Origin of the sequence: Methylobacterium sp. E-066 (assembly GCF_022829635.1) — a bacterium.
Taxonomy (GTDB): domain Bacteria; phylum Pseudomonadota; class Alphaproteobacteria; order Rhizobiales; family Beijerinckiaceae; genus Methylobacterium.
Map to the genome: position 1 here is coordinate 1 of NZ_JAKSYO010000182.1, position 55422 is coordinate 55422.

Below are 55422 nucleotides of genomic sequence, written 5' to 3' on the forward strand. Positions count from 1 at the left end.
GGCGGGTACGTCAGTCTACTGTGTTCCGCAGATGGCTGTGGTGCAAGCTTACGGAGGCGTCTGACTGGCCTCTCCAACCCACGCCATCATCCTGCGGGGCGGTATGGCAGCGCACCCCTCGAAGGAGCCATCCAGCCAGCCGGGCGCTCCCTGCAGGGCTCCTTCGAGGTCCAGCGATCGTCGATCGCCGGGCACCTTGTATTAGAGAATCATGTCAGATTGCCCCTGTCCCGCGAGGGATGCCGGCTCTGGGGTGGCCACCCCAGAGCCGGCGGCGACTGTCGGATCGTTGGCACCTGAGCCTGTGGCCTGCGCCGCGGGCTGGTCCTGAGCAGGATCGCAGTCGCCCTCTTCATCGGACCCGGATGGTTGATTGAACGCCCGGTTCGCATCGCAAGGATGGGACGACGAAGATGGCTCACTCTAGCAAACCCCGACGCCAAGCCAAGACCGCACCTACGAGCACACCCAAGCCCACATCCAAGGGAGCACCCGAGAGCAGGCCCGAGAGCACCCCCGAAGCCGGCGCGCGACCGGTGGCCGGGATCGATGTCGGCAAGGCGTTCCTGGACATCGCCCTGCATCCGGCGCCGCCCCACGGCTCGCCCGCCAAGCCCGGCAGCAAGCCCGGCAGCAAGCCGTGGCAGGTGGCCAACACCGTCGAGGGCTGGGACGCCCTGGCCGCCCAACTCACCGCCGCCGGTGTCACCTGCGTCGGCCTGGAAGCGTCAGGCGGCTACGAGCGTGGCGTCGCCGATGCCCTGCGCGCCCGCGGCTTGGAGGTCCGCCTGCACCAGCCCCTGCAGGTCAAGGCGTTCGCCGAGATGCATCTGCGCCGGGCCAAGAACGACCGCCTCGACGCTCGGCTGATCGCCGCCTTCACGGCGCTGCGGGCCGAGTACCAGGACGCCCGGGCCGCCCCCGACCCGCGCCTGCGCGCCTTCGCCGACCGCCTGGTGTTCATCGACCAGGCGATCGAGGATGCCAGCCGGGCCAAGCTGCGCCTGGAGCACCAGCTCGAGCCGCGCCTGCGCCGCCAGCTGGAGGCCGATGCCCGCCGGGCCGGCGACCGCGCCGCGCGCGAACTCGCCCGCCTGGCGGCCGAGCTGCGCGCCCAGCCCGACCTGGCCGAGCGGCTCGACCTGCTGCTGTCGATCCCGGGGCTCGGCGAGAAGACCGCCCTGCGCCTGGTCGTGCAGATGCCCGAACTCGGGCGCCTGTCGCGCGAGCAGGCCGCCAGCCTGGCCGGCCTCGCCCCGTTCGACCACGACAGCGGCAAGCACGCCGGCGAGCGCCACATCGCCGGCGGTCGCGCCCGGGTGCGTACCGCCCTCTACACCGCCGCCCTGCCGGCCTCCTACCGCTGGAACCCCGCCCTCGTCGCCTTGCGCACCCGCCTCCAGGCCCGCGGCAAGACCCACAAGCAGGCCCTCATCGCCTGCGCCCGAAAGCTGCTCATCTACGCCAACACCGTCCTCGCTCGAGGCACACCATGGCGTCCCGCGACCGAGCCCGCATAACGGTTGCTCAGGATGAGGGTGAGGATGGGAATGACCGGTCAAACAGGCACTCAGCGGCCATCGAGATCGCTGGAACAATCACGGTTTCAAAAGATCGAGACCCAGTCCTTTCAAGGTGTTCGGATTGGGCCGTGGTCCTGGATTTCCCCTACGGGATCAATCGGCTCGGATCGCAGCGCAGGTCCGATGGCCCGCCCGCGATCCCCGCCAAGGGAAGCGTAGCAGGGACGGCACGGAGGTGAGAGCGGGATCGCTCAAGGGGAGATGCTCCTGTTCCACGAAACCCGGATTTCCACGGAAGCATCAGCCTCCACCCTGTCACCCCGGGGCGCCGCAGGCGAGCCCGGGATCCCGAGCCGGCGACGGCGCAAGTCCTTGACCCCACGGTGTTTCTGGATCCCGGGTGCCGCGAAGCGGAGCCCGGGATGACGGGGTTGTTTCCAGACCGGGCTCTACAAGAACCAAGCGTCGTAGGGCAAGCGGGACAGGCCGCTGCCGCAAACACCTTGAAAGGGCTGGGTCCAAGACCTCCTGAAACCGGGACTTTTGCGGCGGAGCCTCAGCCGCCCAGTTCCGGGTCGATGTCCCGCGGGCGCACGAACCGCTCCAGCCGGCCCTGCCCCGGGCCGATCGCCGACCAGGTGTCCGTTTCGAAATCGATCACCGCGTAGGCGGCGGTCGGGAATTCCGTGGCGAGGCGCGTGCGCTCCTTGCGCGGCCCCTCACCGGCCAGTGCTGCGGCGAGGTCGCCCAGCCCCGGATTGTGGCCGACGACGATCACGGTTTCGGCCGCGTCCGGCGCGCCCCGGATCACCCCGAGGATCCGCTCCGACGGCGCCTCGTAGATTTCGCGGTGAAACCGCACCTCGGGCGCGCCGAGGGCGGTGGAGACCGCCTCCCAGGTCTCGCGGGTGCGGGTGGCGGTCGAGACCAAGGCGAGGTCGGGCCGGAAGCCTGCCTCGGCGAGGTGGGCGCCCACGGCCGGCGCGGCCCGGCGGCCGCGGTCGTTGAGCGGCCGTTCGTGGTCGGCGACGCCGGCCGGACGGTCCGACTTGGCGTGCCGCAACAGGATCAGCCTGCGCATGGAGCGAGCCCTTCTCGGCGTGGGAGGATCGACAGGCGCCGGATTCGCGCCGGGGCCCGGTTAGCCGAAAGCGCGGCGCGCGGGAACCTCGGCCGCCCTGACTGGTTCGGAAAGCTGGGCCGCCGAAGCCGGGCATGCCGTGGAGGGCGGCCTCTGTCGAAGGAGGTCGCGCGATGGATCGATCGCCCCGGGTTTCCGAGATCCTGTCCTGGTACGGGGCCGACAGCCCCGGCACCCTCACCAACCTCGCCCGGATGCTGGAGCACGGGCGGCTCGGCGGCACCGGCAAGATGCTGATCCTGCCGGTGGACCAGGGCTTCGAGCACGGCCCGGCCCGCAGCTTCGGCCCGAACCCGCCGGCCTACGACCCGCATTACCATTTCGAGTTGGCCCTGGCGGCGGGCTGCAACGCCTATGCGGCGCCACTTGGCTTCCTGGAGGCCGGCGCGCGGGACTATGCCGGGCGGATCCCGCTGATCCTCAAGCTCAACGACCACGACCTTCTGGCCGACGAGGACGATCCCGAGCAGGCGATCACCGGCTCGGTGGCGGATGCCTTGCGGCTCGGCGCCTGCGCGGTCGGCTTCACGATCTATCCGGGCTCGGCCCACCGCAACGCCATGTACGGCCAGATCCGGGAGATCGCCGAGGAGGCCAAGAGCGTCGGGCTCGCCGTGGTGATCTGGTCCTATGCACGGGGCTCGGCCCTGTCGAAGGAGGGCGAGACCGCCATCGACGTGATCGGCTACGCGGCGCAGATCGCGGCGCAACTCGGGGCCCACATCATCAAGGTCAAGCTGCCCACCGCCCATATCGAGCAGCCGGCGGCGAAGAAGGTCTACGAGTCGACCGGCATCCCGATCGGCACCGCGGCCGAACGGGTGCGCCACGTGGTGCAATGCGCCTTCAACGGACGCCGGATCGTGATCTTTTCGGGCGGTGCCCAGGCCGAGGAGGACAAATTCCTCGACGAGATCCGCGCCATCCAGGCGGGCGGCGGCTTCGGCTCGATCGTCGGCCGCAACGCGTTCCAGCGTTCCAGGGCCGACGCCCTGAAACTGCTGGGGCAGATCACCGATATCTATGCGGGCACGGAGGGCTGAGGCTCAGCTGCCCCGCTGCTCCCGGCGCATCATGAAGGCGAGCTTCTCGAACAGGCTGACATCCTGCTCGTTCTTCAGCAGCGCGCCGTGCAGGGGCGGGATCAGCTTGCGGCCGTCGCGCTCGCGCAGGGTCTCGGGGGAAATATCCTCGGAGACGAGGAGCTTGAGCCAGTCCAGCAGCTCCGAGGTCGAGGGTTTTTTCTTCAGGCCCGGCACCTCGCGGGTCTCCAGGAACACCCGCAGGGCCTCCTCGACGAGGCGGTGCTTGATGCCCGGATAGTGGACGTCGATGATGCGCATCAGCGTCTCGGCGTCCGGGAACTTGATGTAGTGGAAGAAGCAGCGGCGCAGGAACGCGTCCGGCAACTCCTTCTCGTTGTTCGACGTGATGATCATGATCGGCCGGCGCACGGCCTTCACGGTCTCGCCGGTCTCGTAGACGTGAAACTCCATCCGGTCGAGTTCGGTCAGGAGGTCGTTGGGGAACTCGATATCGGCCTTGTCGATCTCGTCGATCAGCAGCACCGGCCGCTCGGAGGCGGTGAACGCCTCCCAGAGCTTGCCGCGCCGGATGTAGTTGCCGATGTCCGAGACCCGCGGGTCGCCGAGCTGCGAGTCGCGCAGCCGCGAGACCGCGTCGTACTCGTAGAGGCCTTGCTGGGCCTTGGTGGTCGACTTGATGTTCCAGACGATGAGCGGCGCGCCCAACCCCTTGGCGATCTCCTCGGCCAGCACCGTCTTGCCGGTGCCGGGCTCGCCCTTGACCAGGAGCGGGCGCTCCAGGACCACGGCGGCGTTGACCGCGGCGGTCAGGTCGGGGGTCGCGACGTAGGACTCGGTTCCGGAAAATCGCATCGGTCGCTTGCCTTAGCCGGGAGAACAGGAGGCGTGAATCAACTGTGGGCGGTCTTGCGCGGGCGTCCGCCCCGAGATCCGTTGGCGCGCGCCGCGGCGGCTTTGGCCGCGGAGGTCGCGCGCCCGGCCCGAGCAGCCATGTAGGCGCGGGTGCCGAAAATTCCGGCCAACAGGCCCGGCACCGAGATGTCCACGTCCAGGGTTTCCCAATGCAGGCCGTAGCCGGAACCCAGGAGCTCGATCTCGGCGAGTTGATCCTCGCTCGCGCTCTCCAGGCCTTGGACCAAGCGGGGCGGGAAAGCGAAGGTGCATCCGTTGTCGAGGTCGAGCACCACGCGGCCCCGGGCGCGATCGTAGCACGCCGTCTCGGCCCGGGGACCAGGGGGCGCTTCGCGCGTGGCCGAGATGTCGGTCGGATCAGCCATGGATCTCCTCCCAGCGTGCGAGCAGCAGGTCCCGATGCTCCGAGACGAGATTCAAGGCCCGTCGGCGCTCGACCCGGCTCATGCCGGCCGACCAGACGAGTTCAGGCTCGCCGGTCGATGAGGCGAGATTGATCTTGGCGTGTCCGTCCCCGAAGACGTGCACATGGGCGGGCTCGTGGTCGTCGACGAAGATGATGACACGCAGCCCACCGGCCCGAAGAATCGTTGCCATCGGTAACCCATCACGTTGGGTTATCTAGCAGGGGCGCTGGATCACGTAAACGCGCGCGCCTGCGGGCAACGTGGCCTATCCCTTCTCGTGCCAGACGCAGTTCCGGGCCAGGATCTCCAGGTTCACGTCGGATTTCTGCGGCTGCGGCAGGGTCTTGGTGTCCATGGCGAGGTCGATCTTGATCTCGACCTGCCCCTTCGACTCGTTGGAGCGGCGGGAGAAGTAGCAATACTGCTGGTAGGGCTGGTCGGCGTTGTCCTTGAAGTTCCAGCCGGTGACGATCTGGCCGTCGAGATAGGGCACCTGCTTGAACACCGTGAAGGTGGTGTTCACGGCCGCCTTCGAGGCCGGAGCGGCGTCGCTGCCGAGCTGGGCCTTGGTCGGCGTCGGCGTGCCGCCGCCGATCTTGGGCAGGCCTTCGAGCTTGAGGGTGTTGTCGGTCAGCGTGACCTCGCCCTTGGTCTTCAGGGTCACGTCCGAGAGCGCGGCCTGCATGGCGGCGGCGATCTTTTCCGCCGCCGTGTCGAACTGGTTGAGGGTCGCCCAGCCATAGGCCGCCGCCCCGACGCCGATGCCGGACAGGCACGCGAAGGCGCCGAAGCCCAGCGCCCGGAACAGGAAGGCCCGGGCCGCGACGTAGCTCGAATCCGCCCGCAGGCGCGAATTCACCTGCTGGGCGAGGGCGACGTTCTCAGGGGTGCCGCCGGCGACGTAGTTCATGCGCCGGCTCCCGCGGCTGGGAGGGTCTGCTGGCCCGGAAGGGCCTGCCCCGGATGGTTCTGGCCGGGCAGGCTCTGCTGGCCCTGGGCCGGCCGGTTCATCGGGATCACCGCGCCGGTGGCGTTGGCCGCCCGGGGCATGATCGGCTCCGGGTTCGAGCGCAGCGCGTCGGCGATCGCGTCCAGCATGAACGGCGCGGCCTCCGGGTTCACGGCGGCACCGAGGTCGTCCTCATCCATGAAGGTCCGGCGGGTCGACACCGCGCAGAGCGCCAGGATGGTCGACGCGAAGGCCGCGCAGATAGCCGGCAGGAACACGAAGATCCGCAGGAAGGCGTGGACCTGGCTCTCGGTCACGTCGATCGGGTCGACGCCGTAGACCATGGCGGTGAAGGAGTGCAGCTGCGAGCGGTTGACCGCGTTCCGGTAGCCCTGCTCGGCATCGGCCACCCGCCGGTCGGCGGCGCCGGGATCGAGCGTTGCGCGCGCCTTGCGGGCCTCCTCCAGGTTCTTGATCAGCGCGGCACGGTCGGCCGAGGCCTTGGTGACGCCTGCCGACAGGGCGGCGACGCGCGGATCGGCCAAGCATTTCAGGTTCTGGTATTTCCGGCCCTTGCTGTTGGTGCCGAACACCCGCTCGCAGCGCTGGGCCGGCAGGCCGGCGAGCTGCTGGGCGTTGTCGGAGGACCGCTTCTCGATCTGGTCGAGCTCGGCCGTGTACTGCGCCACCCGCTCGTCCGCCGCCTTGATGCGGTCGCCGATCGTGGCGCGGTCGGCCTGGGCGTCCTTGAGGGCGGTCTTGGTCTTGGCCGCCTCCATCAGGCGGGGATGGAACATCATCTCGCCGAGCTGCGACACCGACTTGGTGGTGACGCCGGCCGCGAAGATGATGCCGAGCACCGCGAGCCCGCGGACGAAATGCGAGCGCTGGGTCCGGGCCAGGATGCCGAGCGGCACCCGGCACAGCTCCACGGCGGCGTAGACCAGGGGCGCCAGCAGCATGAAGTAGAAGGCGTGCCAGTCGCCGTCGCTGTAGACGCCCGCGAACAGCCACGCGCCCCAGAGCGAGGCGCCGATCACCATGAACTCGACGAGATACGCAATCGCCACGTAGCCCCACTTGATGCGGTAGCCGCGGTCGACGTGACGCTGGTGCTGCCACCGGTCCGATTCGAGCTTCCACTGGCGGCGCTCGCGGGCGAGGTCGCGACTCGGTGGCGCCGCGGGACCGGAGAATATCGACTTGATGGAGATCATCGGCCTCGTCACATCCATCGGGTCCTGTCGCGGGCGCGTTCGCCCCTGCAAGTTCCGCATCATCTTTTTCCGAAAGCTGGAAACCACCTTTCGGGAGGATACTCAAATGCAGGCGCGGCCCTGGCCGAACGTAACCCCCGGTTAACTCCGGCGTGTATGCGGGCATTGTGCCGATTTTGGGCCGCCCTGCACCCATTCCCCGGTGGATCGCCGGCAAGCGCCGCCCGGGTGGCTGAAATGCCTCACCTGACGTGTGTATCCGGCTTGTGTCAGAGCGCACCTCGCCGGCCTTGTCTTGGCCGAAAGCGGTTGCCCAGCGCCCGGTGCCGACCCATGATCGCGCATCCGTGATCGGCTTCCTCACCGGTCGGAAAAACGAGGTTCGATCCGCCGCCGATGCCAGAGGTTCATGCCGGCTCCTACAAGGAAGCGATCCTGTTCCTCGTTACCGCGGGCATCGTGGTGCCGCTGTTCCACCGGCTGCGGATCTCGCCGGTGCTGGGTTTCATCGGCGCCGGCGCCCTGCTCGGGCCGTTCGGCCTCGGGCGGCTCGCCGACACCCACCCCTACGTCCACCTCTTCACCATCGGCAATCGCACCGAGATCTCGCATCTGGCCGAGTTCGGCGTGATCTTCCTGATGTTCATGATCGGGGTCGAACTGTCCTGGGAGCGGCTGCGGACCCTGCGCCGGCTCGTCTTCGGCCTCGGCTCGCTGCAGGTCGGTTGCTCGGCGCTGATCCTCGGAGCGATCCTCTACGGGTTGCAGGTGCCGCTCGCCGGTGCGGCGATCGTCGGGATCGGGCTCGCCTTGTCGTCGACCGCGGTGGTGCTTCCGGTCCTGGCCGAGCAGAAGCGGCTCAACGCGCCCTCCGGCCGGGCGAGCTTCGCGGTCTTGCTGTTCCAGGACCTGGCGGTGGCGCCGGTGCTGTTCGCCATCGCGGTGCTGGGCCGCGGCGACGAGGGCGACAAGGGCTGGGCGCTCGCCATGGCGCTGGGCCAGGCCGCCATCGCGCTGGTGCTGATCGTGGTCGCCGGCCGCCTCGCCCTGCGCCCGCTGTTCCAGCTGGTGGCGCGGACGCGCTCAACCGAGCTGTTCATGGCGGCCTGCCTGTTGGTCATCGTCGGCACCGCGCTGACGGCTGCGGCGAGCGGGCTGTCGATGACGCTCGGCGCCTTCGTGGCCGGGCTGCTGCTGGCTGAGACCGAGTATCGCCGGGCGATCGAGGCCACCATCGACCCGTTCAAGGGCCTACTGCTGGGCGTGTTCTTCGTCTCGGTGGGCATGAACCTCGACCCGGCCCAGCTCATGGCGGCGCCAGGCGCAATCATCGGCCTGTCGCTCGCCCTCGTCCTCATCAAGGCCGCGGTGGTGATGATGGCGGCTCCTGCCCTGAAGATCTCCCGGCCGGTGGCGCTGGAGGCGGCCCTGCTGCTCGGGCCGGGGGGCGAATTCGCCTTCGTGCTGATCGGGGGTGCGGTCGCCACCGGTCTGGTGCCGGAGGATGTCGGCGCGGCCGCCCTGATCGTGACCACCGTCACGATGATCATGATCCCGGCGCTCGCGGCCTTGGGCCGCCGGCTGAGCCGGCGCGCGACGAGCGCCGGCCTCGCCGCCATGAAGTCGGAGCCGCTGCCGGACAAGATCGAGAACCGGGTGGTGATCGCGGGCTACGGCCGCGTCGGCCGTCAGGTCGGCGAGATGCTGGACCGGCACGGGATCCCCTACCTCGCCCTCGATTCCGATGCGGCCCGGGTGGCCGAGCAGCGCCGCGCCGGCGCGCCGGTCTATTTCGGGGATTCCGGCAACACCGAGATCCTGCGCCGCTGCGACATCGCCACGGCGCGCGCCCTGGTGGTCACCCTCGACAACCCGCGGGCCGTCGAGCAGGCGGTGGCCGCCGCCCGGGCCGAGCGGCCGGACCTGACCATCGTCGCCCGCGCGCGCGATGCCCGCCACGCCTCGGCCCTGTACGAACTCGGCGTCGATGACGCGGTGCCGGAGACGATCGAGGCCTCCCTGCAATTGTCGGAGGCGGTGCTGGTCGATGTCGGCGTGCCGATGGGACTCGTGATCGCGTCGATCCACGAGCGGCGGGACGAGTATCGCGCGCTGCTGAAGAAGCGCGAGAACGAGGCCAAGCCGATTTTTCGCGCCCGGCGCACGGTTGGAAAGGCCCTCGGCAAGCCGCCGGTCAAGAAGGAAGCCGCCGCGCGCCAAGAAGCTTGAGCGCGGCGTGAGCCGGATGTCGAGCGGCGCGGGCCGTCTCACGCCGGGGCGAGATGCGCCTCGGCGTGCTTGGCCTGACGGGTCACCCGGTTGCGCGGCGCCGGCTCGAAGCCGTCGGCGAAGCTGCACCGGTAGACGAGTTCGTCCGCCGGTCCGAGGCCGGTGACCAGGGGAACGATCACGGTGTCCCCCGAGAAGCGCCAGCCCCGCGCACCCTTGTCCCAGTACAGCCACACGGTCCCGGGGAACCCCCGCAGGGTGAACACCGCGGCCTTCCGTGACAGGGCCTGCACGGCACGCGGCGCGTACATGCCCTTGTCGCGGTAGGCCTCCCGGGTCGCCTCGGGCTGGCGATCCATGAAGGTGTTGCGCACCAGCTGAATCGTTGCACCCGGCTTCCCGAGAAACCGCTTGAAATCCGTCAGATTCCGCAGGATGACCGCCATCGCAGGTCTCCTCGCTTCGGTTGGTGCGGCACGCGTTGTCGCGGCTGAACACACCTGATGCCCTCAGTTGAGCGATTCCCGTGACGGTTTCAGTGACCGCGCGAGGCTTGTTCGCGTACATATCAACAGATTCGACGACTTATGCCCAACTTATGAGTCTCCGCGGTCGCTGAAGACTCTCCGGGCGCCCCTGGATTAGGCCTTTGTCCCAGTATGAATCTTGTCGACCATCTGCGACGACTCGGAGAACAGGCCCAGAAATCCTGCCCGCCCGATCGTAAGCTTGTCTGATTCGCTTGGGGTTGACCCGGGCGTTTTGCTGGCGCGTTCTTCGGGGATGCTGCTGCAGTTCTTCACGGCCCTCCGGGAGGCCAAGGTTCCCGTCTCCCTCGGGGAATACCTGACCCTGCTCGGCGCCCTCGACCGGGGGCTGGCCGAGCACGACGTCGAGGCCTTCTACTTCCTGTCGCGCACGGCGCTGGTGAAGGATGAGGCGCATCTTGATCGGTTCGACCGGGTGTTCGGCACGGTGTTCAAGGGACTGGAGACCCTGGGCGCGGCGGTGGAGCCGGCGGCGATCCCCGAGGAATGGCTGCGCAAGCTCGCGGAAAAATACCTGACCGAGGCCGAGAAGGCCGAATTGCAGGCTCTCGGCTGGGACAAGCTGTTCGAGACGCTCAAGCAGCGGCTGGCCGAGCAGAAGGAACGCCACCAGGGCGGCTCGAAATGGATCGGCACCGGCGGAACCTCGCCGTTCGGCGCCTACGGCTACAATCCCGAGGGCATCCGCATCGGCCAGGACGGGAACCGCAACTTCCGCGCGGTGAAGGTCTGGGACAAGCGCGAGTTCAAGGATCTCGACGACGACCGCGAGATCGGCGCGCGCACCATGCGCCTCGCGCTCCGGCGGCTGCGCCGCTTCGCCCGGACGGGGGCGGCCGAGGAGCTCGATCTCGACGGCACGATCCGCGAGAGCGCGCGCCAGGGCTATATCGACGTGCGGCTGCGGCCGGAGCGGCGCAACGCCGTCAAGGTGCTGCTGTTCCTCGACGTCGGCGGCTCGATGGACTTTCACATCGAGCAGGCGGAGGCGCTGTTCTCGGCGGCGCGCTCGGAGTTCAAGCACCTCGCGCACTACTATTTCCACAACTGCCCCTACGAGGCGGTCTGGACCGAGAACCGGCGCCGGCACGAGGCCCGGACACCCCTGCTCGACGTGATCCGCACCTATGGCAGCGACTACCGGGTGGTGTTCGTGGGCGACGCCTCGATGAGCCCCTACGAGATCGCCACGCCGGGCGGCTCGGTGGAGCATTGGAACGCGGAGCCCGGCGCCGTCTGGATGCAGCGGCTCCTCGACCATTTCCCGAAGGCGGCCTGGCTGAACCCGATACCGGAGACGCACTGGGGCTACACCCAGTCGATCGGGATGGTGCAGCGGCTCGTGGGCGGCCGCATGTTTCCCCTCACCCTCGACGGGCTCGACGCGGCGGCCCGGGCGCTGGTGCGGTGAGGGCGGTGCACAATATTTAAGGGGTGTCGTCGCTCCGCCACGTATTAGGCGCGTCAGCCCGCGGCAGGAACGTCGACATCAGCGCCTGGATGGATTGGCCGGCGCTTCGGGAAGCTCGACTGGCTCTCCACTCTTCCAAGCTTCGAGCCAGGCATCCAGATCGCCATCCGCGATGAAGCGGCCGCCCTCGATATCCTGTCTCGCGACGGCCAGCATGGACGCCTCGGCCTCAAGACGCGCCTCAGGCAGCCCGGAAGGCTCTGATCCCCGTCCTTGCTGAAAACCGATCGCCGTCATGGGCAGGCTCCTGGCGCATCGCTCCGAGATGGGATTGTGCCCCCCAGCTAAGCGCCCGATGGCCTACCCCTGCTGCGCGGGGGTCGTGACCACCAGCCCGTCCAGGTTCGGCGCGATCTTGATCTGGCAGGACAGGCGGGAATTCTCGCGCACGTCGGAGGCGAAATCGAGCATGTCCTGCTCCATGTCCTGGGCCTTGCCGACGACGTCGATCCAGGCATCGGCCACGTAGACGTGGCAGGTGGCGCAGGCGCAGGCGCCGCCGCATTCCGCGTCGATGCCCGGGACGTTGTTGCGCAACGCCGTCTCCATCACGGTCGCGCCGACGCTGCCTTCGACGGTCCTCTCCGTCCCGGCGTGGTCGACGTAAGTGATCTTGGGCATCTTAGGCTCCGGGCTCGCGTCGAGCGGCCTCGCTTCGACGGGCGGGGTGATTGCTTGGCGGCTGAGGCCGTGGAATGCAAGCGCGGTGGCGGCGGTCCGTTCCGGATCGATCGCCGCATCGGAGCGCCCCCGGCGGGAGCGCGTTCTTAAAACTGAGAGCGCTCGCCGCCGCAGGGGATGCCGGTTCGGCGGCGAGCCGGCGCTTCAACTTAAAGCCCTTGCTCGATCTCGGCCAGTGCCGCCGCCACGGCCTGCACGAGGGCGTCGAGCGCCGTCAGCTCGGCGCCCGCCCGCAGCTGCGCCTCGGTGGCGTCCGCGCCGGCGCGCACCCGCGTGGCGCCGACGCCCGCGGCCGATCCCTTCAGGGTGTGGGCGAGGTCGGCGCGCTGCGCGCTCGGCAGGGACGGATCGGTCAGCCGGGGCAGGATCGACCGGCATTGCCCGGCAAACAGCACCAGCACCTCATTGGCCAGCTCGGCGTCGCCGCCGGTCTGCGCATCGAGCTCCGCCCGGTCGATGGCCGGCATGTTCGAACTCCCGGAATCCGCATTCTTCTGGGGGTTGCCGAACCGATCCCCATGATTCACCCCCTGATTCGCTGGACGGGGATCGCGCAGGGACCCTCATCTGCGCCAAGATGGTGGAGCCGGAAGGCAGCGGCCGCAGTAACCATAGCGTTAACGGTTTCTGGGGTCGGACGGCGGCTCGGGTATCGGCAATCGGTGTCCGCGTCTAATCCTGTAATGGTAAACGGGAAGTTGCGTCTCTGGCATCAGCCTCCCCAGGTGCCGGTGAAACCCGTGTGACGAGGCGTTGAATGGCGACCGAGAAGAAGCTGAAGGACCCGGCCGAGGCCGCGCTCTCTGCGATCGAGCAGGCGCTGAACCTCGACGCCCTGACGCCGACCGGCACCGAGAGCCGCGCAGAGCCGCGCCTGCCCGATGTCGGGGATGCCGATCCCCTGCTCGACGGCGCCCTCGATCCGGCCGGCCGCCAGATGCCGCCGCGCCTCGACCTCGATCCGCCGCTCGCCTCCGACCTGCCCCCGCCCGGCCGCGAGCGCCCGCGCCGCGAGGGCGGCCTGCTGCCGCCCGACCGCTCGCTGGTGGCGAACGACGACCGGCGCAACATCGGCATCCTGCAGCAGACCCTGCGGGTGCGCTCCTCGCCCAAGCCTTATCTGTTCGCGTTGCTGGCCGGCCTCACCTGGATCGCCGGCCTGGTGCTGGTCGCCTGGCTGCAATCCGGCGGCGACCTGCGCGGTGTCGTCTCCGGCCTCACCGCCCTCCAGGCGACCGTGGGCGCCGCCGCCCTGCTCGGCCCGGTCGTGCTGTTCGTGATCGCCGCCATGCTGGCGGCACGGGCCCATGAGATGCGCCTCGTCGCCCGCGCGGTCGGCGAGGTCGCGGTGCGCCTGGCCGAGCCCGAGAGCTTTTCCACCGACGCCGTGCTGACCATGTCGCAGACCGTGCGCCGCGAAGTCGCCGCGGTCGGCGACGGCGTCGAGCGCGCGCTGGCCCGGGCCGGCGAGCTGGAGACCCTGGTCCGCGGCGAGATCGCCACCCTGGAGCGGGCCTATTCCGACAACGAGATCCGCATCCGTTCCCTGGTCGAGGAGCTGGTCGCCCAGCGGGAATCCATCGTCACCAATGCCGAGCGCGTGCGCGGCGCGATCACCGGCTCGCACCAGAGCCTGAGCCAGGAGCTTGAGGGCGCGTCCGAGCGGATCGTCATGGCGCTCACCGGCGCGGGCGAGCGCGTGACCGGGGCGCTCGACGCCCGCGGCGCCGCCATCACCGCCTCCCTGGGCGAGGCGGGCGACCGGGTCGTCAACCTGATGACCGGGCGCGGCGACGAGCTGATCGAGAGCCTCGCGAACACGAGCGAGGGCGTGCGCGGCAGCCTCCTGGAAGTCGGCGAGACCCTGACGCGGGCCTTCGAGACCCGTGCCCGCGACGTGAGCGGCGCCTTCGAGGCGACCGGGACCGCCCTCACCGGGCGGATCGCGGAGAGCACCGCCTCCGTGGCCCAGAGCCTCGCCGAGACCGGCCTGCGCGTGAGCGAGTCCCTGGAGCGCCAGGGGGGCGTCGTGCGCGAGAGCTTCGAGCGCTCGGTGATCGGCCTGGAGAACGCCTTCCTGTCGCGGGGCTCCGAGCTGACCGAGCGCTTCGGCGCGATGGGCACCCAGATTACCGCGCGCTTCGCCGAGACCGGCGCGGCCCTCACCCAGGACATCGCCGGCCGCGGCCTGGCCCTGCGCACCGAGATCGAGACCGCCGGCCTCTCCGTCGCCGAGGCGATCGAGAGCCGCGGGCGCGACGCCCAGGCCGCCCTGGCGCTGGCCATGGGCGGCGTCGGCGAGACGCTGACCAACCAGGCCGGCGCGGTGCGCGACGACCTGATCGGCACCGCCGAGCGGATCGCCGAGACGGTCGCGGACCGCGGCAACGCCCTGGCCGAGCGCATGGACGGCATCGCCGCGCGCCTGCACGACACCGTGACGGTGCAGGCCTCGGATCTCGAGACCCGCGTCGCGGCCGCGGCCGAGCGGGCCGGCGGGCACATCACCGAGCGGACCCAGACGGCCACCGAGAGCCTGGAGAGCGCCTTCTCGGCGCTCGGCCACGGCTTCGAGGCCGGCGCCGCTTCCGCGGTCCAGTCCCTGCGCGGCTCGGCGAGCGCCGTCACCGGCGAGGTCGAGGCCCAGACCCGCGAGGCCTCCGCGCGCCTGGTCGATACCCTCCAGACCCTGCGCCATGGCTCGGCCGAGGTGACCAGCGCCGTCGAGGCCGAGACTGCGGGCCTGCTGGCCCGCTTCCGCGACGCCGCCGACCGGGCCGGCACCGAGTTCGGCGAGCGCGGCGCCGCGGCGGTGGCCGCCCTGCGCGCCGCCCTGGACGATCTCAACCGCGAGCTGTCCGCCCGCACCGGCGACGCCACCGGCAGCCTGACCCAGGCCGCCCGCGCTATCTCGGACGACCTCGCCGCCCGCATCGGCGAGATGGAGGCCGCCTTCGGTGCGCACGGCAAGGGCGTCGCCGAGCTGCTGGCGAGCCATGCCGAGGAGACCCAGACCCGGATCAGCGGCACCGGCCGCGACATCGTGCTCGCCGTGGCGAGTCAGGGCGCGCGCATCGCCGACACCCTCAGCCAGACCGGCGCGAGCTTCGCCGAGACCGTGGACGTGCGCGTCCGGGCCATCGACGAGACGCTGGGCAGCCGCCTCTCCGCCCTGCAGGAGACCATCGCCCGCGGCGACATCCTGGCCGACCGCATCGGCCGCGACACCGCGACCTTGGGCGAGAACGTCGGGGCTCGGCTGGAGGAGATGGACCGGCTCATCACCGTCAAGGGCCAGGCGGTGGCCGAGACCATCGCGACCCGCGCCCGCGAGGCCGGCAGCCTGGTCGAGACCCATCTCGGCAACCTGGAGGCGCGCTCGGCGCAGCGCGCGGCCGAGATCGGTGAGGTCGTGGCGAACCTGGTCGACCACGTCGACGGCCGGATCGACTCCCGCGGCAAGGCCCTGAACGAGGCGCTGGCCGCCCGGACCGGGGAGATGGCCCGGATCATGGAAGAGGGCAGCCGCAACCTGGTCGCGGTGCTCGACGGCCGGGCCGAAGGGCTCGGGCAGGATATCGACCGGCGCACCGCCGAGATGGCCCGCCGCATCGCGGGCAGCGCGGAGCATTTCGATGCCGGCGTCATCAGCCGCCTGCAGGAGATCGCCAACGCCCTGGAGGAGCGCGCCCGCCTCGTGGACGAGAGTTTTGGCGTGCAGGCCTTCGAGGCGATCCGCCTGATCGAGGCGCGCACCCGCGCCGTGGACGAGGAACTGGCCGGCCGCACCCGCGACCTGGTCGCCACGATCACCGACCGCACCGGCGGCATCGACAAGGCGATGGCCGAGAGCATCGGCACCCTCACCGGCGCCGTCGCGGAATCGACGCGCGTTCTCGAAGCCTCGCTGTCGGGGCGCGTGCAGGAGATCGTCCAGCTGGTGGACGAGCGCGCCCAGAGCGCCGACGCCGCCCTGTCCGCCCGGACCGAGGCCGTGCGCGCGGCCTTTGCCGAGCGTTCGGAACTGCTGGCGAAGCTGATCGACGAGCGCATCACCGCCATGTCGAGCGAACTCGACGAGAAGGGCCGGAGCGTGTTCGGCGCCATCGGCGGCCGCATCACCGAGCTGGCCCGCCTGTTCGACCGCGGCGGCACCTCGCTGGCCGAGCTGATCGACCAGCGCGGCGAGAGCGTCCTGTCGAAGCTGCAGCAGACCATCGCGGATGCCGAGCGGATGCTGGAGGCCGGCGAAGGCCGCCTGGGCCACACCCTGTCGAGCCGCACCGCCGATATCAGCGGCCTGCTCGATGAGGGCGTGCGCTCGGTCCACGGCCTGCTCGACGACCGCACCAACCAGATCCGCGTGATGCTGGACGGCCATGCCGGCACCCTGGCCAGCACCCTCGACGGCCGCATGGGCCCGCTCAACGAGGCGCTGGATACGCGCAGCCGCGCCCTGATCGCCGCCGTCGAGGACGCCTACGGCAACGCCGCCGGCAGCCTGGATTCCCGGACGCAGGCTCTGGGCAGCCTGTTCGACGAGCGTCTCGGCCATCTGGAGAATCTGGTCGAGGGCCGCGGCAACCGCCTCGCCGAGACCCTGGAGGCCCGCGCCCAGGGCCTGCGGACCCTGTTCGAGGAAGCCCACAACGCCCTCGACGCGGTGGTGGAAGGCGGCGGTGGCCGCTTCGCCGCCTCGGTCGACACCAAGATCCAGGCCTTGCGGACGATGCTGGAGGAGGCGCCCGCCGCCGTCACCGCCCTGGTCGAGACCCGGGAGCGCCAGCTCGCCGCCACCCTCGACAGCCGCACGCAGCGCCTGCGGGCCCTGTTCGAGGAGGCACAGGCCGGCCTGCGCGACCTCGTGGAGGTGCGCGGCCAGGAACTCGCCGACACGATCACGACCCGGACCGAGGGCCTGCGCCAGACCCTCGATGCCGCCCCCACCGACATGGCCGACCTGCTGGACGCGCGCTTCGCCGACCTGCGCGCCCTGTTCGAGCGGGCGCAGTCGGAGATCGACCGTCTGGTCGATGGCCGCAGCCGCGAGATCGCCGGGACGATCGAGCATCGCACCCAGGCCCTGCAGAGCGTGATCGAGCAGGCGAGCCCGGCCATCGCCGGCCTGATGGAGGCCCGCGAGCATCAGCTCGCCGAGGCGTTCGAGGCCCGAAGCGGGCAGCTTGAGGCCCTGTTCGAGCGGGCTCAAGCCGAGATCGACCGCATGGTCGACGGCCGCGGCCGCGAGATCGCCGGGACGATCGAGCATCGGACCCAGGCCCTGCAGACGGCGATCGAGCAGGCGAGCCCGGCCATTGCCGGCCTGATGGAAGCCCGGGAGCACCAGCTCGCCGAGGCCTTCGAGGCCCGCAGCGGCCAGCTCGAAGGCCTGTTCGCGCGGGCTCAGGCCGAGATCGACCGCATGGTCGACGGCCGCAGCCGCGAGATCGCCGGGACGATCGAGCATCGGACCGAGGCCCTGCAGAGGGCGATCGAGCAGGCGAGCCCGGCCATCGCCGGCCTGCTCGAAGCGCGCGAGAACCAGTTCGCCGAGACCCTTGAGGCCCGCAGCGGCCAGCTCCGGACCCTGTTCGAGCGGGCGCAGGCCAGTCTCGAAACCTCCGTGGAGAACCGCGGCCGGGAGATCGCCATGGCGGTCCAGGCGCGTACGCAGGACCTGCGCAACCTCCTCGAAGCGGCGCCCACGGGCGTCGCCGCCCTCCTGGACGCCCGGATCGAGACCCTGCGCGCGACCTTCGACGAGGCGCGTTCGGCGATCGAGGCGCTGGTCGACGAGCGCAGCCAGTCGCTGCTCGACGCCGCGCAAGGCCGCACCGGCTCGCTGGTCGAGGCCTTCGACGCCCGGATCCGTGACCTCGACGGCGTCGTGGAAGGGCGCACCGCCGCCCTGGTCCACTCCGTCGAGACGCAGACTGAGGCCCTGGCCCGGGGCGTCGACGCCCGCGCCGACGCCTTCACCCAGCGCATCGACAGCCGCATGCGGTTGTTCGCCACCCTGGTCGCCCAGCGCGCCGAGACGCTGGCCAACGCCTTCGACGACCGCCACGACGCCTTCGCGGGTCTCATGGACGAGCGCACCGCCAGCCTGGTGGCCGCCCTCGACGAGCGGGCGCGGGCGCATGCCGAGCAGGTCGACGCGCACAACGCCGCCTTGGCCGAGACGCTTAGCCGGCGCGAGGCCGCGCTGGCGGGCCTGATCGATGCCCGCACCGAGGCTCTGGGGGCCGGCTTCGAGCGCCGCGCCACCGCGCTCGGCGCCCTGGTCGATGCCCGCGGCGAGGCCCTGTCCCGCCGTCTCGCGGAGAGCGCTGAGGCGCTGGTCCGCGCCATTGAGGAGAAGGGCGGGGCGTTGATCGCCAGCGTCGACGGCAGCGGCCGTGCGGTCGGCGACAGCCTGGAAGGGCATGTCGCGCGCCTGCGCGCCGCCATCGACGGGCCGATGCTCGACCTGTCGCGGGCCCTGGCCGACCGGGCCGATTCGATCGAGCGGGTGCTGATCGAGACCGGCGTGCCGCTGGCCGAGACCCTGCGGCTGCAGACCGAGGAACTCGCCGCGCAGTCGCGGGCCTCGGCCGAGCTGCTCCGCGCCGCCATCGACGACGGTGCGGGCCGCGCCCTCACCGAGCTGTTCGAGACCAACGACCGGCTCGGCCGGGAGCTGGGCGCCGTCCTCCAGCGGATCGAGGGCGCCAACGCGGCACTCGGCGAGCTGGTCTCCGGAGCCGGCACCAATCTCGGCGCGATCGAGCAGGGTCTGGCGGGCCGGGTCGAGCAGGTCCAGTCGGCGCTGCAGCGCATCGCCGCCGAGACCGGCCGCGCCACCGCGGGCGTCGCGGCCCAGGTCGAGGCCCTGCGCGAGGTCGCCAATACGGCGCTTCGCGAGGCGTCCGGCCTCGCCGAGACCCTTGATGGACGGGGCCGCGCGCTGGGCGAGCAGACGTCGGTGCACGTCTCGGCGCTCGACCGGGCGGCGTCCTCGCTCGCCGCGATCGAGGAGCGGCTTGGGGCGACCCTGTCCGGCCGCGAGGCGGCGCTGGCCGAGGCGCTGGCGGGCTTCGAGACCCGCGCCAGCGCCCTGGAGCAGCAGGGCGGCGCGCTCGCCGAGACGATCGAGCGCACGCTGCGCAGTGCCGAGGAGCGCGCCTGCGCCGTTGGCGAGTCGCTGACGCGCTCGGCCGAGGGGGCGGGGGCTTCGGTCACCAGCGCCTTCGAGGGTCTGAAGGACAGCGCCGGGGCCGAGAGCGAGAAGGCGGCCCAGGGCGTGCGCCAGGCCATCGAGGAGGCGGCGCGGGAGATGCGCAGCGGTCTCGACGAGGCGCAGACCAAGTTCGGCGCCTCCGTGTCGTCCCTGCGGGAGATGGCGGGCTCGATCCGTGGCGAACTCGACGCGACCCGCGCCGAACTCGCCCGGGGCGTCCTCGATCTGCCGCGCGAGACGCAGGATGCCACCGGCGAGATGCGCCGGGTGGTGGCCGACCAGATCAAGGCGCTCAACGAGCTGTCGGCCCTGGTCTCCCGCACCACCCGCTCGGTGGATGTCGCCCAGCCGCAGGCCCAGCGGCGGGTGGCGGAGGGCGGTTCCCGCGCCGTCGCGGCGCCGCAGGCCAGCAGCGCTCCGGCTCCGTCCGCGGCGCCTGTCCAGACCGTGTCGGCTCCGGCCCTGCCGGCGCCCGCGGCTCCGGCGCGGTCCACCGCAGCCCCGGCCCGGATCGAGGCGCCGCGGCCCTCCGCGACCGCCCGTCCCGTCGCCATGACGGCCGGCGGCGCCAAGCGCGGCTGGCTGTCCGACCTGCTGACCCGCGCCTCCCTGGATGAGGATGACGATGCCGAGGCGGAGGCGACCACCGCCGCTGCTCCGGCGGGGCGTCAGCCCCAGGCATCGTCCCCGGCATCGTCTCAGGCTCCTGCAGAGACCGGCCGGATCGCCCTGGACACGATCTCGACCGACATCGCCCGGATGATCGAGCACCGGACCGTGGTCGACCTGTGGGAGCGCTATCGCCGGGGCGAGCCGAACCTGTTCGACCCGCGCATCTACACGCCGCAGGGCCGGACAACCTTCGCGGAGATCCAGCGCCGCTACCGGTCGGATGCGGAGTTCCGCCGCAGCGTCGACCGCTACGTGGGTGAGTTCGAGCGGCTTTTGGGCGACGTGGTCAAGAACGACAGCGACGCCAAGCGGACCGACGCCTACCTCACCTCGGAGACCGGCAAGGTCTACACCATGCTGGCCCATGCCAGCGGGCGGTTCGACGGCGCGTAGGACGACAGCCGGTGCGGGCGCTCACAGCGCCCGCGCCGGCGAAACCGGGCCAGAGCCTGTCTGACCGCCCGATGGCATTCGCACGGCGGTTCCGGCTGACGATATCCCAATCTCCGCCCTCATCCTGAGGTGCCGAAGCGCAGCGGAGGCCTCGAAGGAGCCCTCCAGGGATCGCGCGGGCTGGCTGGAGGGCTCCTTCGAGGCTGCTGCGCAGCGCCTCAGGATGAGGGCTTTGGTCGGAAAGATCGGCCCGACAGCCCCTTACAGGAGGCCGAGGCCGACCAGCTCGCGGCGTAGCGCTTCGGGCATCTCGGCAAGGTCGCCCGATTGCCCGGCCCCGAGATCGGCCGGCGCGTCGCGGGCCGTGAGGTAGCGCCAGCCCTGGAACGGGCGGCAGGGGCGGGGCGACACCGGAACGAGGCGCGGGTCGAAGACCAGCCGGCAGCGCGGGATGCCGTCCTCGTCCGTCAGCTTCTCGATCGCGGTGATCGCCTGCCGGCAGGACAGGGTCCCGCGGATCACCCAGTAGATCGAGCCCTTGCCGGCAATCTCGCGATGGCGCTTCGGCAGGGTGCGGGTGACATGGAACGGGTCGGCCGGCCGGCCCTCGCGCAAAGCCTCGGCCCGGTACCGCTCCTGACGGGCTTCGAGGTCGGCGATGGAGGCGGGTCCGACGCAGAGCTTGATCAGGTTCAGGGCCACGGGGGTTTTCTGCCTCACGACCCTCGGCGGGCGGGCGCCCCTGATAGCAGGGCCACTCGGCGCCGTCAGGCGAACAGGGCGAGCCGCTGCTCCGGCGGTAGCGCGTCGATCGCCGCGAAGCTCAGGATCGGCGCCTCCGGCTCGGCGGCGGGTTCCGGGGCGGCGGTATCAGGGTCGGCCCAATCCGCGTCGGGCCAGTCCTCTTCGGGTGCTGAATCGGCACCATCGTCCTGATCGACCGCGTCGTCGCCGAGCATGACCGGGGCGGGCGCCTCGGCCGCTCCGAATACCTCGGCCCCCTCCCGGTTCGAGACCGGCAGGAACACGATATCCTCGTGGAGCGGCGGGCTGCCGGGGTGGGCGACGCGGGCCGCCGCCGTGACGGCCGGGACCTCCAGGGCGATGTAGCGGTCGATGTCGCTCTGGCAGAGATCGGACGGCGGGGCCTCCGGGCCGATCGCCGGATCGCGCGGCATCGGCGGGACCCGCTCGGGCTCGCCGCCCCAGATCGCGATCATCGACGCGAGCCGGTCTTCGAGGTAGCGCAGGGTGTAGACGATCCGGGCGGTCCGCTGGGCGGTGAGGTCCTGGAACGAGCAGGCGGTGTAGATCGCCGTCGCGTGCCGATCGAGGGTGTCGCAGGTCGGGGCGTCGGCGCCCCGCTCGCGCAGGGTCCAGGCCGCCTCCTGGATCGCCTCGGCCGAGCCGAGGATGTCGGAGGTCGCCTGCTCGGTCTCCCGCACGATGGCGTCCAGCGCCAGGGAAGCCTGGGTGAGGCGGGTCTGCTTGCTGTCGCGGGCGCTGATCGCGGCGATCTCGGCCTTGGTCTGGCTGATCGCCGCGGCCATCTCGACGAGATTGCCGTGCAACTGCCCGAAGGTCTGGTGGTCCCGGTCGGTGGTCACCGCGCGTTCGAGCCGGCTCATCGCCCCGAGCAGCATCTCGGTCTCGGCGGCGCGGTTGCGGCGGGCGTATTCGGCCAGGAACCAGCGCCCGCGCTCGGTGAGGCCGATCGTCGCCTCGATCGCTTCGTATTCGGCCGGGGCACTCGCGGGGGCAGAACCGGACATGGGATCCCTCCGAACCCGAAAGGCGGGTGCGGCGACGGCCGGCACACGGCACGACCCGGAGGTCCGCAAATTGACAGGGAGGGTTTAACGGGCGCTTACGGCGTCCGGGCTTCCAACCCGCCTCCTCCGAGAAACCCCCCATCCGTGCTTCGTCCATCCGGCCCGGCGCGCCTGTCGCTGCTCTACGCCGTCGTCTTCACCGAGATCGGCATCGCGATGCCGTTCATGCCGCTCTGGCTCGATGGCCTCGGCCTCGATGCCGGCGTGATCGGCGTGCTCCTGGCCCTGCCGATCGCCACGCGGATCGTCGCGACGGCGCCGCTGATGAGCCTGCTCGACCGGGGCCTGGGCCCGCGCCGGCTGATCCTGCTCGGCAGCCTCGCTCTCAGCCTGACCTACGCGCTGATGCCCGGCGCCGCCGGGATCGGCTGGCCCTTTCTCGCGATGCTGGTCATCCTCAACGCCGTCGCGGGCGCGCCGCTCGTCCCGTGCATCGACTACCTGACCCTGGCGGCCGTGCGCCGCGACGCCCGCCTGGTCTATGCCCGGATCCGGATGGCGGGCTCCATCGCGTTCCTGCTCGCCAACCTGGCGGGCGGCCTCCTGCTCTCGGCGCTCGGCGGCCAACTGGCGGTGCCGCTGCTGCTCACCGGCCTCGCCCTGGCGGCGGGACTCGTTGCCTGGCGCAGCCGCTCGGTCGTGGCCCTGCCCCAGGTCCCGGCCGGCGCCGTCCGGCCGCGCCTGCCGCTGACACTGTGGCTCTGCATCGGCGCGGCGGCGGCGATCCAGGCGAGCCACGGAGCGATCTACGGGTTCGGCAGCATCTACTGGACGAGCCAGGGCATATCGCCGGTCTGGGTCGGCGCGCTCTGGGCGACCGGCGTTCTGGCCGAGATCGCGCTGTTTGCCGGCATCACCGCCCTGCCCGCGTCCTGGCGCAGCCCCGTGCGGCTCCTGACCCTCGGCGCCGGCGCCGCGATCCTGCGCGCCGTCGGCATGTACCTCCTCGGCGACCACCTGGCCGCCCTGGTGCCGCTCCAGTGCTTGCACGGCCTGACCTTCGGGGCGACGCAGCTCGGCGCGATGGCCGCGGTCTCGGCCTTCGCTCCCGAGGGCGCGCGCGGGCGGGCGCAGGGCACGCTCAGCGCCGTCAACGCGAGCATCTCCGTGGGCGCGACCCTGCTGAGCGGCGTCGCCTACCGGGCCGGCGGCCCCCTCGCCTTCCTGCTGATGGCGCCGCTGGCCGCCTGCGGGCTGGGCTTGGCGCTCGCCTCCGGCCGCGCCAAGGGGGTGACGTTGGACACGGATCGTCAACCGTAATGTCGACATAACCCCACGGCAGGGTGGTGCCTCCAATCGAGGAGTGAGGGTCTTGCTGAGCGAGGGCATGGTTCCCGGCGCGTCGCTGCGGGACCGGCCGGCGGAAGGCCGGTTGGCGCTCGACGGGCGCTGGACCGCCGATCAGGCGCCGACCGTCGAAGCGAACGCCGCGCGTCTCCTGGCCGCCGGCCGGGCCGGCGCGGTGGCGGTCGACCTGTCGGGGATCGAACGGCTGGATACGCTGGGCGCCTGGGTGCTCGAGCGGACCCGCGCCGAGATCGCGCAGGCGGGGGGCGCGCTGACCTATGTCGGCGTGCGGCCCGAGCACCGCACCCTGCTGGGCGAGGTCCGCCTGCGCGAGCCCGACTCCGCGCCACCGGCCCGGCCCGGCCGCATCCTCGGCGCCCTCGACACGGTCGGCCGCGAGACCGTGCGCGGCGGCCACGAGTTCGTCACCGCCCTCGCCTTCCTGGGCGAGGTGATCGCCGCCTGCGGGCGGGTCGCCCTGCGGCCGGGGACGTTCCGGGGCACGGCGCTGGTCAATCAGATCCAGCAGGTGGCGTTCAACGGCACGCCGATCATCGTGCTGATCTCGTTCCTGGTCGGCGGCATCGTCGCCCAGCAGGGCATCTTCCAGCTCCAGCGCTTCGGCGCCCAGACCTTCGTGGTCAACCTGATCGGGCTGCTGATCCTGCGTGAGATGGGCGTGCTGCTCACCTCGATCATGGTCGCGGGCCGGTCCGGCTCGGCGATCACCGCCGAGATCGGCTCGATGCGCATGCGCGAGGAGGTCGATGCCCTGCGGGTCATGGGCCTCGATCCCGTCGAGATCCTGATCGTGCCGCGGGTGCTGGCCCTGATGGTCGGCCTGCCGATGCTGACCCTGATCGGCGACATCGCCGCGCTCACCGGCGGCGGCCTCACCGCCATGCTGTACGGCGGCCTGACGCTGGATCAGTTCCTGGTCCGGCTCCAGGCGGCGGTGGGCGTGCACCACGTCATGGTCGGCCTGATTAAGGCGCCGTTCATGGCGCTGATCATCGGGATCCTCGCCACGATCGAGGGCTTCGCCGTGGAAGGCTCGGCTGAATCGCTCGGCCGCCACGTCACCGCCTCAGTCGTGAAGTCCATCTTCATGGTCATCGTCCTCGATGGATTGTTCGCGGTGTTCTTCGCCGCGATCGATTTCTGAGCCCGTCCTGATGATCGCCCCCGCCATGCCCGAAACCGAAGCCGGCCCCGCGCCCATCATCCGGGTGCGCGACCTCGTGGTCGGCTTCCGGGACCGCAACATCCTGAAAGGTCTGAACCTCGACATCCGGGCGGGCGAGATCATGGGCTTCGTCGGGCCCTCGGGCCAGGGCAAGTCGGTGCTGACCCGGACGATTCTCGGCCTCACGCCCAAGCGGGCCGGCACGATCGAGGTGTTCGGCCGCGACGTCGACGGCATGACCCATGCCGAGCGCCGCCGCATGGAGCAGCGCTGGGGCGTGCTGTTCCAGCAGGGCGCCCTGTTCTCGGCGCTGACCGTCAAGCAGAACATCCAGATGCCGATGCGCGAGCACCTGAACCTGTCCGAGCGCCTGCTCGACGAGTTCGCCCGGCTCAAGATCGAGATGGTCGGCTTGCAACCGGATGCCGCCGACAAGCTGCCCTCGGAGCTGTCCGGCGGCATGATCAAGCGCGCGGCGCTCGCCCGCTCCCTGGCGCTCGATCCCGAGATCCTGTTCCTGGACGAACCGACCTCGGGGCTCGACCCGATCGGCGCGGGCGAGTTCGACGACCTCGTCTCCACCCTGAAGGAGACGCTGGGCCTGACCGTGTTCATGGTCACCCACGACCTCGACAGCCTCTACACCGCCTGCGACCGCATCGCGGCGCTCGGCGACGGCCAGATCATCGCCGCCGGGACGATCGAGGAGATGCTGGCGAGCGACCATCCCTGGTTGCGCTCGTATTTCCACGGCAAGCGCGCCCGCGCCATCACCACAGGCGTGCCGGCGCATGCCTGACCGTCCCTTCCCCCTGATCCCGTCCCGCTCCCGTCCGGGATCGGTGACACGCAGCTCGGCCGGACTTGTTTCGCCGAGCGGAACCGCAGGCTGACCGCATGGAAACCCGCGCGAACTACGCCCTCATCGGGGCCTTCACCCTCGCCGTGATCCTGGCGGGCTTCGGCACCGTGCTGTGGCTCTCCGGCGGCTCGTCGCGGCAGGTCAGCCAGACCGTCCGCATCGTGTTCTCCGGCTCGGTTGGCGGGCTCTCCCGCGGGTCGAGCGTGAACTTCAACGGCATCAAGGTCGGCGAGGTCACCGATATCCGCCTCGCCCCGCAGGACCCGCGCCGGGTGCTCGCCCAGATCAAGGTCGATCCCTCGACGCCGCTCCGGGCCGATACCCGCGCCCGCCTCGATTCGGCGATGCTGACCGGCGTCTCGGTGATCTCCCTGTCGGGCGGCAACGCCGACGCGCCGGTGCTCACGCCGATGGCCAACGGTGAGCCGCCGACGATCTTCGCCGATTCCTCCGACATGCAGGACATGATGGCGCTGGCCCGCCAGGTGGCCCAGCGCGCCGACGACATGCTCGCCCGCCTCGACCGGATCGTGGCCGGCAACGAGGGCGCGATCAACCGCGCACTCACCAACGTCGAGGCGTTCTCGAAGACGCTGGCCGAGGCCGGCCCGAACATCGCGACCCTGGTCAAGGCGGTGGATGGGGTGAAGCTCGGCCACGTGATCGACAATGCCGACCGCTTCTCGGCGGCCCTGTCCAAGTCCAGCCCGGACATCGAGGGCGCCGTGCACGATGCCCGTTCGCTGGCGGCCAAGCTCAACGCCTCGGCCGACAAGATCGACGGGGTGCTCAACGGCGCCCAGAGCTTCCTCGGCTCCGCCGCCGGCCAGGAGGGCTCCAGCACGTTTACCGAGATCCGCGCGGCCGCAGTCTCGGTGCGCGACGCCGGCAAGGCGTTCCGCGTCATGTCGGAGAACCTCGACAAGCGCACCGCCAGCATCTCGACCAATTTCGGCCGGCTCAGCGGCACCGGACGCCGGGAGGTGGAGGCCCTGTCGGGGGACGGCCAGCGCACGCTGAACACCCTGAACCGCACCGTGCGCAGCCTGGAACGCGATCCGAGCCAGGTGATCTTCGGCGGCAAGCCATCGTTGCCCGAATACAACGGCGGCCGGTGAAAGTGCCGTGCGCCGGGTCGATGTGTCCCGGCGCACGGCACGGATACGGGCGAGGGATAGTTTCTGCGGCATAGCTTATACAGCTCCGCCGCGCGTCGGCGGGGTTCCTCAGGTTGTGCGTATGGCCCGCTCGTCCCACCTCCTCGCCGCCGCGCTGCTCGCCGCCCTCCTGGGCGGCTGCGGCGGCGGCGCGGCACCGCTGACCTTCGATCTCGCGGCGCTCCCGCCGGCCGGTCGCCCGGTTGCCGCCGGCCGCTCGATCGCGGTCTCGGAGCCGGTGGGCATCCAGCCGTTCGAGGCCGACCGGATCATCGTGCGCGAAGGCGGCGGCGCCCTCGCCTTCCTGGGCGGCGGCCAATGGGCCGACCGGCTGCCGCGGCTGATCCAGACCCGCCTCCTCCAGAGCCTGGAGAATTCCGGCCGGCTCCGCTCGGTCAGCCGGCCCGGCGACAAGGTCGTGGCCGATTACCAGCTGATCAGCGAGATCCGCGCCTTCGACATCCAGGCGACGACCGGGGAGGCGGTGGTCGACCTGTCGCTGAAGCTCGTCGCCGACGGCACCGGCAAGGTCACCGCCGCCCGGATCTTCACCGCCCGGGTGCCGGTGGCGAAGATCGATGCCGGCAACGGTGCCCAAGCCCTCGACCAGGCGCTGACCATCGTGCTGGCCGACGTGGTGCGGTGGGTGAATACCGGGCGGTAGCCACCCGCCTCTCGGATGGGATTACCGCAACGGCGGCCATTATGGCCGCTGCGCGTGCGAAGTGAGTTCTCGGTCGGCAGCAAGCCGACCCTTGAACAACCTGAGCCGTCTCGGTAATTCTGGCCGCACATCAAGAGTCGGGCCGACGCTCGACGCCAACCTGCCGATCCGGGCAAGGTGGCGCTCCGCAAGGAGGATGTGGCCGAGCCGGCAACCAAGCGGATCAAGCCACGCGCGTCGGTTTCCGAAGGAGGGACGACGCACCGTGCCAATCAAGATTCCCGACGATCTCCCCGCTGCCCGCGCCCTGGAGGCCGAAGGCGTCGTGGTGATGCGCGAGACCGACGCGGTCCGTCAGGACATCCGGCCGCTGCGGATCGGCCTGCTCAACCTGATGCCCAACAAGATCAGCACCGAGACGCAAGTCGCCCGCCTGCTCGGAGCGAGCCCGCTTCAGGTCGAACTGACCCTGGTCCGGATGACCGACCATGTCGCCCGGAATACCCCGGCCGAGCACATGGATGCGTTCTACCGGCCCTGGAGCGATGTCCGGAAGGAGCGGTTCGACGGATTCATCATCACGGGAGCCCCCGTCGAGCGGCTACCCTTCGAGGCGGTCCGGTACTGGGCCGAACTGTGCCGCGTCTTCGACTGGACGCACTCGCACGTCCACAGCTGTCTGACGATCTGCTGGGCGGCGCAGGCGGCGGTCTACCACGCCCACAGGATCCCGAAGCGGACACTCGCGCAGAAGGCGTTCGGCGTGTACCGCCACCAGAATCGCGCCCCGGCCTCACCCTATCTGCGCGGCTTCTCGGACGAGTTCTGCGTCCCGGTTTCCCGCTGGACGGAGGTGCGCCAGGAGGACATCCCGGAAGGGTGCGGTCTGTCCGTCCTGGCCGACAGCCCGGAGACCGGCTTGTGCCTCCTCGGCGATCTGGAGCGCCGGTCGCTCCACATGTTCAATCACTTGGAATATGATACGGCCACGCTCGCCGACGAATACGTCCGCGATGCCGGCGCTTCGGTGCCTGCAAACTATTTCCCCGACGATGATCCGTCCAAACCGCCGCGAAACACGTGGCGGAGCCACGCGCATCTGCTGTTCGGCAACTGGATCAGCGAGATCTATCGCACCACGCCGTTCGACCCGGCACGGATCGGCGAGGCCGAAAGCCTCACTCCATCACCGCCGCCTTCAGGATCACCACCATGGTAGCCCGGGCCGGGCCTTCGGTGCAGCGCACGAGGTGCGGGCGGTCGCAGCGGTAGCGCAGGGTCTCGCCGGCCCGGGCGCGCTGCACGCTGCCGCCGATCTCGACCTCGAACGCGCCCTCGGCGACCGAGAGCGATTCCACCGAGCCGCGCTGGTGCGGGTCCGAATCGAGCACGCCGCCGGGATCGGCCGTGACCTCGTACCATTGCAGCCACTCGATCGTCTTGATCCAGCCGGTGATCGCCAGCCGCACCTTGCCGTCTTCCGAGACCAGGATCGGCGTGTCGGCCCGGGAGGTCTTTTCGATGAACGGCTCCTCGTCGCCGGCCGCCAGGACCCGGTCGATCGACACGTCCAGGGCCTGGGACAGCCGCCAGATCGTCGCCAGCGTCGGATTGGTCTCGTTGCGCTCGATCTGGCTGATGATCGATTTCGCCACGCCCGATTGCTCGGCGAGCTCCGACAGCGAGAGGTTGTAGGCCTTGCGCAGGCGCTGGATCGTCTTGCCAAGCTGGCCGGAGAGCACTTGCGCCCCGGTCAACAGGTCGCGTCCGCGCGCCCGGTCGGGCCGTTCCGCCTGGTCCTGCATCGTCACCGGTCCACCCAGGCCGTTCCGTTATACGAACGATCGTGCGCTTCTTCAAACGCAATCGCCGTCCGGACGCAAGGCGGGCGCCCCCCTTAAGTTAGGGCCAGATCGCGTGAAAGTGGTGGACCGGGCCGTGACCGGAGCCGATCGCCAGCCGATCCGCCGCGATGAGCGCCGCCGTGAGGTAATCCTTGGCGGCCGCCACGGCCTCCGGCAGCGTCAGGCCCCGGGCCAGCCCGGCCGCGATCGCGGAGGACAGGGTGCAGCCGGTGCCGTGGGTGTTCCGCGTGGCGAGTCGCGGGGCCGCGAAGGTCTGCGCGTGACCGTCGGCAGTTACGAGGTGATCGACGCTCATGGCGCCGGTCCCGTGTCCGCCCTTGATCAGCACGGCGCGGGCACCGAGCGCCACCAGCCGCCGGGCCTGGGCCGCGGCACCCGCCTCGTCCTCGGCCACGGCCTCGCCGAGCAGCACCGCCGCCTCCGGCAGGTTGGGGGTGATCAGGTCGGCCCGCGCCAGCAGCCGGTCCCGGAGCGCCGCCACGGCGTCCTCCGAGATCAGCCGGTCGCCGCTGGTGGCGACCATCACGGGGTCGAGGACCACCGGGATTTTGCCGGCCTGCCGTGCCAGCCCGTCGGCCACCGCTTCGATCACCGCGATCTGCGACAGCATGCCGATCTTCACGGCGTCGACCGCGAGGTCGGAGAAGACGCTGTCGATCTGCCGGGCCACGAAATCGGCTGGCACGTCGTGGATGCCCTGGACGCCCCTTGTGTTCTGGGCCGTGAGTGCCGTGATCACGCTGGCGCCGTAGACGCCGAGGGCCGAGAAGGTCTTGAGGTCGGCCTGGATGCCGGCGCCGCCGCCGGAATCCGAGCCCGCGATGGTGACCGCGATGGGGCTGGCGCCGCTCACCGGGCGGCTCCCCGCGCCGCCAGGGCGGCGTCGATGGCCGCGCGCAGCTCCCGGGCGCGCTGCCGCACCGGCTCCGTGCCGAACAGGGCGGTGATCACCGCGACGCCGTCCGCCCCGGCGGCGATCACCGGGGCGGCGTTGTGCAGGCCGATCCCCGCGATGGCGCCGAGCGGCAGGCCCGCGCCCCGGGCGAGCCGGGCCCGGAAGGCGATGCGCGAAAAGCCGTCGAGGCCGACCGGCGGGTCGGGATTGTCCTTGCTGGTGGTGGCGAACACGCCGCCAATGCAGGCGTAATCGACCGGGAGCCGGTACAGCTCGTCGGCCTGGGCGGCGGTCTTGACGGTCAACCCGATGATCGCCCCCTCCCCCAGCAGGCGGCGCGCCTCGGCCGGGTGGAGATCGCTCTGGCCGAGATGGACGCCATCCGCCCCCGCCGCCAGGGCGAGATCGACCCGGTCGTTGACCAGAACCGGCACCCGGCCTCCCACGGCGGCCTGGATCGCCCGGATCCGCGCGAGGGCGGCGCGGGCATCCGGGATGTCCTTCTCGCGGTATTGAAGCAGGGTGGCGCCCCCCGTCACCGCGTCGGCGGCGAGGCGGGCGAGATGGTCCCCGTCCGCGCCGCAGATTCCGACATCGAGGAGGCCGTAGAGCCGCAGGTCGACGGGCCGGCTCCCGGCCGTCGCGGAGATCGCGCTCGCTGCCATCGTGGTCCCCTGCCCCCGCCGGACCTGGCCCCGCGCCGGCCCCGCGCCGACACGTCTCGGGCGGCTCTGTTTGGGCAGGGACGGCCGGCTTGGCAACCCGTCCGGTCACACGGCCGCGTTGACGCGGGGCGATCCTGTCCCCCTATAGGGACGGATCCGGTCTGAAAAAATCCCGCGCCCGGCGGGAGAGGGTTTCGAGGGGCGATGACGGTCGGCGAGGCGCAGACGGGTGCGCGCGGGGTACAGGCCCTGCCGGAGCGCTCCTCCGTGGGCCTCGTCGCGGTGATCGTCGCGGCGACCAAGGGGGAGCCGCGCGCCCTGACCATCCGGGTCCCGGATCAGGCGCCGGGCCGCGGCGACGGCCTGCCGGCCGGGCCGCTCGTGCCCGAGCACGCCACCCTGGAGCGCGGCCTGCGCGCCTGGGTGGAGCGGCAGACCCATCAGCGCCTCGGCTATGTCGAGCAGCTCTACACCTTCGGCGACCGCGACCGCTCCGGCGGCGACGAGGCGCCGGAGGCGCACGCGCTCTCCGTGGCCTACCTCGCCCTGGTCCGCGAGGAGCGCCCGGCCGGCCTGGCCGAGGCGGCGTGGCAGAACTGGTATCGCTACCTCCCGTACGAGGATTTCCGCAAAGGCCGCCCGCCCCAGCTCGACGCGATCGAGAGCCGGCTCGCGGCCTGGGCGGCCGAGCCCGAGGATTGCGCCATCCGGACCCGCCGCCTCGACCGCCTCGGCCTCACCTTCGGGATGAACGGCGGCACCTGGAACGAGGAGCGGGTGCTGGAGCGCTACGAATTGCTGTTCGAGGCCGGCCTGATCCCGGAGGCGCGCGGCAATGCCGGCCCGGCGGTGCAGAACGACCCGACCGGCGTGCCCATGGCCTTCGACCACCGCCGGGTGCTCGCTACCGCAATCGGCCGGCTGCGCGGCAAGATCAAGTATCGCCCGGTGGTGTTCGAGCTGATGCCCCCGGCCTTCACCCTGCTCCAGCTTCAGCGCACCGTCGAGGCGCTGTCGGGTACGCAGCTGCACAAGCAGAATTTTCGCCGGCTCGTGGCCCAGCAGGGGCTGGTGGAGGAGACCGAAGCCCTGACCAGCGGCACCGCCGGCCGGCCGGCGCGGCTGGTGCGCTTCCGCCGGGAGGTTCTTTTGGAGAGGCCGGCCCCGGGGCTGCGGCTGCCGTTGCGGCGGGTGGGGTAACCCACCACGCGTCGCTGCGTCCACACGCACGGCCGCGGGCGGCGGGAGGTTCGGACCGGATGCCGTGTCAGGCGGTCACCAGGCTTTCCAGCTATCGGCTTGGCACAACATAATCAGAAACAAGCCACTGAAAAAAGGCGCCTTTTCCCCTCCCCCCTGTGGGGCGACGACGTTCACACATCGGCTTGCGAAAGCCGCCATGCGCCCCCTCTCCCGCACGGGAGAGGGGACCGGCGCCTTCTGCGCCCACGGCATGATCACGGCCACGGTCGAAACCTGTGTAGTCCGTAGCCACAAGGGGGAGGAGCGCGCGTCGCGCCTTACAGAGGACGAGCTGTGAACATTGTCGAGTTCTCGGGGGCTGGTCGCGCGGCGCGCCACAGCCACAACGCCGTAAGCACCAGCAGCACGGTCGCGACGGCGCCGGTGCAGTCCAGCGCGTCCCAGCCGGCCCAGCGGCCGTGACCGAGGAGGCGCACCAGAACCGGGCCGACGATCTGTCCGGCCGCGAAGGCGGCGGTCATGCGGGCGAGGAGCGGCGTCGGGTTGTCGGGCCGCGCCTCGCGCGCGAGTTGCAGGCCCGCCATGGTGGCGACCATGAACGTGCCGCCCACCAGGATTGCCGAGGCCGCCACCGCCCAGAGGGCGTGGGCGGCCAGAGGTAGGCCGGTGCCGAGCGCCATGAGGCCCTGCGCCGCCGCCCAGAGGCGCTGGCGCGGCACGCGCGTCAGCCAGCGGGCCACGGCCGCGACCGACAGGGCGGCGGCCAGGCCGAACAGCGGCCAGGTCAAGCCGAACACTTTTGGGTCGGAGGCCAGTTCGCGGGCCATCGCCGGCAGGAACGTCGCCGGCACGATGTAGCCGAACCCGAAGATTCCGTAGCACAGGACCAGGGCCGCCTGCCCGCTGCGGAGGGGACGGGCGAAAGAAGCGGCTTCGCGCTCCTCGATCTCGGCTGGGGCCGTGCCCTGCCCCCGGGACAGGAACCAGACCAGCAGCGCGCCGAGCCCGGCGACCAGCCCCAGTTCGAGCCACAGCCGGGCCGCCGGCTGAATCCCGCCGAGCCAGGCCAGCGTGCCGGCGAGCGCGACGCCTAAGCCGACGCCGGTGTAGATCCAGGCCCCGAGCGCGCCGACCCGACGCCGGGCGAGCTCGGCCAGGCACCAGCCGCTCGCGCAGACCAGGGCCCAGGCGCCGAACACCCCGGCCAAGGCCCGCAGCCCGGCCCCGAGACCGGCCGGCGCGTCGTGATCGACCGCCGCCATCGCCACCGTGGTCAGCGCCACGCCGGCCAGGCTCAAGAGCAGGCCCAGCCGCGGATTGCCGGCGAACCGCGAGGCCGTCAGGGCGCCGACCAGATACCCGACATAGTTCGCCGCGGCCCATTCGGCGCCCGCGGCGGCGGTGAGGGTGCCGTCGCGCATCATCAGCGGCATCAGCGGCGTGAACGCGAACCGGCCGATGCCCATGGCGACCGCTAGGGCGACGAGGCCGCTGGCGACCACCGGCCAGGGCGCGCGTTCGGAATCGGTTGGGGCGTGCTGGAGCGTGCTCATGTCGGCACCCCTTGAACACCCTCCCGATGTTCTTGGAAAATGAATTTTTGTGACGTACGTTTCTCGTCATGAGAACGATGGATTTGGACGATCTCGACATCTTCCGCAGCGTGGTGCGCGAGGGCGGGGTGACGCGGGCGGCGAAGCGGCTGCATCGGGTCCCGTCCAACGTCACGACCCGGATCAAGCAGTTCGAGGCGCGGCTGGGTGTGGCCCTGTTCCGCCGCGAGGGCCGCAGCCTGAGCCTCACCGAGGCCGGACGCACCCTCCTGGGCCATGCCGAGACGCTGCTGCGGATGGCCGATCTGGCCGAGCAGGAGTTGCGCAGCGGCGTCGTCCGCGGCGTCCTGCGGCTGGGCTCGCTGGAGAGCGCGGCGGGCGCGCGGCTGCCGCCGATCCTGTCGGCCTTCCACGCGCAGTTCCCCGACGTCACGATCGAGCTGCAAACCGGCACGACCCGGGCCATGCTGAGGCAACTGGAGCGCTTCGAGATCGAGGCGGCCTTCGTCTCCGAGCCGGTCGATCACGCAAGCTTGTCGTCGGTGCCGGCCTTCGACGAGGAACTGGTGCTGATCACCGGCCGGAATGCGCCCGGGATCGGCGATGGCTCCCGCCGCCGGACCCTGGTGGCGTTCCCGCACGGCTGCTCCTACCGGCAGCGCCTGATCGAGTGGCTGGCCGAAGAGGGGGCGTCCTACGACCGGGTTCTGGAGATGAGCTCGTACCACGCCATCGTGGCCTGCGTGGCGGCCGGCACCGGCATGGCCATCGTGCCGGCGGAAGTGCTCGACCACGCGGTCCTGAGCACGGCGGTCGAGCGCCATCCGCTGCCGCCGCACCTACGCCGCAACCGGACCCGCCTGGTCTGGTCAGGGGAGGCCAGCGCCGCCCTGTCCGCCCTCATGGCGCTCCTGCCCGATAGGGCCGAGACCGGCCGCGCAGCGTAGGTCGCGCGCCTGGACCATCGAACGCGCGCGCTGACGCCGAACCGGAATCCACTTCGGTTGCGAGCGCTCTAGCCGTAGGTATGATCGTCCGCCGGGAACCGCCCGGCCCGCACCGCGTCGGCGTAGGCCTTCACGGCCTCCTCGATATGGCCGCGCAGCGACCCGAACTGGCGCACGAATTTCGGGGTGCGCTCGGACAGGCCGAGCATGTCCTCTAGCACCAGGATCTGCCCGTCGCAGACCGCCGAGGCGCCGATGCCGATCGTGGCGGCGGTGACCTGGGGCGACGTCGCGATGGCGCGCGCCACCGGCTCGACGATGCCCTCCAGCACGATCGCGAAGGCGCCGGCCTCGGAGATCGCCCTTGCGTCCTCCAGCAGGCGGCGCTCGTCGTCCGGCGCCCGGCCCTGGACCTTGAACCCGCCCATCGTGTTCACCGCCTGCGGCGTGAGGCCGATATGGCCCATCACCGGCACGCCGCGCTGAACCAGAAACGCCACCGTCTCGGCGAAATGGGCCCCGCCCTCCATCTTGATCGCCCCCGCCCCGGTCTCCTTGAGCACCCGGGCGGCGTTGAGGAAGGCCTGCTCCCGGCTCGCCTCGTAGGAGCCGAACGGCATGTCGACCACCACCAGTGCCTTGGCGGTGCCGCGGATCACCGCCTGCGCCTGCAGGATCATCATCTCCAGGGTGACGGGAATGGTCGATTCCATCCCGTGCATCACCATGCCGAGCGAATCGCCCACCAGGATGAAGTCGCAATAGGGATCGACGATGCCGGCGGTGTGGGCATGGTAGGCGGTGAGCGCGATGATCTTGCGCCCCTCGGCCTTGCGCTTGCCGATGTCGATGGCTCGGAGCCGGCGGGACTGCACGACCTGCGACATGGTTCAGACCTCTTTCGGCATCCCGGTCGAGTGCGGGTCCCCTCTCCCGTGCGGGAGAGGGACAGGGTGAGGGATGCGACTTTTCCGGAGAACCCTGGTCCCTCACCCCAACCCTCTCCCGCACGGGAGAGGGGGCGCGTTCCGCTGCATGCGCTTCGTTCGGCAGCTCTCATACACCGCCCCGCCCCGCGGGTCAGCGCCCCGCCTGCGGCTCGGCCGCCGCCTTCCACGCCGGATCCTCGCGCAGGGCCATGGTCTCGTGCGTCTCCTGCCAGCCCTCGACGCCCTCGGGAAACCAGCGGACGCCGGTATAGCCCTTGCGGACCAGGCGCTTGGCCGCGTTCCAGCTGCCCCAGCACTCGACATGACAGAAGACAACGACGGGCTTGGCCGGGTCGCCGCCGGTCAGCTCGGCGACCCGGGCGTAGAACAGGCGCTCGCGCCCCGGGGCCAGGGGCTCGGCCCCGGCCTCCGGCATCCAGACCGAGCCGGGGATCGAGGGATGCACCGGCAGCCAGAGCCGGCCGGCGGGGAAGTTCGACGGCTTGCGGTCGGGGGCGGCGACGTCGATCAGAACCGGCTTGTCCGGCCCCGCCATCAGGGCGGCGAGTTTTTCGGCGTCGATCACCGCGGCGCCGGCCAGCGTCCGCGGGGTGTAACCCTTCGGCGGCCCGGCATAGAGCCCCTCCGGCTCGGGCACGTTCACGGGTGAGTCCGCCGGGGCGGCGGCGAGGCAGCCGATGGCGGCCAGGGCCGCCGCGAGCCGGCCGATCAGGATCAGACGCGCCATGGTCAGTTGGTCGGGCTCGGCGGGGTGAAGCTGTGCTGCCAGCTGCCGCCGGCATTGTCGCTCGCCGCGACCCGGAGCGGCTTGCCGTCCGGCTTGAACGCGAAGTTGATCACCGGGTTCGACGAAATCGAGATGTCGCCCGTCATGGTGAAGACCGTCTTGTCGCCGGCCGAGACGGTGAGCTTATCGATATAGCGGGCCGGCGTGTAGTCGCGGGTGACCTGGTTCATCTGCATGCCCGAAAAGTTCGGGTGGCGGATCATCAGCGTCGCCTCCACGGGCTTGCCGGCTGCCGTCTCGGCGAACTTCACGCGCATGTCGCCCATGCCCTTCATGGCCTCCTCGTCGCTCATGCCCATCGGGGCCGAGCAGCCGCCGGAGGCCTTCACGAACTGCTTGGCCTCGTAGAGCTTGCCGTCCTGGGTCTCCACCACGGCGTGCATGTCGGTGTAGTTGTTGACCCGCACCCGCAGCTTCAGCTCCGCCGGGTCGGCGGCCGGCCCGAACTCGAACTTGGCCGCGTAGGGCGCCGGGTTGTCGTCGATCACCAGCGACACCGCCTTGATCCGGGACGGCTCGGGCATGGTCAGGGTGATCGGCACCAGGGCGGCGTCGAGCGCCCGGGCGGGGGCGTCGATCTTCACCAGGCTGTCGGTGGTCTCGATGGCGCGGTCGCCGAAGATCGACTTGGCGATCTCCTGCCAGCGCGCGGTCCGCTCCTGCTCGGTGTCGGAGGCGCCTGCGGCCAGGGCCGGACCCGCCAAGGCGGAGGTGGCGAGGATGAGGGCGAGCACTGCCGTGTGGGCGGTCTTGAGCGTCATGGCGTTTCTCCCGATTGCTCTCAGTATGGCGTTTCTAAAAAACTATTCCCACTCGAGTTCCTGGTAGGCCACGGTGACGTTGCGGCCGTTATAGGTATCGAACAGGGCCCATTTGTCCCGCTGGTCCCGGGCGACGCCGGCCACGGCCTTGTCGATCGGGACATCCTTGGCGATCGCCGCGCGGGTGCCGTCGCGCAGCGCCGTCAGGTAGCCGGAGAGGTCGGCGAGCGCGGGGGCGAGATCGACCGAGACCGGCCCGTGGCCCGGCACCGCCCGGGTCGCGCCCATGCCTTTCAGCCGGTCGATCTCGGTGAGCCAGCCCCTGAGGCTGCCGTCGAGGGACGGGATCCGGTTCACGAACAGCAGGTCGGCGGGGAACAGCAGGCCGCTGCCGGAATCGCGCATCGACAGGTCGCAGGTGGTATGGGCCGGCCCGTGTGCCGTGAAGGTCAGGCGGCGGTCGCCGAGGTCGATCTCGGCCGTGTCGGCGACGCTCATCGTCGGGTAGACCACCGGGCCGGTGCGATCCTCGCCGAGCATCTCGATCAGGCGCTGGCGGTAGAACTCGCCCCGGGCACCCAGCGCCTCGGCGAGCTTGGCGTGGCCGATGAAGACCGGCTTGTCCTGCACGAAGGCCCCTGCCCCGAACACGTGGTCCGGGTGGACATGGGTCAGCACCACATGGGTGATCGGCTTCGAGGTACGCTTGGTGATCTCGCCCCGCAGCCACTGCCCGTCCGCGAGGCTGCCGCCGGTCTCGGTGACGAGCACGCCGTCCCGGCCGATGAGGAAGCCGATATTGGCGATGGCGTCGGCATTGTCGGCGGTGGCGTCGGCGATCAGGCCCTGGCGCATAAAAATGCCCGGGCCGACCTCCTCCATCGTGAAGCTCTCGGCGGCGCGCCCCAGGCTCGGCAGACAGCACAGGCACAGGCCGGCGAACAGGGCGTGACGCCGCGACAGTGTGCGGCCCGCGGCGGCGGATTCGCCTGGATGGACGGCGGATGCCGTCATGCCGGAACCTCCCTGTTTGGCGTCTCTCACACAAGGCCTGGTGGCCGGGTGTTCTCCCGCCGAGCACGACAGTGCAGCGGGCGATGTGTGAGGTGTTCTTATTACCTACCATTAAGTAGGTAGATCTTTGCGCGGTCAAGTGGCAGATTGGCCGCCCGGCGCCGGGCGGTCACACGTTCGCGCGAGCCGAGAGAGACGATGTCCGAGCGATGCGAGACACCCGCGCCGAGCTGCTGAGTCAGGCCGAGACCCTGGTCCGGGGGCGCGGCTATGCCGGGTTCAGCTACGCCGACCTCGCCGAGGCGGTGGGCATCCGCAAGGCGAGCATCCACCACCATTTCCCCACCAAGGTCGATCTCGGGGCGGCGCTGGTGGCGGCCTACGCGGCCCGCTACGACGCAGCCCTGGTAACGATCCGCGCCGCGGTGCCGGACGGCCCGGGCCGGATCGCTTCCTATGGACAGCTCTATCTCGGCGGCGTCGAGCAGGGGCTCGGCTGCCTGTGCGCGGCCCTCGCGATCGAGGGCGAGGCCCTGCCCGAGCGCCTGCGCGGCGACGTCGCGACGTTCTTCGAGGGGCATCTCGCCTGGCTGGAGGCGGTGTTGCGCGAGGGCCAGGTGGACGGCAGCGTGCGGTCCGGTCCGGAGCCTGCGGTGCTCGCCCGCTACGTCATCGCCACCCTGGAGGGGGCGCTGCTGATGGAGCGGCTGTTCGCAAATCCGGCGGCGTTTTCGGGGACGCTGGCCGTGCTGGTCGACGGCCTCAGGCCGCAGACGCGATGAAGCGGGCAAACCCATCCGCCCGCAGCCGGCAGGCCGGGCAGGTGCCGCAGCCGTAGCCCCAGGCGTGGCGCGCCCCGCGCTCGCCGAGATAGCAGGTGTGGCTGTCCTCAATGATCAGCTCGACGAGCGGGCGCCCGCCCAGATCCTCCGCGAGGCCCCAGGTCTGCGCCTTGTCGAGCCACATCAGCGGCGTGTGCAGCACGAACCGGCGCTCCATGCCGAGATTCAGCGCGACCTGCAGCGCCTTGATCGTGTCGTCCCGGCAATCGGGATAGCCGGAATAGTCGGTCTCGCACATGCCGCCGACCACGTGCCGGATGCCGCGCCGATAGGCGAGCGCCGCCGCGAAGGTCAGGAACACGAGGTTGCGGCCGGGCACGAAGGTGTTGGGCAGGCCCGATTCCTCGAACCCGATCTCGGCATCCCGGGTCAGCGCCGTCTCGGAGATTTTTCCCAAAGCGTCGAGCGCAACCGTGTGATCCTCGCCGAGGCGCGAGGCCCAGGCCGGGTCGATGCGGCCCATGCCGTCGCGCAGGACGGCCCGGCGTTCGAGCTCGACCCGGTGCCGCTGGCCGTAATCGAAGCCTAAGGTCTCGACATGGTCGAACCGGTCGAGCGCCCAGGCGAGGCAGGTGGCCGAATCCTGGCCGCCGGAAAACAGCACCAGCGCCGAGCGGTCGCCGATGATCGCAGCGTCAGTCGCCATCGTACTCGGCCCAGGACATTGGCGTCTCCGCGACCCGCACCCGGGCGAGCCCCGGCAGGTCCGGCCGCAGCCGATGCCAGATCCAGGCCGCGATGTTCTCCGCGGTCGGGTTCTCCAGCCCCTCAATCTCGTTGAGGCAATGGTGGTCGAGCCGCTCCAGCAGCGGGCCGAAGATCTTTTCGATGTCGTAGAAGTCGATCACCCAGCCCGTATGCGGATCCACCGGCCCGGAGACGGTCAGCTCGACCCGGTAGGAATGCCCGTGCATCCGGTGGCAGCGATGCGTCGCGGGCACGTTCGGCAGCCGGTGGGCGGCCTCGAAGGTGAAGGCTTGGGTGATGTTCATCATGTTCGTCGCAGCGATCCCACCCGCGCCCTCATCCTGAGGTGCCCGACGATCGAAGATCGACGGGCCTCGAAGGAGCCCTCCAGGGATCGCCGCGAATCCTGGAGCCCTCCTTCGAGGGCTCCGCTTCGCTGCGCCACCTCAGGATGAGGTGATCTGGTGGGAGGGACGCGGGATCGACGGATCCGTTATCGGTTCCGCCCGGTATAGCATCGAATCGTGGCCCGCGCGCCTACCCGGCGCTCTTGCCCGAAACCCCCGCCTGCGCGAAGGTCGCCATGCCGGTATGGCAGGCGAGCGCGCCCTTGAGCAGGCCGATCGCCATGGCGGCGCCCGAGCCCTCGCCGAGCCGCATCCCCAGCGCCAGCAGCGGCACGAGGCCGAGCCGCTCCAGCACCTCCGCGTGGACGCCCTCCGCCGAGACGTGGCCGGCCAGGCAATGGTCGAGGGCCGACGGGTCGGCGGCGTGGAGCAGCGCCGCCGCCGCGGTGGCGACGTAGCCGTCGATCACCACCGGGATGCGCTGCAGGCGCGCGGCCAGGATGGCCCCCGCCATGGCGGCGATCTCGCGGCCGCCGAGCCGGGCCAGCACCTGGAGCGGGTCGCCGAGATGGCCGGCATGGTAAGCCAGCGCCGCCTCCACGGCCGCCACCTTCCGGGCGAGGCCGTCCTGATCGACGCCGGTGCCCCGCCCGACCCAGTGAGCGGGCTCGCCGCCGAACAGGGCGGCATAGAGGGCGGCTGCCACCGTGGTGTTGCCGATGCCCATCTCGCCGATGCCGAGGCAATCGGTGCCGGCGGCCACCGCCTCCATGCCGAACGCCATGGTCGCCACGGTGGCGCGCTCGTCGAGGGCCGGGCCCTCGGTGATGTCGCCGGTGGGCATGTCGAGGGCGAGGTCGAACACCTTGAAGCCGAGCCCGTAGGCCGCGCAGATCTGGTTGATCGCCGCCCCGCCGGCGGCGAAATTGTCGAGCATCTGGCGGTTGACCGCGTCCGGGAAGGCCGAGACGCCCTTGCGCGTCACCCCGTGGCTGCCGGCGAAGACGCAGACCAGCGGCCGGTCGAGGCTCGGCGGCGCCTTGCCCTGCCAGGCCGCCAGCCAGGACACGAGGTTTTCCAGCCGCCCCAGGGAGCCCGCCGGCTTGGTCAGGGTCGCGTCCCGGGCGGCGACCGCCTCCTGCGCGTCCCGGTCGGGGCCCGGCATCGCCTTGAGCAGGTTGCGGATATCGTCGAACGGGCCGGGATCTGTTTGGGCGGCGTCGGTCATGGCGGCGATGATTTCCTGTGGGCGCCCGCGAACGGGGAGACGACGGCGTATCGGGGCGACTATAGTGATCCTGCGCCGCCCGACCGTTCGCGATCGGCTCGCCCCGCCGGGGGCGGTGGGGGAGAGACCGCGATGGACAGGCAGACCGGCGGGGAGGCCGATTGGCCCGGGCGCGGCGCCCTCTACGACCTCGCCGGGTGCCTGCGGTTCTACTCCCGCCTGCCCGTGCCGCAACTGCCCGGTGAGCCGGACCCGCACCGGGTCCCCGATTTCACCGCCCTGCCCCGGATGCTGCCCCTCGCCGGCCTGATCCTCGCTCTCCCCGCCGCCCTGACGCTGACGGTGGGCTGGTGGATCGGGCTCGGCCCGTTCCTGGCCGCGACCCTGGCGGTGGCCGTGATGGTCCTGGCCACGGGTGCGCTCCACGAGGATGGCCTGGCCGATGTCGCCGACGGCTTCGGCGGCGGTGCCACCCTCGAGCGCCGCCTGGAGATCATGCGCGACAGCCGGATCGGCGCCTATGGCGGGGCGGCCCTGGTCCTGGCGCTGGCGCTGCGCATCGGCGCGCTGGCGACCCTCCTCGACCGCACCGGCTACGCGGCCGCGACCGTGCTGATCCTGGTCGCCGCCCTGTCGCGGCTCGCGGCGCTCGCCCCGATGGTGCTGCTGCCGCCGGCCCGGCCCGGCGGCCTCTCCGCCGCGGTCGGCCGCCCGGACCGGGCGAGTCTCTGGGTCGCCCTCGGGATCGGTCTCGGGGTGGCGCTCGCCGGCGTGATCCTCGGCCTGCCGCTGCGCGGCGTCGCGCTGGCGATCCTGTGCGCCGGCCTCGCGGCGCTGGCCCTCACCCGGCTCGCCCGGCGCAAGATCGGCGGCCAGACCGGCGACGTGATCGGCGCCTGCCAGCAGGTGTCCGAGATCGCCGCGCTGCTGGCCCTGGTGGCGGCCTTGGCGGATTGATGTGGCATTCCGGGCCTTGATCGAGCCACGATCCCTCGGCCAAGGATCGGCGATGTCGCCCGCGCCCAAACCCTCCTCCCCCTGCACTAAGGTTTGCGTCCTCGACGCCGCCAGCGGGCTCTGCCGCGGCTGCGGGCGCAGCCGCGACGAGATCGCCGCCTGGGGCGGGATGCCGGAGGCGACGCGCCGGACCATCATGGCCGGGCTTCAGGACCGGATGCGCGCGGCCGGTTTCGTGCCCCTGGAGGAGCCGCTGCCGTTATGATCTATCTCGGGCTCGCCGCCATCGCGCTGGTTACGGCCGTGCTGGTCTTGAGTGACGGCAGCGACAGCCTCGGCGGCGTGATCGAGCCCGACCACTTGGCCGCCCTCGCCTCCACCGGCGGCATCCTGGCCCTGGTGGTCGCCGGCTACTGGCGGCAATTCAGGTCCGCACTCGGCCCGAACCTGCGCGCGCTCTTCGCCTGGGCGCTGATCGGGCTCGCCCTGGTGATCGGCTACAGCTACCGCGACCGGTTCCAGGGCGTCGGCGCCCGGGTGCTCGGCGATCTCCGGCCCGGCTCGGCGGTGTCCGGGCCCGGCGGCACGGTGACGATCACCCGCCGGGCGGACGGCGATTTTCGGGTCGAGGCCGAGGTCAACGGTCGGGTGCAGCCGTTCCTGTTCGATACCGGGGCGAGCAGCGTCGTGCTGACCGCCGAGAACGCCGCGGCCTTGGGGCTCACGCCGGCGCCGGCCGACTTCACCGCCCGGGTCGCCACCGCCAACGGCCTCGCCTATGCCGCGCCGATCCAGCTCGATGCGCTGCGCATCGGCACGATCACCGAGCGGCGGGTGAACGCCATGGTGGCGCGGCCCGGCTCGCTCGCCGGCAACCTGCTGGGCCAGACCTTCCTGACGCGCCTGTCCGCCTACGAGGTCCGGGGCGACCGGCTGATCCTGAGTCCGCCCTGAGGCGTTCAGGCTGCCCGCGCCTCCGGCACTTCGCGCGAGACCGTCGCCACCGCGTCCCGCAAGGTCTGGAGGCCGGCCTCTTGCCGCATCCCGTGGGTCGAGAGGTGGCGCCGGAAGGCGCGCGCGCCCGGCCGGCCGTTGAACAGCCCGAGCATGTGGCGGGTGATCGCGTGCAGGCGCTCGCCGCGCGCCAGGGCGGCGGCGACGTAAGGCTCGAACGCCTCGACGGCCGCGAAGGCGTCGGGCACCGGCGCGGCCACGCCGAACAGTTTTGGATCGACGCCGAGCAGCAGCGCCGGCTCGGTATAGGCGGCGCGGCCGACCATCACGCCGTCGACCTCGGCGAGGCGTTCTTGCGCGGATTCGAGATCGCGCAGGCCGCCATTGACCGCGACCGGCAGGGCGCCGAGCCGCCGCTTCAGCCGCGCGGCGCGGCCGTAATCGAGGGGCGGCACGTCGCGGTTCTCCTTGGGCGACAGGCCCTGGAGCCAGGCCTTGCGAGCGTGGACGATCAGCCCGTCCACCCCGGCGGCCACGACCGCGTCGGCGAGCGCGTCGAGGGCCACTTCGGGATCCTGGTCGTCAACGCCGATCCGGCATTTCACCGTCACCGGCACGGAGACGGCGGCCTTCAGCGCGGCCACGCAGTCGCCGACCAGGGCCGGCTCGCGCATCAAGCAGGCGCCGAACCGGCCGTCCTGCACCCGGTCCGACGGGCAGCCGACATTGAGGTTGATCTCCGCGTAGCCGAAATCCGCCGCGATCCGCGCGGCCTGCGCCAGCTCGCCCGGGTCCGATCCGCCGAGTTGCACCGCCACCGGGTGCTCCATCGCCGAGAAGCCGAGCAGCCGTTCGCGCGGCCCGTGCAGCACCGCGCCGGTGGTGACCATCTCGGTGTAGAGCCGCGCCCGCGCCGACAGGGTGCGATGGAAGGCGCGGCAATGCCGATCCGTCCAGTCCATCATCGGGGCGACGGAGAACCGCCATCCCGGAAGTGCGCCGCCACTCTCAGCCGCCGTCACGTGTGCCAGATCCGTGTTGTCCGCGCTCCGCCCGCGTCGGGTGTCGTCCTGCGGGCCGGGCGGAGAGGCCGCTGATACCACGGCCCGGCGGCCCGCGAACAGCGCTACCCGCGGCCCTGTCGCCGACCTCTTGGGAGTCGGGCGGTGCCGCACTGGCCCGCTCGAAGCGCGACGGTCAAGGCTTGGAAGATAAGTCCGGCCTGGATGCTCAAAATCTCAGTCTCGACACGTAAGAGTTGAACGATTCTAAGGTGATGCACCTGCCAATGTGTAGACCGATATGAAGTATCATATTACTTGATGGCGGAGGATGGGGTCTGTATAGTTTGTCGCATAAAAAACAAAAATCTACCGAGTTCAGATTTTATGAGCCGGGAAAGGGAATTTCATCAATGACAATCGGCAAAAAGATATTCTTCATTCTGGGCGGAGTGATATTTGCATTCGTGGCGATCTTGGCCTTCGAGTTCCGGTCTGCCGACGGCATTCTGATGGATGGCCGGAAGGCCGTCATCCGCCATCAGGTCGAGGCCGCGCACAGCATCGTGGCGGCCTTGGCCAAGCAGGCCGAGGCCGGGACGATCCCCCTCGACGAGGCGAAGCGGCGGGCTGCCGATACCCTGCGGTCGATCCGCTTCAACGGCAACGACTACGTCTTCGTCTACAGCACCGAGCCGGGCAATCTCGGGCGCAACATCGTCCACCCCGATCCCAAGGTCGAAGGCTTGAAGAGCCGCAGCGACGAGGAGATCAGGAAGATGTTCGTCGGGCAGGCGATCGCCCGCGGGCAGGAAGGGGGCGGCTTCACTGCGTATAGCTGGCCGCGGCTGGGCCAGACCGAGCCCGCACCCAAGATGATCTACTCGCTCGCCTTCGCGCCCTGGCAATGGTCGATCAATGCGGCGCTCTACATCGACGACATCCAGGCGGCGAGCCGCCAGCGTCTGATCCAGACGCTGCTCTGGCTGGTGCCGCTCTGTCTCGGCATCGTGGTGGCCGGGGTACTGGTCGCCCGCAGCATCACCAAACCGTTGAGTGCCTTCACGGCAGCCCTGCGCCGCTTGGCCGGGGGCGAACTCGCGACGGCGATCCCGGGGGCGGGACGGCGCGACGAGATCGGCCTGATGGCCGCCGCGGCCGGCGTGTTCCGGGACAGCATGATCCAGGCGCAGACCCTGTCCGCCGATCAGCACGCCGAGCAGGCGCGGCGCGAGGAGCGCGCCCGCTGGATCGAGGACATCACCCGCAGCTTCGACCAGAGCGCGAGCGACCTCCTCCAGAAGGTCGACAAGGCGGCGGCCGGAATGCGGGAGGCCTGCCGGGCGATGTCGGAGACCGCCTCCGCGGCGGCTCGGCAGACCGGTTCGGCCGCGGATGCAGCGCAGCAGGCCTCGGCCAACGTTCAGACCGTGGCCGCCGCCACCGAGGAACTGTCGGCCTCGATCGCGGAGATCGGCGATCAGGTCTCCAAATCGGCGGAGATCGCCATCCAGGCCGTCAAGGAGGCCGAGCGCACGGATCGGCAGATCCAGGGGCTGGCCTCCGTGGCCGAGCGGATCGGTGAGGTCGTGCGGATCATCTCGGCGATCGCCGAGCAGACCAATTTGCTGGCGCTCAACGCTACGATCGAGGCGGCCCGGGCCGGGGAGGCTGGCCGGGGCTTCGCGGTGGTGGCCGCCGAGGTCAAGGGCCTGGCCGGCCAGACCGCCAAGGCCACCGAGGAGATCACCGCCCAGATCGGCGCGATCCAGAGCGAGACGGGCGTCGCGGTCGAGGCGGTGCAGTCGATCGGCAAGACCGTGGACACGATGAACGCCATCTCGAGCGCCATCGCGGCCGCCGTGGAGCAGCAGCGCTTCGCCACCGGCGACATCTCCCGCAGCATCGACGAGGCGTCGCGGGGAACCGGGGCGGTGAGCGAGAACGTGGTCTCCGCCTCGACGGCCGCCGACGCCACCCGCCGCGTCGCCGAGGAGGTCGGCAGCGCGGCCGGCGACGTGACCCGAAGCGCCGAAGCCCTGCGGGCCGAGGTGGTGCGTTTCCTGGCCGACATGCGCGCTGCCTGAGCGGCCCGCGACCAAGGATCGGGGCTTCGCGCCCCGAACCCCGCCAAAGGGCCGTGGGCCCTTTGGAAACCCGGGATCTGCGGGACCTAGAAGACCGGCATCGCGCCGGCCACGGTGATGAGCGCGCCGGACGTGTAGCTGCTGTCCTCGGAGGCCAGCATCACGTAGGCGGAGGCGAGCTCGGCCGGCTGGCCGGGGCGGCCGAACGGCACCTGGTCGCCGAAGGATTTGACCGAATCCTGGCTCATCCCGGACGGGATGAACGGCGTCCAGATCGGGCCGGGCAGCACGCCGTTCACCCGGATGCCCTTCTCGGCCAAGAGCTGCGCGAGGCTCAGCACGAGGTTGCTCAGTGCCCCCTTGGTGGCGCTGTAGGCCAGGAGCGTCGGCATCGGGTGCTTGGAGTTCACCGAGGAGGTGAAGATCACCGAGGCGCCGGGCTTCAGGTGGGCCAAAGCCGCCTTGGTCACGTAGAACGGGCCGAACACGTTCGTGCGGAAATGGTCCTCGAAGATAGTGTCTTCGATGGAATCCAGGCCCTGGTTCGGCTGCTGGAACGCGCCGTTGTTCACCAGCACGTCGAGGCGGCCGAACGTCTCGACGGTGCGGGCGACGAGCGAGCGGCCATAGGCCGGGTCCTTGAGGTCGCCGGGCAGCAGCAGCGCGCGCCGGCCCGCCTTCTCGATCCAGCCGCTCACCGCCTCGGCATCCGCCTGCTCTTCGGGCAGGTACGAGATGGCGACGTCGGCCCCCTCCCGGGCATAAGCGATCGCCACCGCGCGGCCGATGCCGCTGTCGCCGCCGGTGATCAGCGCGACCTGGCCGGTGAGCTTGCCGGAGCCCTTGTAGCTGTCCTCGCCGTGATCGGGCTCGGGCGCCATCCGGCCGGTCTTGCCCGGAAAGCTCTGCGGCTGCGCCTCGAAGGGCGGACGCGGGTATTTGTGCAGTGGATCGGTGGTCATGCGGGGTCTCGCGTTGGGATATGAGTCCAACGGGGGGGCACCCGGGGTGTTCCTGCGCCCCGCCGACGCGCCGAGCCGGCGTGACGACACAGGGCAGCAACAGGCGGCCTCCAGTCTCCGGCCCGAGGGAGACGGCGCCATGATCGAGTTTCAACCGGTGGATCGGGTTGCGCGCATCATCGACCGAGCCCTGCTCTGCGCTGCGATGGTGTCGCTGACCTTCGGCCTGGCGACGGCCCTGTGGGGATTGCTCCAGTGAGCGCCGCGCCGGATGTCGTCCCGGCCCGCCGCGGGTGCTAGGCCGGCCCGCCATGCGCCGGACCGGCTTCGACCGCACCGCCCTCGTGCTGATCTGCGCGGGCCTCGTGCTTCTCGCGCTGGCGCAACTGCTGGTGGGCTTCCCGTGACGCCGCACGGCCCTTCGGCGAGGCCGGGAATGGAGCCGATGCTGAACCGTGCCCTCGTGGCCGCGCTGCTGCTCGCGGCAGCCGCGTTCCTGCTCTACCTCGCGAGCCTCGCCCGCGAGGCCTTGTCGCCGAACCAGCCCTACGCGGCCAGCATCGGGCTCACCCTCGACCAGTGCGTGGCGGCCCAGGACGGCCTCGCGGAGACAGAAGCGCGCGCCTATTGCCGGCGGCCGGTGCCGAAGCGGCTTTAGAGCGCTCGCCGCCGAAGTTGGATACCGGTTCGCCGGTAAGCTGCCACATGCACCTCCGTAACGGCCTAAAGGCCCCACTTCGGTCCATCGGGACGCAATTCGATCCGTCGCGGTTCTCCACAGACCACGATTGATGGACCCCCGAGCTCGTTCCAGCGAAAGAGGCAGATGTGCCAGCCGCCCGGTATCAACCGAGAGCGATCGACGATCCCGTCCGCTCCACCAGCACGCGCCGCGTCGGCATTTTGCCAGGACGGCGGCTCCTGCCCGGAGGCCAAGGTTTGACGCCACGACACGTTCGATTGGTCGCGATCGATGCCGACCGATCGGCATGCGTCTTCGTCATGTTGGTCGAGGACGTAAGCTTCGCTCATGACGAGAGGTACAACCACGCGCGGGCGCCCCTCTTCGCGGATGTATCCTGAAACGGCGACCGTCGCCCACTCGATGCTCGGGCTCATGTACAGAGCGGCTTGTCCCAGCCGGTGATAACGACCGGCACTCTCAGGGGACGGCGGTGACAGGACGTGCTCCACTTTGTCGGCAGGGACCGAACGAAAGAAAGTCCCTTCCACCCGACGCAAGGAGGCTCGGCTGTCGGCTGGGGTGATCTGACGATTCATGCTGTCAGATCACCCGGCTTTGGCGCGGTGGTCATGGCAATGAACGTGGGCTTGAAGGTCGGAAGAGCCCCTCCGCCCGGTTACCAAGCGCCCGATGTTGACCGTGAGCACATCATCTCGGATGCCGGATCCGAGACGATGCGCTAGGTCTTCAATCGGGCATCATTTTTCCGAAAGCTGGCAACCACCTCTTGGAGTGATGCGCTAGCTACCGAACTTGTAGTTCAGGCCGAAGCGGCCGAGCACGCCCTCGTTCCGGAAGCGGGCGGCGTAGGCGCCGACGCCCGGCCCGACCGCCACGAGCGGGACGGTGCGACGGCCGAGATCGTAGTACAGCGCCTCGCCCTTCAGGGTCACCGCGCTGGAGTGGAAGACGTTGAACACGGAATCGGTGGGCAGCGCGAACTCGATGCCGCCGCCGGCCGCGTAGCCGGTCTCGACGTGCGCGCTGCTTCCATAGAAGTTCGGCTGACCGGTCGCCGTCTGGAAGACGCCGCGGTAGGTCTCGCTCGCATAGGCGAAGCCGCCGGTGCCGTACACCAGGGTGCGGTCGAAGGCATAGCCGACGCGCCCGCGCACGGTCCCGAGGAAGCTGCCCAACTCGCGGAAGGTGCTGATCCCGCCGAGGCGCCCGGTGGTGCTGCGGGTGCGGTTCAGGTCGGTGTAGCCCAGATCGGCCTCGGCGCCGACGACGAAGCCGGAGCCCGGCGTGAACTGGTAATTGTAGCCGAGCTGGCCGCCGCCGGTGAAGCCGTCCCGCGGCAGGCCCAGCGCAGCCGGACGGTCGCCGACCCGGACCCCGTTGTTGACCGGAAACACGCCGGCCGTCGTCACGCTGTCCTTGGTCGAGGTGATGTAACCGGCATTGATGCCGAAGTACGGGCCGGCCCAGGTGAAGACCGGCACGGGCGGCGGCGGCGTATACGCCCGACGGGGCAGATCTGCTGCGGAAGCGGCAGCCGTCAGCGCCGTAAAGGCAGTCAGGGAAGCAACGATCTTACGCATGGAATGGTGGCCCAAGAAATGAATTCCTGGCCTTCGTATCGAAAGCTTGGCCTACAGTCTGTGATACGGATGCAACACTTAACAGCACGAGCAAGGTAACGATTTATTGGGGCGCTTCTTACGATTGCAAGGCGCAAATATTTTAGAAATGAAAATAAAAAAGAAATCTGTATTTTATTCTCCGATATCGAGGGCGACTCGGAATTGCATTGCGGCTGTCCTTCGGCAGGACCATTTTGGCGCCAGCCGGCCTTGCGCGGGGACGGCGCCGGGTGGATTGCGCCACCCGATCATCCCGCGTCGTCATCGCACACAGCAAAGCGATCTGAAGTCACGCCGAGCTCTGGGATCACGCGGCCCGAGATTGCGGCGCGGCACGTGCCATGACGGCGGCGGGAGCTTCGCACGGAAGCTCTTGATGCCGTGGTCGCCGGTTGAGCGGCTTCTAATGGTCGTGATTGCAGCCGGGGCCGTGGACATGCCCGTGATGCCCATGGTCGTCATGGGTCTCGGCATGCGCATGCGCTTCGGCGTGGTCGTGACCGTGATGGCCGTGATCGTGGCTATGGTCGTGCCCGTGATCATGATGGGCGTGTCCGTGATCATGTCCGTGATCGTCATGCCCGTGATCGTGCCCGCAGGTGCTGTGGTCGTGCGCCGCGTGCTCGGGCCGGAAGGGGCGTGAGACCGGGCTCGCGGTGCAGCCCTGGCCGCGGACCAGTTCGGCATTGGCCGGGGAGGACGGGACGTAGAGCACGTCGGCGGTGATCTCGGCGGGGACGTGGTTGCCGCCGAGCTGCCAGGCCAGTCGGGTCAGCCGGGCGGGGTTCTCGGCGCGCACTTCCAGAAGATCCTCCTGGGCGGCCCGCACCGCGACGAGGCGGCCATCCTCCAGGCGCAGGGCGTCGCCGTCCTCCAGCGCCGCCGCCTTGGTGAGCGCCACCTCGAATCCGAGGCCGCCTTCCGCCACCAGGGATCCGGAAGCGGCCGCCCGGGCGGCGTGATCGAGGCTCACCGTGTCGGCGACGCGGTCGGGGCGAACCGCGGCCCGGCGGACGATCGTGGTGGCTCTCGACATAAAACCCTCCGGGATGGCGCTGCGGCGCCCCGGCCGGCGCGCCGCCTCAACGCGGTGGCATAGGGCGAGACGGGAAGCAGGCGCAACTCCATCACCGGGTGTGGAACCTTAGCCGTAGGGCGGGCATTCCTTTCCTGCTAAGCTCACGGGGATCCGCGACGATCACGGCCGACGGCCGGACCGGATGCACAAGGGAGATCAGGGGACCATGAAGAAGCTGACCGCAGCCGCCCTCGCCACCATCGCCGCCCTGTCGCTGGGCGCCTGCAACACCCCGGAGGATCGCGCGCTCGGCGGTGCCGGCCTCGGCGCGCTCACCGGCGCGGCCATCGGCGCCGCCGCCACGGGCCGCGCCGGCGGTGCCCTGGCGGGTGCCGCGATCGGCGGCGCCGGCGGCGCCATCGTGGGCGCCTCGACCGCGCCGCGCTGCCCCTACGGCACCTACCAGGACGCCTACGGCAACATCTACTGCCGCTAAGGCTCGACGCGGCGGGGCCGGGCGCGTCCCGGCCCTTCCGCGCCGCCTGAGGAGCGGCTATCCCGGCTTCGGCCGGGCGCGTCCCCGGTGCCGGACGCGAAGCCGCCGACCATGACCGCACCGAGTTCACGATGCCGCTCAGGCTCGGCCCGCCCATGAGCGAGGGGGCCAAGCCTCAGGGTAAGCCTCAGGGTCCTTGGGGCAAGCTCGGCGGTGCCGGGCTCGGCCTCGCCGTCGGCGGACCGCTCGGGGCGCTGATCGGCGGCGTCGCGGGCCATTTTTTGGTCGACCGGATCGGTGCGCCTTTCGGCCCGACGCCCCGCGATGTGGTGTTCACCACCGGGCTGGTGGCTCTGGCCGCCAAGATGGCCAAGTCCGACGGCGTCGTGCTGCCCTCCGAAGTCGAGGCGTTCGGCCGGGTCGTCCGCGTCGAAGAGTCCGCGCGGGCCGGCGTCGAGCGCCTGTTCGATCTGGCGAAGAAGACCACCAGCGGCTTCGAAGCTTATGCACGGCAACTCGCGACGACCTTCGGCGACGAGCCGGCCCTCCTCGAAGACGTGCTCGACGGCCTGTTCCAGATCGCCGGCGCCGACGGGGCGCTTCACGAGGCGGAGGAGCGCTATCTGCGCGCCGTTTCGAGCATCTTCGGCTTCGACGAGGCCGCCTTCCAGCGCATCGCGGCCCGGCACGTGCGGCTGCCGGACGACCCCTACGCGGTCCTCGGGCTCGACCGGGACGCCGACGAGGCGGCCGTGAAGGCGCGCCACCGGGCGCTGGCCGCCGAGCACCATCCCGACCGGGCGCTGGCCCGGGGCCTGCCGGCCGAGGCGGTGACGATCGCCACGAAGCGGCTCGCCGCCATCAACGCCGCCTATGACCGGATCGTGCAGGAGCGCGGGTAGCGGTGAGCCTCGTTCCGGACAGCCCCCTCGCCCGCCGTGTCGCGCCCTCGCCGAACCATGGCGAGCGCCGCGGGGCGCGGCCCGACATGTTGATCCTGCACTATACCGGCATGGACAGCGGGGCCGCCGCGCTGGCGCGGCTGCGCGACCCGCTGAGCGAGGTCTCGGCCCATTACCTGGTGTTCGAGGATGGCTGCATCGTCCAGATGGTGCCGGAGGCGCGCCGCGCCTGGCACGCGGGTCGGGGCGCCTGGAAGGGCGTCACCGACCTCAATTCCCGCTCGCTCGGGATCGAGATCGTCCATCCGGGCCATGCCGGCGGGCTGCCGCCCTACCCGGACGCGCAGGTCGCCGCCGTGATCGCGCTGGCCCGGGATATCCTGGGACGCTGGCCGATCCCGCCGGAACGGGTCCTGGCCCATTCCGACGTGGCCCCCGAGCGCAAGGAGGATCCGGGCGAGACGTTTCCGTGGGACCGCCTCGCCGCGGAGGGCGTCGGCCATCGCGTCCCGCCGACCGGCCTGCGGGACGGCCGGTTCTTTGCCCAGGGCGATGCCGGACAGCCCGTGGAGGCGCTGCAGGCGATGTTCGCCCTCTACGGCTACGAGCTGCCGGTGACCGGTGTGTTCGACGCGCGCACGCATGCGGTCGTCACGGCGTTCCAGCGCCATTTCCGCCAGGCGCGGGTGGACGGCGTGGCCGATGCCTCGACCATCACCACCCTGCGCGACCTGATCGCCGCCCTGCCGGCATAGCACCGAGAAGTCCTGGGATTCCAAAGGGTTCAGCCCTTTGGCGGGGTTCGGGGGCGGAGCCCACGAGACCTTCCAGGGCTCCGCCCTGGACCCGCAAAAGGTCCCGGACCTTTTGAAACCGGAACTTCAGGCCCGATGAACCCGCGCCTCATGCCCGTGCGCCGGGCTGGCGGCCGCTTGGGCTGGGGCGTCGGTTCGGGTGCGCCACAGGCTGTACAACACGCCGATCGCCAGCAGCGACAGGGTCACCACCAGGGACACCCAGGGCTGCACATGGATCAGCCCGAACGTGTCGGCGACCACGATCTTGGCGCCGATGAAGATCAGGATGAAGGCCAGCGCGGTCTTGAGATAGGCGAACCGGTCGACCATCGCGGCGAGCGCGAAGTAGAGGGCGCGCAGCCCCAGGATCGCGAAGATGTTGGAGGTGTAGACCACGAACGTGTCGGTGGTGATCGCGAAGATCGCCGGCACGCTGTCGACGGCGAAGATCACGTCGGCGCCGTTGACCAGAACCAGCGCCAAGGCGAGCGGGGTGAACCACAGGGCCTTGCGGCCGGTGGCCGGGTCGGGCCGGCGCACGGCGAAGTGCTGGCCGTGCAACTCGGGGGTGACCCGGAAGGTCTTCTTGATCCAGCGCACCACGGCGCTGTTTTGGAAGTCGCTCTCCTCCTCGGGCCCCGAGAACAGGATTTTCAGGCCGGCGAAGATCAGGAAGGCGGCAAACAGCGACAGCACCCAGTGGACCTGATGCACCAGGGCCGCGCCGAGCCCGATCATCAGGCCGCGCAGCAGCACGGCGGCGAGGATGCCCCAGAGCAGGACCCGGTGCTGGGCGGCGCGCGGAATGCCGAGCGCGGCCAGGATCATGGCGATGACGAAGACGTTGTCCATCGACAGCGACTTCTCGACCACGAGGCCGGTGACATATTCCTCCCCGGCCTGCGGCCCGAGATACCACCAGATCCAGCCGCCGAAGGCGAGGCCGAGGGCCAGGTAGAAGCCGGTCAGCAGCAGGCTCTCCCGCACGCCGATCTCGTGCTCCTTGTCCCGGTGCAGCAGCCCGAGATCGAAGGCCAGCAGGCAGCCGACCAGGACGTGGAAGCCGAGCCACATCCACAATGGCTTACCGAGCCATTCGACGGTGAGAACGTCCATCATGTGCGGGACCTGATGCGATTCCGGAAGGAAAGCATCGGCTCCGACATCACGGGCGCTGAACAGCGCCCGCCAGAGGGGCCCGCAGCCGATAGGGGCGAGTTAAGCGGGCGAACCGGGCGAATCAAGGGCACGGACGCGGCGACCGGATGATCCCGCGTCTCACGCGTCCCCGGAGAGCTTCATCAGCACCAGGCCCGAGACGATCAGCGCCGCCGCTGCGATCCGCAGGGGGCTCGCGCTCTCGCCGAGCATCAGGATGCCGAGCAGGAAGGCGCCGACCGCGCCGATGCCGGTCCAGACCGTGTAGGCGGTACCGAGCGGCAGGCTGCGCATGGCGAAGGCCAGCAGGACGAAGCTGCCGAGGGCGGCCGCCACCGTCACGACGCTCGGGATCAGCTGGGTGAAGCCCGCGGAGCGCTTCATCGCGTAGGCCCACACCACCTCCAGCAGGCCGGCGGCGAGCAGGATCAGCCAAGCCACGATCGGGTCCTTACGATGGGGTGTCGGTGGCCGGCGCGCGGCCGGGCTTCGCCGCGGGACGCTCGCCCAGCGGGCGCTCTTCCATGTAGGCGAGGAACCCGAAGGCAGCCACCAGGCCGAGGCAGGCGGCCGCGAACACGGAGCGGAAGGTCAGGGCGAGCTGTGCGGGGTCGCCCCCGCGGATCAGGCTCTCGACATCGTGCCCGGTCCCGGTGGCGCCGCCGAGCACGATCGTCCCGAAGGCGGCGACGATCAGGGCACCACCCAGCGAGCGGAAGAAGTTCATCGCCGCGGTGGCGATGCCGAGCTGGTGCGTCTCCACTGCGTTCTGGATCGCGATGGTGGAGAGCGGCAGGATCGTCCCGATCCCCATGGAGAGCAGGGCGAACAGCACCTCCATCAGCCAGAACGGCAGCGCCCGCCCCTCCAGGGCGATGACGGCGCAGCACACGATGCTGAGGCTCATCATGGCGAGCGGCAGGCGCTTGTAGTGCCGGAACAGCAGCATCGACCGGCCCGACAGCGTCGCCCCGGTGACGGTGCCGACCATCAGCGGCACCAGGGCCATGCCGGATTCGCTGGCGGTGAGCCCGATCACGCCTTCGAGGAAGATCGGCACGTAGATGGTCAGGCCGATGAAGGTGCCCATCGCGAAGCAGGCGGACAGGGTGGCGCTGTAGACCACCCGGTTCTTCAGCACCTCCGTGGGGATCAGCGGCTCGGCTGCGGTGGCGAGGCGCGCCGCGAACAGGCTGCCCAGCACGGCGGCCAGGGCGAGCAGGCCGAGCACCGGCGCGGAGCCCCAGGGATAGCGCACGCCGCCCCAACTCAGGGCCAGCAACAGGGTGGTCGAGCTCAGCACCAGCAGGACGGCGCCGGGATAATCCAGCGTGTGGCGGCGCTCGTTGCGCGGCAGCAGCTTCAGTTTGGCGTTGGTCAGCGCGAAGGCCAGGAAGCCGATCGGCAGGTTGATCCAGAAGATCAGCGACCAGTGCAGATGCTGGGCGAAGAAGCCCCCGAGCAGGGGCCCGGCCACCGAGGCCGCCACGAACACGCCGGCGATCACCACCTGGTAGCGCGCCCGCTCCTTGGGCGGCATGATGTCGGCCAGGATGGTCTGCGACAGGGCGATCAGCCCGCCGCCGCCGATGCCCTGGAGGCCCCTGGCGAGCGCCAGGGTC

Annotated in this window: 53 protein-coding genes and 1 riboswitch (1 of these 54 only partly in view); of the genes, 22 read left to right on the plus strand and 31 right to left on the minus strand. The window is 70.6% G+C overall.

Translation table 11 applies throughout. The annotated features are described in order from the left end of the window. Positions 1–536 precede the first annotated feature (536 nt). Positions 537–1520, plus strand: a complete 984-nt coding sequence (locus MKL20_RS25625) for an IS110 family transposase (RefSeq protein WP_244039016.1) — start codon at positions 537–539, stop codon at positions 1518–1520. Between the two features lie 559 nt (positions 1521–2079). Here the strand turns inward: MKL20_RS25625 and MKL20_RS25630 are convergent. Next, positions 2080–2604, minus strand: a complete 525-nt coding sequence (locus tag MKL20_RS25630) for a SixA phosphatase family protein (protein WP_244039017.1) — start codon at positions 2602–2604, stop codon at positions 2080–2082. Between the two features lie 173 nt (positions 2605–2777). On the opposite strand from MKL20_RS25630, the gene MKL20_RS25635 reads away from it, so the two are divergent. Further along, positions 2778–3707: a class I fructose-bisphosphate aldolase gene (locus MKL20_RS25635; protein WP_244039018.1), complete on the plus strand. Its 930-nt coding sequence runs from the start codon at positions 2778–2780 to the stop codon at positions 3705–3707. 3 nt (positions 3708–3710) lie between these two features. On the opposite strand, the gene MKL20_RS25640 is transcribed toward MKL20_RS25635, so the two are convergent. The 5 genes from MKL20_RS25640 to MKL20_RS25660 all read right to left on the minus strand — a co-directional run bounded on the left by MKL20_RS25640 (position 3711) and on the right by MKL20_RS25660 (position 7213). After that, positions 3711–4562 (minus strand): AAA family ATPase, encoded by an 852-nt coding sequence (locus MKL20_RS25640; protein WP_244039019.1) that lies wholly within the window; start codon positions 4560–4562, stop codon positions 3711–3713. 38 nt (positions 4563–4600) lie between these two features. Next, entirely contained in the window at positions 4601–4987 is a 387-nt protein-coding gene (locus tag MKL20_RS25645) for a DUF2442 domain-containing protein (protein ID WP_244039020.1), read from the minus strand. Continuing rightward, a complete protein-coding gene (locus MKL20_RS25650; protein WP_244039021.1) occupies positions 4980–5219 on the minus strand; it encodes a DUF4160 domain-containing protein in 240 nt (79 codons plus the stop codon). Before MKL20_RS25650 ends, MKL20_RS25645 begins: the two co-directional genes overlap by 8 nt. Positions 5220–5294: 75 nt before the next feature. Further along, positions 5295–5939, minus strand: coding sequence for a hypothetical protein (locus tag MKL20_RS25655; RefSeq protein WP_244039022.1), 645 nt, complete (start codon positions 5937–5939; stop codon positions 5295–5297). Next, positions 5936–7213, minus strand: a complete 1278-nt coding sequence (locus MKL20_RS25660; RefSeq protein WP_244039023.1) for an ATPase — start codon at positions 7211–7213, stop codon at positions 5936–5938. Before MKL20_RS25660 ends, MKL20_RS25655 begins: the two co-directional genes overlap by 4 nt. Positions 7214–7591: 378 nt before the next feature. Between MKL20_RS25660 and MKL20_RS25665 the strand changes: the two genes are divergently transcribed. Beyond that, positions 7592–9424: a cation:proton antiporter gene (locus MKL20_RS25665; RefSeq protein ID WP_244039024.1), complete on the plus strand. Its 1833-nt coding sequence runs from the start codon at positions 7592–7594 to the stop codon at positions 9422–9424. A gap of 38 nt (positions 9425–9462) precedes the next feature. Here MKL20_RS25665 and MKL20_RS25670 read toward each other — a convergent pair whose 3' ends face one another. Further along, entirely contained in the window at positions 9463–9870 is a 408-nt protein-coding gene (locus tag MKL20_RS25670) for a hypothetical protein (RefSeq protein WP_243968338.1), read from the minus strand. A gap of 337 nt (positions 9871–10207) precedes the next feature. Here MKL20_RS25670 and MKL20_RS25675 point away from each other — a divergent pair, with 337 nt between their 5' ends. After that, on the plus strand, positions 10208–11383 hold the full coding sequence (locus MKL20_RS25675; protein WP_244039025.1) for a vWA domain-containing protein: 1176 nt from the start codon (positions 10208–10210) through the stop codon (positions 11381–11383). Positions 11384–11461: 78 nt separating this feature from the next. Here MKL20_RS25675 and MKL20_RS25680 read toward each other — a convergent pair whose 3' ends face one another. The 3 genes from MKL20_RS25680 to MKL20_RS25690 all read right to left on the minus strand — a co-directional run bounded on the left by MKL20_RS25680 (position 11462) and on the right by MKL20_RS25690 (position 12591). After that, complete coding sequence (locus tag MKL20_RS25680; protein WP_244039026.1) at positions 11462–11680, minus strand: hypothetical protein; 219 nt, start codon at positions 11678–11680, stop codon at positions 11462–11464. Positions 11681–11743: 63 nt separating this feature from the next. After that, complete coding sequence (locus MKL20_RS25685; protein WP_243968342.1) at positions 11744–12064, minus strand: 2Fe-2S iron-sulfur cluster-binding protein; 321 nt, start codon at positions 12062–12064, stop codon at positions 11744–11746. A gap of 209 nt (positions 12065–12273) precedes the next feature. Next, on the minus strand, positions 12274–12591 hold the full coding sequence (locus MKL20_RS25690) for an Hpt domain-containing protein (protein ID WP_244039027.1): 318 nt from the start codon (positions 12589–12591) through the stop codon (positions 12274–12276). A 290-nt stretch (positions 12592–12881) separates the two neighbouring features. Here MKL20_RS25690 and MKL20_RS25695 point away from each other — a divergent pair, with 290 nt between their 5' ends. After that, positions 12882–20408, plus strand: coding sequence for a hypothetical protein (locus MKL20_RS25695; RefSeq protein ID WP_244039028.1), 7527 nt, complete (start codon positions 12882–12884; stop codon positions 20406–20408). A gap of 261 nt (positions 20409–20669) precedes the next feature. Here MKL20_RS25695 and MKL20_RS25700 read toward each other — a convergent pair whose 3' ends face one another. Beyond that, positions 20670–21110 (minus strand): DUF1489 family protein, encoded by a 441-nt coding sequence (locus MKL20_RS25700; protein WP_244039063.1) that lies wholly within the window; start codon positions 21108–21110, stop codon positions 20670–20672. 65 nt (positions 21111–21175) lie between these two features. Beyond that, complete coding sequence (locus tag MKL20_RS25705; RefSeq protein WP_244039029.1) at positions 21176–22180, minus strand: hypothetical protein; 1005 nt, start codon at positions 22178–22180, stop codon at positions 21176–21178. A gap of 144 nt (positions 22181–22324) precedes the next feature. On the opposite strand from MKL20_RS25705, the gene MKL20_RS25710 reads away from it, so the two are divergent. From MKL20_RS25710 to metA, 6 genes are all read left to right on the plus strand, one after another. Further along, the gene (locus MKL20_RS25710; protein ID WP_244039030.1) at positions 22325–23500 is read left to right on the plus strand and encodes an MFS transporter; all 1176 of its coding nucleotides are present in this window, start codon (positions 22325–22327) and stop codon (positions 23498–23500) included. A 67-nt stretch (positions 23501–23567) separates the two neighbouring features. Further along, positions 23568–24692, plus strand: coding sequence for an ABC transporter permease (locus MKL20_RS25715; RefSeq protein WP_244039064.1), 1125 nt, complete (start codon positions 23568–23570; stop codon positions 24690–24692). A gap of 25 nt (positions 24693–24717) precedes the next feature. Next, on the plus strand, positions 24718–25512 hold the full coding sequence (locus MKL20_RS25720; protein ID WP_244039031.1) for an ABC transporter ATP-binding protein: 795 nt from the start codon (positions 24718–24720) through the stop codon (positions 25510–25512). 98 nt (positions 25513–25610) lie between these two features. After that, entirely contained in the window at positions 25611–26693 is a 1083-nt protein-coding gene (locus MKL20_RS25725) for an MlaD family protein (RefSeq protein WP_243963277.1), read from the plus strand. 121 nt (positions 26694–26814) lie between these two features. After that, positions 26815–27396 (plus strand): ABC-type transport auxiliary lipoprotein family protein, encoded by a 582-nt coding sequence (locus MKL20_RS25730; RefSeq protein ID WP_244039032.1) that lies wholly within the window; start codon positions 26815–26817, stop codon positions 27394–27396. A 122-nt stretch (positions 27397–27518) separates the two neighbouring features. After that, positions 27519–27624: riboswitch (SAM-I-IV-variant riboswitch) on the plus strand. Between the two features lie 37 nt (positions 27625–27661). Further along, the gene (gene metA / locus MKL20_RS25735) at positions 27662–28615 is read left to right on the plus strand and encodes a homoserine O-succinyltransferase (RefSeq protein ID WP_244039033.1); all 954 of its coding nucleotides are present in this window, start codon (positions 27662–27664) and stop codon (positions 28613–28615) included. Here the strand turns inward: metA and MKL20_RS25740 are convergent. The 3 genes from MKL20_RS25740 to thiE form a co-directional block, all read right to left on the minus strand. Then, the gene (locus MKL20_RS25740; RefSeq protein ID WP_244039065.1) at positions 28575–29201 is read right to left on the minus strand and encodes a helix-turn-helix domain-containing protein; all 627 of its coding nucleotides are present in this window, start codon (positions 29199–29201) and stop codon (positions 28575–28577) included. The two genes, metA and MKL20_RS25740, sit on opposite strands and share 41 nt — an antisense overlap. Positions 29202–29298: 97 nt before the next feature. Next, complete coding sequence (thiD, locus tag MKL20_RS25745; RefSeq protein ID WP_244039034.1) at positions 29299–30114, minus strand: bifunctional hydroxymethylpyrimidine kinase/phosphomethylpyrimidine kinase; 816 nt, start codon at positions 30112–30114, stop codon at positions 29299–29301. Continuing rightward, positions 30111–30821, minus strand: coding sequence for a thiamine phosphate synthase (thiE, locus tag MKL20_RS25750; protein ID WP_244039035.1), 711 nt, complete (start codon positions 30819–30821; stop codon positions 30111–30113). The genes thiD and thiE overlap by 4 nt, the downstream gene beginning before the upstream one ends. A gap of 204 nt (positions 30822–31025) precedes the next feature. Here thiE and MKL20_RS25755 point away from each other — a divergent pair, with 204 nt between their 5' ends. Continuing rightward, entirely contained in the window at positions 31026–32021 is a 996-nt protein-coding gene (locus MKL20_RS25755) for an NUDIX hydrolase (RefSeq protein ID WP_243963281.1), read from the plus strand. Positions 32022–32341: 320 nt separating this feature from the next. Here the strand turns inward: MKL20_RS25755 and MKL20_RS25760 are convergent, their stop codons facing one another. Beyond that, complete coding sequence (locus MKL20_RS25760) at positions 32342–33577, minus strand: YbfB/YjiJ family MFS transporter (protein WP_244039036.1); 1236 nt, start codon at positions 33575–33577, stop codon at positions 32342–32344. A gap of 77 nt (positions 33578–33654) precedes the next feature. Between MKL20_RS25760 and MKL20_RS25765 the strand changes: the two genes are divergently transcribed. Further along, positions 33655–34524 carry a LysR family transcriptional regulator gene (locus tag MKL20_RS25765; RefSeq protein WP_244039037.1) on the plus strand — a complete coding sequence of 290 codons (870 nt, stop codon included), beginning with the start codon at positions 33655–33657 and terminating at the stop codon, positions 34522–34524. Positions 34525–34592: 68 nt separating this feature from the next. Here MKL20_RS25765 and panB read toward each other — a convergent pair whose 3' ends face one another. From panB to MKL20_RS25785, 4 genes are all read right to left on the minus strand, one after another. Further along, positions 34593–35411, minus strand: coding sequence for a 3-methyl-2-oxobutanoate hydroxymethyltransferase (panB, locus tag MKL20_RS25770; RefSeq protein WP_244039038.1), 819 nt, complete (start codon positions 35409–35411; stop codon positions 34593–34595). Between the two features lie 193 nt (positions 35412–35604). Then, positions 35605–36201, minus strand: a complete 597-nt coding sequence (locus tag MKL20_RS25775; RefSeq protein ID WP_244039039.1) for a rhodanese-like domain-containing protein — start codon at positions 36199–36201, stop codon at positions 35605–35607. Positions 36202–36203: 2 nt separating this feature from the next. Next, the gene (locus MKL20_RS25780; protein ID WP_244039040.1) at positions 36204–37022 is read right to left on the minus strand and encodes a quinoprotein dehydrogenase-associated SoxYZ-like carrier; all 819 of its coding nucleotides are present in this window, start codon (positions 37020–37022) and stop codon (positions 36204–36206) included. Between the two features lie 42 nt (positions 37023–37064). After that, a complete protein-coding gene (locus MKL20_RS25785; RefSeq protein ID WP_244039041.1) occupies positions 37065–38036 on the minus strand; it encodes a quinoprotein relay system zinc metallohydrolase 2 in 972 nt (323 codons plus the stop codon). A 209-nt stretch (positions 38037–38245) separates the two neighbouring features. On the opposite strand from MKL20_RS25785, the gene MKL20_RS25790 reads away from it, so the two are divergent. Continuing rightward, positions 38246–38818: a TetR/AcrR family transcriptional regulator gene (locus MKL20_RS25790; protein WP_244039042.1), complete on the plus strand. Its 573-nt coding sequence runs from the start codon at positions 38246–38248 to the stop codon at positions 38816–38818. Here the strand turns inward: MKL20_RS25790 and queC are convergent. The 3 genes from queC to cobT all read right to left on the minus strand — a co-directional run bounded on the left by queC (position 38799) and on the right by cobT (position 41140). Next, positions 38799–39524, minus strand: coding sequence for a 7-cyano-7-deazaguanine synthase QueC (gene queC, locus MKL20_RS25795; RefSeq protein ID WP_244039043.1), 726 nt, complete (start codon positions 39522–39524; stop codon positions 38799–38801). The genes MKL20_RS25790 and queC overlap by 20 nt on opposite strands. Beyond that, complete coding sequence (queD, locus tag MKL20_RS25800) at positions 39514–39870, minus strand: 6-carboxytetrahydropterin synthase QueD (RefSeq protein ID WP_244039066.1); 357 nt, start codon at positions 39868–39870, stop codon at positions 39514–39516. Before queD ends, queC begins: the two co-directional genes overlap by 11 nt. Before the next feature lie 232 nt (positions 39871–40102). Further along, entirely contained in the window at positions 40103–41140 is a 1038-nt protein-coding gene (gene cobT / locus MKL20_RS25805; protein ID WP_244039044.1) for a nicotinate-nucleotide--dimethylbenzimidazole phosphoribosyltransferase, read from the minus strand. A gap of 132 nt (positions 41141–41272) precedes the next feature. Here cobT and cobS point away from each other — a divergent pair, with 132 nt between their 5' ends. The 3 genes from cobS to MKL20_RS25820 are packed head-to-tail and all read left to right on the plus strand — an operon-like array spanning position 41273 to position 43051. Next, positions 41273–42097 carry an adenosylcobinamide-GDP ribazoletransferase gene (cobS, locus tag MKL20_RS25810; protein ID WP_244039045.1) on the plus strand — a complete coding sequence of 275 codons (825 nt, stop codon included), beginning with the start codon at positions 41273–41275 and terminating at the stop codon, positions 42095–42097. Between the two features lie 52 nt (positions 42098–42149). Beyond that, positions 42150–42362: a DUF1289 domain-containing protein gene (locus tag MKL20_RS25815; RefSeq protein ID WP_243963302.1), complete on the plus strand. Its 213-nt coding sequence runs from the start codon at positions 42150–42152 to the stop codon at positions 42360–42362. Then, positions 42359–43051 carry a TIGR02281 family clan AA aspartic protease gene (locus tag MKL20_RS25820; RefSeq protein WP_244039046.1) on the plus strand — a complete coding sequence of 231 codons (693 nt, stop codon included), beginning with the start codon at positions 42359–42361 and terminating at the stop codon, positions 43049–43051. The genes MKL20_RS25815 and MKL20_RS25820 overlap by 4 nt, the downstream gene beginning before the upstream one ends. A gap of 5 nt (positions 43052–43056) precedes the next feature. Here the strand turns inward: MKL20_RS25820 and dusA are convergent, their stop codons facing one another. Further along, positions 43057–44073 (minus strand): tRNA dihydrouridine(20/20a) synthase DusA, encoded by a 1017-nt coding sequence (gene dusA / locus MKL20_RS25825; protein WP_313902754.1) that lies wholly within the window; start codon positions 44071–44073, stop codon positions 43057–43059. 446 nt (positions 44074–44519) lie between these two features. Here dusA and MKL20_RS25830 point away from each other — a divergent pair, with 446 nt between their 5' ends. Next, positions 44520–46139: a methyl-accepting chemotaxis protein gene (locus tag MKL20_RS25830; protein ID WP_244039047.1), complete on the plus strand. Its 1620-nt coding sequence runs from the start codon at positions 44520–44522 to the stop codon at positions 46137–46139. An 86-nt stretch (positions 46140–46225) separates the two neighbouring features. Here MKL20_RS25830 and MKL20_RS25835 read toward each other — a convergent pair whose 3' ends face one another. Continuing rightward, positions 46226–47101 carry an SDR family oxidoreductase gene (locus tag MKL20_RS25835; RefSeq protein ID WP_244039048.1) on the minus strand — a complete coding sequence of 292 codons (876 nt, stop codon included), beginning with the start codon at positions 47099–47101 and terminating at the stop codon, positions 46226–46228. Positions 47102–47546: 445 nt separating this feature from the next. Here MKL20_RS25835 and MKL20_RS25840 point away from each other — a divergent pair, with 445 nt between their 5' ends. Beyond that, positions 47547–47759 (plus strand): hypothetical protein, encoded by a 213-nt coding sequence (locus MKL20_RS25840; RefSeq protein ID WP_244039049.1) that lies wholly within the window; start codon positions 47547–47549, stop codon positions 47757–47759. A gap of 65 nt (positions 47760–47824) precedes the next feature. On the opposite strand, the gene MKL20_RS25845 is transcribed toward MKL20_RS25840, so the two are convergent. The 3 genes from MKL20_RS25845 to MKL20_RS25855 form a co-directional block, all read right to left on the minus strand. Continuing rightward, a complete protein-coding gene (locus MKL20_RS25845; RefSeq protein ID WP_244039050.1) occupies positions 47825–48382 on the minus strand; it encodes an RES domain-containing protein in 558 nt (185 codons plus the stop codon). Positions 48383–48586: 204 nt separating this feature from the next. Next, positions 48587–49387: an outer membrane protein gene (locus MKL20_RS25850; protein ID WP_244039051.1), complete on the minus strand. Its 801-nt coding sequence runs from the start codon at positions 49385–49387 to the stop codon at positions 48587–48589. A gap of 445 nt (positions 49388–49832) precedes the next feature. After that, entirely contained in the window at positions 49833–50465 is a 633-nt protein-coding gene (locus MKL20_RS25855) for an urease accessory protein UreE (RefSeq protein WP_244039052.1), read from the minus strand. 208 nt (positions 50466–50673) lie between these two features. Between MKL20_RS25855 and MKL20_RS25860 the strand changes: the two genes are divergently transcribed. The 3 genes from MKL20_RS25860 (at position 50674) to MKL20_RS25870 (ending at position 52600) form a co-directional block, all read left to right on the plus strand. Continuing rightward, a complete protein-coding gene (locus tag MKL20_RS25860; protein ID WP_243940570.1) occupies positions 50674–50943 on the plus strand; it encodes a hypothetical protein in 270 nt (89 codons plus the stop codon). A 155-nt stretch (positions 50944–51098) separates the two neighbouring features. Continuing rightward, positions 51099–51845, plus strand: a complete 747-nt coding sequence (locus MKL20_RS25865; protein ID WP_244039068.1) for a TerB family tellurite resistance protein — start codon at positions 51099–51101, stop codon at positions 51843–51845. Between the two features lie 2 nt (positions 51846–51847). After that, a complete protein-coding gene (locus tag MKL20_RS25870; protein WP_244039053.1) occupies positions 51848–52600 on the plus strand; it encodes an N-acetylmuramoyl-L-alanine amidase in 753 nt (250 codons plus the stop codon). Positions 52601–52726: 126 nt separating this feature from the next. Here MKL20_RS25870 and MKL20_RS25875 read toward each other — a convergent pair whose 3' ends face one another. The 3 genes from MKL20_RS25875 to MKL20_RS25885 form a co-directional block, all read right to left on the minus strand. Further along, positions 52727–53761, minus strand: coding sequence for a TerC family protein (locus tag MKL20_RS25875; RefSeq protein WP_244039054.1), 1035 nt, complete (start codon positions 53759–53761; stop codon positions 52727–52729). A gap of 159 nt (positions 53762–53920) precedes the next feature. Continuing rightward, complete coding sequence (sugE, locus tag MKL20_RS25880) at positions 53921–54241, minus strand: quaternary ammonium compound efflux SMR transporter SugE (RefSeq protein ID WP_244039055.1); 321 nt, start codon at positions 54239–54241, stop codon at positions 53921–53923. Positions 54242–54251: 10 nt separating this feature from the next. After that, a protein-coding gene (locus tag MKL20_RS25885) for an MDR family MFS transporter (RefSeq protein ID WP_244039056.1) crosses the window boundary here: on the minus strand, positions 54252–55422 show its 3' portion. Its footprint extends 350 nt past the window's final position; only the last 1171 of its 1521 coding nucleotides appear in the window; its start codon lies beyond the right edge, outside the window — the gene reads right to left on this strand; its stop codon occupies positions 54252–54254.

Bases quoted from the DNA above. Each gene is read 5' to 3' on its own strand.
- MKL20_RS25670 (WP_243968338.1), bottom strand. From the start codon at position 9,870: ATGGCGGTCATCCTGCGGAATCTGACGGATTTCAAGCGGTTTCTCGGG.
- MKL20_RS25685 (WP_243968342.1), bottom strand. From the start codon at position 12,064: ATGCCCAAGATCACTTACGTCGACCACGCCGGGACGGAGAGGACCGTC.
- MKL20_RS25630 (WP_244039017.1), bottom strand. From the start codon at position 2,604: ATGCGCAGGCTGATCCTGTTGCGGCACGCCAAGTCGGACCGTCCGGCC.
- thiE (WP_244039035.1), bottom strand. From the start codon at position 30,821: ATGGCAGCGAGCGCGATCTCCGCGACGGCCGGGAGCCGGCCCGTCGAC.
- MKL20_RS25720 (WP_244039031.1), top strand. From the start codon at position 24,718: ATGCCCGAAACCGAAGCCGGCCCCGCGCCCATCATCCGGGTGCGCGAC.
- MKL20_RS25640 (WP_244039019.1), bottom strand. From the start codon at position 4,562: ATGCGATTTTCCGGAACCGAGTCCTACGTCGCGACCCCCGACCTGACC.
- MKL20_RS25850 (WP_244039051.1), bottom strand. From the start codon at position 49,387: ATGCGTAAGATCGTTGCTTCCCTGACTGCCTTTACGGCGCTGACGGCT.
- MKL20_RS25655 (WP_244039022.1), bottom strand. From the start codon at position 5,939: ATGAACTACGTCGCCGGCGGCACCCCTGAGAACGTCGCCCTCGCCCAG.
- MKL20_RS25645 (WP_244039020.1), bottom strand. From the start codon at position 4,987: ATGGCTGATCCGACCGACATCTCGGCCACGCGCGAAGCGCCCCCTGGT.
- MKL20_RS25840 (WP_244039049.1), top strand. From the start codon at position 47,547: ATGCTGAACCGTGCCCTCGTGGCCGCGCTGCTGCTCGCGGCAGCCGCG.
- MKL20_RS25790 (WP_244039042.1), top strand. From the start codon at position 38,246: ATGCGAGACACCCGCGCCGAGCTGCTGAGTCAGGCCGAGACCCTGGTC.
- MKL20_RS25780 (WP_244039040.1), bottom strand. From the start codon at position 37,022: ATGACGCTCAAGACCGCCCACACGGCAGTGCTCGCCCTCATCCTCGCC.
- MKL20_RS25635 (WP_244039018.1), top strand. From the start codon at position 2,778: ATGGATCGATCGCCCCGGGTTTCCGAGATCCTGTCCTGGTACGGGGCC.
- MKL20_RS25835 (WP_244039048.1), bottom strand. From the start codon at position 47,101: ATGACCACCGATCCACTGCACAAATACCCGCGTCCGCCCTTCGAGGCG.
- MKL20_RS25845 (WP_244039050.1), bottom strand. From the start codon at position 48,382: ATGAATCGTCAGATCACCCCAGCCGACAGCCGAGCCTCCTTGCGTCGG.
- MKL20_RS25855 (WP_244039052.1), bottom strand. From the start codon at position 50,465: ATGTCGAGAGCCACCACGATCGTCCGCCGGGCCGCGGTTCGCCCCGAC.
- MKL20_RS25675 (WP_244039025.1), top strand. From the start codon at position 10,208: ATGCTGCTGCAGTTCTTCACGGCCCTCCGGGAGGCCAAGGTTCCCGTC.
- MKL20_RS25660 (WP_244039023.1), bottom strand. From the start codon at position 7,213: ATGGATGTGACGAGGCCGATGATCTCCATCAAGTCGATATTCTCCGGT.
- MKL20_RS25820 (WP_244039046.1), top strand. From the start codon at position 42,359: ATGATCTATCTCGGGCTCGCCGCCATCGCGCTGGTTACGGCCGTGCTG.
- MKL20_RS25860 (WP_243940570.1), top strand. From the start codon at position 50,674: ATGAAGAAGCTGACCGCAGCCGCCCTCGCCACCATCGCCGCCCTGTCG.
- MKL20_RS25865 (WP_244039068.1), top strand. From the start codon at position 51,099: ATGAGCGAGGGGGCCAAGCCTCAGGGTAAGCCTCAGGGTCCTTGGGGC.
- MKL20_RS25815 (WP_243963302.1), top strand. From the start codon at position 42,150: ATGTCGCCCGCGCCCAAACCCTCCTCCCCCTGCACTAAGGTTTGCGTC.
- MKL20_RS25725 (WP_243963277.1), top strand. From the start codon at position 25,611: ATGGAAACCCGCGCGAACTACGCCCTCATCGGGGCCTTCACCCTCGCC.
- MKL20_RS25705 (WP_244039029.1), bottom strand. From the start codon at position 22,180: ATGTCCGGTTCTGCCCCCGCGAGTGCCCCGGCCGAATACGAAGCGATC.
- MKL20_RS25690 (WP_244039027.1), bottom strand. From the start codon at position 12,591: ATGCCGGCCATCGACCGGGCGGAGCTCGATGCGCAGACCGGCGGCGAC.
- MKL20_RS25755 (WP_243963281.1), top strand. From the start codon at position 31,026: ATGACGGTCGGCGAGGCGCAGACGGGTGCGCGCGGGGTACAGGCCCTG.
- queD (WP_244039066.1), bottom strand. From the start codon at position 39,870: ATGAACATCACCCAAGCCTTCACCTTCGAGGCCGCCCACCGGCTGCCG.
- MKL20_RS25650 (WP_244039021.1), bottom strand. From the start codon at position 5,219: ATGGCAACGATTCTTCGGGCCGGTGGGCTGCGTGTCATCATCTTCGTC.
- MKL20_RS25730 (WP_244039032.1), top strand. From the start codon at position 26,815: ATGGCCCGCTCGTCCCACCTCCTCGCCGCCGCGCTGCTCGCCGCCCTC.
- cobS (WP_244039045.1), top strand. From the start codon at position 41,273: ATGGACAGGCAGACCGGCGGGGAGGCCGATTGGCCCGGGCGCGGCGCC.
- MKL20_RS25715 (WP_244039064.1), top strand. From the start codon at position 23,568: ATGGTTCCCGGCGCGTCGCTGCGGGACCGGCCGGCGGAAGGCCGGTTG.
- panB (WP_244039038.1), bottom strand. From the start codon at position 35,411: ATGTCGCAGGTCGTGCAGTCCCGCCGGCTCCGAGCCATCGACATCGGC.
- MKL20_RS25740 (WP_244039065.1), bottom strand. From the start codon at position 29,201: ATGCAGGACCAGGCGGAACGGCCCGACCGGGCGCGCGGACGCGACCTG.
- MKL20_RS25695 (WP_244039028.1), top strand. From the start codon at position 12,882: ATGGCGACCGAGAAGAAGCTGAAGGACCCGGCCGAGGCCGCGCTCTCT.
- MKL20_RS25680 (WP_244039026.1), bottom strand. From the start codon at position 11,680: ATGACGGCGATCGGTTTTCAGCAAGGACGGGGATCAGAGCCTTCCGGG.
- MKL20_RS25765 (WP_244039037.1), top strand. From the start codon at position 33,655: ATGGATTTGGACGATCTCGACATCTTCCGCAGCGTGGTGCGCGAGGGC.
- MKL20_RS25775 (WP_244039039.1), bottom strand. From the start codon at position 36,201: ATGGCGCGTCTGATCCTGATCGGCCGGCTCGCGGCGGCCCTGGCCGCC.
- MKL20_RS25760 (WP_244039036.1), bottom strand. From the start codon at position 33,577: ATGAGCACGCTCCAGCACGCCCCAACCGATTCCGAACGCGCGCCCTGG.
- MKL20_RS25785 (WP_244039041.1), bottom strand. From the start codon at position 38,036: ATGACGGCATCCGCCGTCCATCCAGGCGAATCCGCCGCCGCGGGCCGC.
- MKL20_RS25875 (WP_244039054.1), bottom strand. From the start codon at position 53,761: ATGATGGACGTTCTCACCGTCGAATGGCTCGGTAAGCCATTGTGGATG.
- queC (WP_244039043.1), bottom strand. From the start codon at position 39,524: ATGGCGACTGACGCTGCGATCATCGGCGACCGCTCGGCGCTGGTGCTG.
- cobT (WP_244039044.1), bottom strand. From the start codon at position 41,140: ATGACCGACGCCGCCCAAACAGATCCCGGCCCGTTCGACGATATCCGC.
- MKL20_RS25665 (WP_244039024.1), top strand. From the start codon at position 7,592: ATGCCAGAGGTTCATGCCGGCTCCTACAAGGAAGCGATCCTGTTCCTC.